Below are 55103 nucleotides of genomic sequence, written 5' to 3' on the forward strand. Positions count from 1 at the left end.
CCGAGAAGGTCCAGTCGCCGGTCACCTTGTTCTCGAACTGTACGCTCACGCCGCTGAGTGCATCGACGCCGGCTGCACCAAGTGCCAGATTGCCGATGACCGAGCCTGCATTGTCGATGCCGATCGTGCCGACATCGGAATAGGCCCAGATCGCCGCTCCGCTTTCAGGATCGATTTCATCGGTGGTGATGACGCCATGGACACCATTGGCCAGCGAGAGCGACCCGTCGCTCCACGTCATGACGGCAGCGAGCAGATCGCCATCGCCCTGGAGCAACCCGTCATTGACGATGGAAATATCGTCCACCGCAACCGGATCGAAGTCATTGGCAACCGCGAACACCGCCGCGCCGAGGGAATAGACTTCCGCATCCGTCGCATTGGTGATGGTGGTGGCGCCCGGACCGGCATTCAGCACCGAAATGCCGAAGAGCGGAGCGGGATTGGCGCCTGCGCCGACGGTACCATTGTTGGTGACAACGACGTCGCCATCGCCGAAATTCGCGGCATTGATGCCAATGAGGTTGGCTTCAATGTCGGAATTGTTGGTGACGGTTGCCGCGCCAGAACCGAAGCTGACGGCAGAAGCACCGATCATGGGCGGATCGATAGCTTCATTGACGGTGACCGTGGCGGCGCCACCGATCGACGTCGCAGATGCACCGAACAGGCCGTTATCGGCTGTGATCTTGCCGTAGGTGGTGATGGTGGCATCGCCGCCCAGCGCCGTTGCGATCACGCCCGAACCATTAGCCGAGGAGACCGTGCCGGATTCGACGTCAACGCTACCAAGACCCAGGGCAAAGATGCCGGTGAGTTCAGAGTTGATCGTGCTGTCAGCGCCGAGGATCAGAACGTCCCCACCTGCCTCTGCGCCCACACCAATGCTGGCGGTGTTGGTGATCGAGTTCGCGCCCAGATCGATGTTCACATTGCCCGAGGCGATGCCGTTCACACCTGCGAGGCCATTAGCCGTAACATCGCCATGAAGCACGATGTCTGTGTTGCCGCCGAACGCGCTGGCGAGAACGCCGGAGCCGCTCGAGGAAACGATCGTGCCGCTATCGACCTTGGCGTTGCCGGTAATGGAAGTCGCCGCAATACCGGTGAGGCCGGAGTTGATCGTGCTGCCAACACCATCAACAACCACGTCGCCGCCAGCAGTGGCAACAACACCGAAGCCGAACAGCGCATTCACCGTCTGATCGGTGATGGTGACGTTCACATTTTCATCCGCGAGAGCGAAAATGCCGAACAGGCCGTCCGCATCGGTGAGGCCGTGAGTGGTGATGTTAGCCTCACCGCCCAGCGCAACACCGGTGATGCCCACGCCGGTGATCCCGGTGCCATTTGCATAGACCGTGCCGGTGTCGATGTTCACATCGCCGCCGAATGCTGTGCCGACCACGCCAGCATCGCCGCTGGTGATGACTGAGGTCGCATCCGCATTGATGTCCACATTACCGCCGACAGCGGCAGCCAGCAGGCCGACATTATCCGCTTCAACGCTGACACCAGCCAGCACGTCGAGATCCGCATCGCCGCCAATTGCCAGCGCTGCGCCGCCGATATCCGGCGGATCGATGTCGCCGCCGATGGTCAGCGAAGCGTTGCCGCCCGTTGCGATTGCCGCCGCGCCGAACAGGCCGTTATCGACCGAGATCTTGCCATGGGTCACGACCGTCGCGTCGCCGCCGCCACCGCCCAGATCGACCGCGATGCCGACCACGCCGCTGCCGCCAAAGCCGGTAGCCGTGGTGTGCACATCGCCGCTATCAACCGTCACGCCACCGTTGAGGGCCAGCGCACCGATACCGATATTCTGCGATTCGACCGTGGTGCCTTCCGCGTTGATGTCCACATTGCCATCTACGGCAATGCCCGACACGCCTGCACCATTAGCTGCGGTCACAGTGGTGTCCGCGCCGATATTCATCAGCACGTCGCCGCCCACCGCAGAGCCGAGCACGCCGAAGGTGCCGCCGGCCGTAACATCGGCATAGGTGGCGATGTCCGCATTGCCGCCAAGGGCAATGCCCGCCACGCCGCTTCCTTCGAAGCCGGTGGCCGTGGTTGTTACTTCGCCAGCGTCGATATCGACATTACCGTCAACTGCGAGAGCGCCAACGCCGACAAAGGCAGACTGGACAATATCGTCCTGGGTATTGACCGTTGCATCCCCGCCCAGCGCGATGGCGGTGACACCCGCGCCATTGGCTGCGTTGACAGCACCTCCGGTCGTGATGCTGGCATTGCCGTTCACGGCCAGAGCAGCAACGCCGAACAGCCCGTTGGCATCGGTGCTGCCGTGCGTATCGATATCGACATTCCCGTCCAGCGCGATGCCAGCCACGCCGACACCGCCAAGGCCAGTACCGGTCGCATCGACTTCGCCGCTGTCGATCCAGACATTGCCGCCATCCAGCGAGGCGCCGACAATGCCCGCGCCTGCGGTCACATGAGAGAATTCGCCTTCAATATCGACATCGCCACTGCCGAGCGCGAGGCCCAGAACACCGACGCCATCGACGGCATTGACCTGAGTGATGTCATCGGACGAACCGAGAAGATCAATGCCGACATTGCCGACATCGTCCGTGATACCGGCCACGCCGAGCAGGCCGCTCGCCGTCGTATTGCCGTGGGTGTCGATGTCCACATTGCCGCCGCCGAGGGCTACGCCCACAACGCCAACGCCCAACGCGCCGCCAGTCGCTTCGACTTCGCCGCTGTCGATCCACACGTTGCCGCCTGTATCTGCAAATCCGACAATGCCGATTGCGGCCGTAACGTCCGAATATTCACCTTCAATGTCGACATTACCACCATCCAGCGCAATGCCGAGGACGCCAACGCCATTCGCGGCCGTCACGGTGGTGATGTCGTCGCTGGCACCAAGCAGATCGATCGAGACATCGCCGCCCGTATCCGCAAAGCCGCCAATTGCGACGAGGCCGGAAGCGACCGTATCGCCATGCGTGTCGATGTCGACACTGCCGCCACCCTGCGCAACGCCGATTACGCCCACACCCAGCGTGCCGCCGGATGCTGTGACCGTGCCGCTGTCGATCCAGACATTACCGCCCGTATCGGAATAACCGAGGATGCCCGCGCCAGCGGTTACGTTCGAATATGCGCCTTCAATGTCCACATCGCCGCCGCCCTGCGCAACGCCGATCACACCGATGCCGTTCGCCCCAGTGACATTGGTAATGTCGTCGCTCGCGCCGAGCAGATCGATCGAAACGTCGCCGCCTGTATCGGCATAACCGCCAACAGCCACGAGGCCTGCCGCCGTAGTATCGCCATGCGTGTCGATATCAACGCTGCCGCCACCCTGGGCGACACCGATGACGCCGAGGCTGAGCGCACCGCCGCCACTGGCGTTCACGGTGCCGCTGTCAATCCAGACATTGCCGCCACCTTGCGTGTAGCCCGCAATGCCTGCCATGCCGGACACGGTGGAACCAGCCGCTTCAATATCGGCATCGCCACCACCAATGGCCATCGCACCGACGCCGAGCATTGGAGGGGTAAAGTTCTGCCCGATTTCAGCATTTTCGACATTGACGTTCGCATCGCCGAGGCCGCCATTATAGGCGAACGCGCCCACTGCCGTGGCGTCGATGGTCGTTCCATTGGCATTGACCGTCGCATCCCCGGCTCCGCCCAGCACGATCGCGCCGGCACCGATCATCGGCGGATCAATCGCCACGCCCTCGTCGAGATTGACGGTTGCCGAACCGTTGAGCGAAATCGCAGCTGCGCCGAACGTGCCGCCATCAACCGAAATATCGTCATGCGCGTTTACAGTGGCAGCGCCGCTGTTGGTGACCGCGATTACGCCCCCGCCGACAGGAAAACTCATGGTATCCAGAGGTGCCGGAAGCGCGACACCGCCCGAGCCGGCGTTGACTGCACCGGAATCAATCGAGACGTCCCCATCAGTCAGCGCAACGCCCACGATACCCGAGCCGCCGACGGAAGTGACGTAACCGTCTTCGCTCTGCGTATCGATGGTGACACTACCATCCGCAGCGAGCGCGAAAATGCCAGTGCCGGAATCGACGTCAATCGTGCCGGTGCTGGTTACGTCGACATCGCCAAGCAGTGCATTGGCCGAAATACCGTTGGTATCCGCGTCAATCGAGCCGTCATTGCCGATGGTGATATCGTCGAGTGAACTGACATTGATGCCGTAGCCGGAACCGGAAACGATCTCCCCGTGATTCTGGACTTCAGCCTCGCCGGTGAGGGCGAGGATGTTCACGCCGCCATTTTCGCCCGAGATTACGCCGGTTTCATTATTCGTAACCAGCGCGTCGGAGCCGATGTTGAGATTGACGCCGATGCCGCCGGTCGACGTAATGTCGCCGGAGTTGGTGACCGTGCCATTCCCGCCCAACAGCATATTGATGCCGTCGCCCTGCGAGTAAATTTCGGCATCCTCGTTGTTGGTCACAATGCCGTTATTGGCCAGACCCGTCATCGAAATAGCCGGACCGGTGCCGGCATGGCCGGCATTGCCGATGCTGCCATTATTGATGACCTGGAAGGTTCCGTTGCCGAGAACCAGCCCGCCATTCAGCGAAACCGCCGTATTTCCGCCGAAGATATCGCCGTCATTGGTGACATTGACGTTTGAGGTGCCGCCGGTCGAAGTGTAGGTAATGCCGTTATTATAGCCCTCAACGGACCCGGTGTCCGTGACGTGGACATCCAACGTTCCGTTGCCCGTGCCAGCAGTAGTGCTGAGCACGATTGCATTGCCCAGAGTGCTCTGCACATTGCCGCCAATCGTTACATCGCCGGTGAGGCTGCTCAACGCGCCACCACGGCTAATGTCAATTGCGGTTCCCTGCCCGACAATCGAGGTGTTGGACGCACTCATGTCGAAATCGATCGGCTTCACCAGATCGAAATCAATCATGTTTTGATTGATATTGATGTCGATGACGGTTCCGCCACTGCCATTGGTCACGACCGCGCCGGAGCCGATAACGGCATCGAGGCCGTTACCATCGGTCGAATTGACGACAATGCCATCCGTATCCGTGCCGGTGCATTCAAGCGTATCCGGGCTGGGCGAGCCGGACGTGTCCGCGCTGCAAGCCGCGTAGGCTTCATCAGTCATCAGCGGCGAGAAATACGCCCCCAGCGCGATGGCCGCCAACGCAGTCGTCGTCGCCAGCTTCACCCTGCGCCCACGCGCGGCGTCGTTACCGGACGCACCAGCGCCGACCATCGTTTCAATTTTCATTAAATTGCGCCCCCCTGGCACTCGTCGAGGCCCGCGAGCGCACGACGAGGAATCGTTAAATTGCTAATAACCTTTTTCTACAACACGAAGCGAATGGGCGGCAACGCGGAAAGGGGCTTGCAAGCTGACTGTCGCGTCCGTTTCGGATGCATTACAAGGCATTGGAATAAGGTCATTTTAGTGTAAGAAGCCGGCAACATACACCTGTCCGAAAACAGACAGCGCTGTCCGGCGTTCGAATCCGGGACAATCGACCAGGGACAAGAAGGTGCGCGCGCAATGGCGCGACTCGTCTTCCAATTGCGCAGCTTCAAGTCTGAATTTCACGGACCGGCAAAAAGCCTTGTGCGGGGGTTTCTAAGTAATTGTCCGCGTATTTTTCCGGCACAATGGCGACGCCCGAACCACCCGGTTCCGCTTGTAACTTTCCTTCCACTGGCGCAAAGGATCGGAAAGCTAGCCCCAGCCGCAATCCTGCGGCAAAGGCCCAAGGATGTCTGATCGGAAGTCTATCCCGTGAGTACCGACGCGATTATCTCGCTCGAACCGGCCACCGGCGTGGAACTGTGGCGGGGCACACCGGGCGACGTTGATGAAGCCGTGGCCCGCGCCCGCCGTGCATGGCCAACCTGGGCCGCCCTGCCCCTGGCAACCCGCATCGAAATGGTGCGCCGCTTCGCCAATGAGGTGCGCAAGGCGAACGAGGCCTTTGCCGAACTGATCGCGCGCGAAACAGGCAAGCCCTTGTGGGAAGCCCGCACCGAAGTAGAGGCCGTGATCAACAAGGTCGAGATTTCGATCCGCGCCTATGCGGAACGGACTGGCCAACGCAAATATGACAGCGCCCTGCAAGGCACCCAGGCCCTGCGCCACAAGCCGCATGGCGTGATGGCCGTGTTGGGGCCGTATAATTTCCCGGCTCATCTGCCAAATGGCCATATCGTGCCCGCGCTGATCGCGGGCAACGCCATTGTCTTCAAGCCAAGCGAGAAGACGCCAGCTGTTGGCGAATTTCTGGTGGGCTGCTTCCACCGTTCGGGCATTCCACCCGAAGTGGTCCAGCTGCTGCTGGGCGGCCCGGACGAAGGCAAGGCAGTCGTCGCCCATCCCGGGGTGGACGGCGTGCTGTTCACCGGCTCGGCCAATGCCGGCATTGCGATCAACCGCAAGCTGGCCTCCAATCCAGGCAAGATCGTCGCGCTGGAAATGGGCGGCAACAACCCCATGGTGTTGTGGAACACTCCGCTGCTGGACGATGTCGCGGTGCTGGTAGTCCAATCCGCCTTCACCACCGCCGGCCAGCGCTGCACGGCCGGTCGGCGGCTGATCGTCAAATCCTCGCTCTATGACGAGGCGATCGAGAAGATCGCCAAACTGTCTGACCGTATCGTGGTGGGCGCACCGTTTGACGATCCGGCTCCGTTCATGGGCCCGGTGATCGACAACAACACGGCCGATCAACTGACCGAGAGCTTCCTCTACCTGATGTCGCAGGGCGGCAAGCCGATCCGCCACATGCGTCGCAAGCAGGACGATCTTCCGTTCCTTTCGCCCGCCATCATCGACGTCACCAAAATGCCGGAGCGACCGGACATCGAACTGTTCGGCCCGCTGCTGCAAGTGGTGAAGGTCGACGATTTCGACGAGGCGATCGCGGAAGCGAACAACACCCGTTTCGGCCTGTCGGCCTCGCTGATGGGAGGCACGCCGCAGGATTATAACCGCTTCTGGGCCAATATCCGCGCGGGGATCGTGAACTGGAACCGGCCTACAAATGGCGCTTCGTCCGAGGCACCGTTCGGTGGCGTCGGCCTTTCGGGCAATCATCGCCCGGCAGCCTTCTATGCGGCGGATTACTGCGCCTATCCGGTAGCCAGCGTAGAGATGGACCAGCCGCGTGCCAGCGTAGGCGTGGGCTTCAAGCCGAACTGAGGAACGGCGGGGCACGCGCCCCGCCCACCGGTCACTCGCCGTTGGTCACCAGGTCCACTTCGGTGCCGCCCTTGGCGCGCGAACGCGCATAGAGCACGAAGGATGCCTTGCCCTTCGTTCCGCCCAGAACGTCATCGCCATCTTCCTTCACGCGCTGAGCGGTGAAGCCCGAAGCGGTCGCGCGGGTGTAATAGAAGTCGATCACGTCATCGAGCGGGACAGCGGTGACATAATTGATCACTCGCAGCGCACAGGCGCCTTCATCCGTGCCTGCTGCTTCCTGCACCGCTCCTTGCGGATAGACAGGGAAAGTGGCTGGAAGCCTTGCCGCCCAATCCATCGTATACTGCGCCCGGTCGGCGCAATTACCATTCCTGCCGGGCGCGGCGGCCGCGCGGCTTGCCACGGCGAGCGCGGAGCCTTCCGGCAGCTTGCCCGCAACCGCCTGCGCGGCCGGAGCCTTCCTGAGCTTTCCCGGACCGCCGAGAAGCTTCAGCGCATCCGTGCGAGCGCGCTCGATGGCTTCGGGGCTGGTCATTTCCGGGGGAAGCGCTCCATCGCCCAGACCCGCCGAGACTGCGGAATTGGCCTGGTTCTGGCCGGCAAGGTCCGGATCGACCATGATCTCCTCACCAAGGGCGGATGCAACTTCGGCATCGGCGGTTCCCTTGGGAGTTTCAGTTCCATCGTCCTTGCCGCCGCATGCCGCCAGAGCCAGCGCGGGCACGAGTGCAAGAATGGCGAGCGGCGGCTTGCATAGCATGACGTGAATTCTCCCCGATAAGGCTTAAGGGCGATTTAGAGGAATTATCGTGTTTGCCGATGGAGTTAAGCGCCTTGTCCCGCATCGGGAAAGTCTTTGCAGCAAACCTTACGAGCAGCGCGAGCGACCACCATGTCGGGATAGAAAGCCCCTCAAAGGACGAGGCGCCCGTCCCGGCTCATGCGTACCGGGAGGGCGCCTATCTATTGGTCTCCCGGGGACAATGCGGAGACCCTAGGCCGGCCAGGAGCGGGGGGAGACTACCGGCCCGATGCGGACCGCCCTCTCGACGGTCCTCTTCTTGTCAGCCCTGAATGGGGTTGGCCGACAAGTGTTTTTGTACACCTTCGATTCTTAACCGCGGACAACCACGCAATTCCGCCTACGCACCCACAGGACGGGAAGCTTGCGACCGCTTGCCCCGCAACCTAAACACCTGCCGACGCAGGCAAACGAGGCGGCAAACGCCCGGGAACACCAATCGCATGGCGAATGATTCGCACCACAGCCACCAGATCGACGGATTGGCCTTCGCGCTGGGATCGCATGCGATCTGGGGCATCATGCCGCTCTATCTCGGGCTGGTGCACGATGTGCCATCTATCGAATTCGTGGCATGGCGCATCATCTTCACTCTTCCCCTTTGCACAGCCGTGATCGCATGGCGCGGCCAGTGGGGCGAATTGCGCGCCGCTTTTTCTCAGCGCAGATCCGTTCTGGCCCTGCTGGCCAGTTCAGCGATGATCGGCATCAACTGGGTGCTTTACGTCGTCGCGATCCAGACGGACCACGTCTATGCGGCCAGCCTTGGCTATTACATTCTGCCTTTGGTTATGATGCTGCTGGGGCTGGCGGTGCTGAAAGAACGGCTTAGCGGGCCGCAATGGGGCGCTGTCGCGCTGGCTGCCGTTGGCGTGGCCCTGCTGGCCGCAGGGGCGCTCAGCACCCTGCTGTTCAGCCTGACCATGGCGGTAACTTTCGGGCTATACGGCCTGATCCGCAAGACGGTGAATGTTGGCCCCATCGTGGGGCTGATGGTGGAAACCCTGCTGCTGATCCTGCCTGCTGTCGCCATTGCCGGCTGGTATGCGGGCCAACCGGCGGGATCGTCCATGTTGCAGGGTTGGCCCCTTGCCGGTGCCATCGCGCTTGGCGGGCCGATGACGGCAGTGCCGCTGATGCTGTTTGCCACGGCAGCCCGGCGGATGGACTATACGCTGATCGGCTTCCTGCAATTCCTTTCGCCCACCATCGTCTTCCTGCTGGGCCTGCTCTGGTTCCACGAGCCGCTGAAGCCCGCACAGTTGGGCTGCTTCGTGATGATCTGGGCAGCCATGGCCCTGTTCGTGTGGGATCTGTTCCTGCGGCGAAGGAAGCTGCCCCGCCCTGCCTGATTTACCCGGCCCTGATCCCTCAGCCCAGGAAACGCCAGCCCAGCGTCTGCCCGCCATGGAACGGCACGATAGGCGTGCCGTTGGCATCGAGCACTTCTGGCACTTCCACAGGCGCCTTCTCCAGCGTCACCGTGCCTTCATTGAGCGGCAGGCCGTAGAAACGCGGGCCGTGTTCGGAAGCGAAAGCTTCGAACCGGTCCAGCGCACGCTCTTCCTCGAACACCGCAAGATAGCTTTCCAGGGCGAAAGGCGCATTGAAGATGCCCGCACAGCCGCAGGAGGCTTCCTTCAGATGCTTCGCGTGCGGCGCCGTATCCGTGCCGAGAAAATATTTGGGCGAACCGCTGGTGGCGGCGCGACGCAACGCGAGACGGTGCTTTTCGCGCTTGGCGACCGGCAGGCAATAGGCATGTGGGCGGATGCCGCCGACCAGCATGGCATTGCGGTTGATATGAAGGTGTTGCGGCGTGATCGTAGCTGCCACGTTTGGCCCGGTCGCGTCCACGAAAGCCACCGCTTCCTCAGTCGTCACATGTTCGAGCACGACCTTCAGGTCCGGCAGAGTCAGCACGAGATCCGCCAGAATCTGTTCGATGAACACGGCCTCGCGATCGAAGATGTCGATGTCGGCATCGGTTACCTCGCCATGAAGCAGCAGCGGCATGCCGATTTCCTGCATCTTCTCGAAGACAGGCAGGAGGTTCGCGACATTGCTGACCCCGCGCGCGGAATTGGTCGTCGCATTGGCAGGATAGAGCTTGGCCGCGGTGAACACACCCTCGGCATGGCCGCGCGCCAATTCTGCCGGGTCGGTATCGTCGGTGAGATAGGCCGTCATCAGCGGCGTGAAATCCATCCCTTCCGGAACGGCGGCAAGGATGTGCTCCCGATATGCAATTGCTTCAGCCACGTTCACTACCGGCGGCGTGAGATTGGGCATCACGATCGCGCGGGCAAACTGGCGCGCCGTATAGGGCAGAACGCCTTGCATCACCGCACCGTCACGCAGGTGAATGTGCCAGTCATCGGGGCGGCGGATCGTTATCGCGGTGGAGTCGGCCATGCCTGCCCCCTATCGTTTCGCGGCCCGCGCCGCTAGCAGCTTCGCATGAGCGACGAATTCGAGACCGGAACGCGCGACTGGCAGGCCGAACGGCTGCTAGTGGAAGCCCATGCAGGGTTTGAGCGCATCGAAATGATCGCCGCGAGCTTTAGCCGCCTTACCGGGCGAAATCTCGTTCCGCCCGGCGGTGACCTGCCCGATACTTTGTGGAACCTGCCGGCCGTAGTGGTTGCCCATGGGACAGAGGCCGATCCGATCTTCTTCTACGCCAATTGTGCGGCGCTCAGCCTGTTCGAATTTCCGGCAGCGGAATTCATCCGCCTGCCCTCGCGCCTTTCCGCAAAGCCCCTTGCGCGCGAAGAACGCGCGCGCATGCTGGCTCAGGTGACCGAACGCGGTTTCATCGACGATTATGCCGGAGTGCGCACCGCCCGATCCGGAGGGGGCTTCCGGATCGAGCGGGCGTCGGTTTGGAACCTCTTCGACCCGAAGGGCTCCGCTGGCGGGCAGGCGGCCTGTTTCGACCGCTGGCACCCACTAGAACTCTGAACGCGTTCGCCGTCTCTCAGGCGGTCTTGCGTTCACAGGTGGCGCAACCTTCCGCCTGGCAGAAGATCGCCCAGCGCGCCAATTCCTCGAAGCCGACGGGCCGGATGAAGTTCAACCCGGCAACATTCAGCTGCGACCAGCGCACTACCGCTTTGCGCGGCTCCATTCCCGGCAACATCACGGTCACCTCGTCACCGGGGCGCACCGTGGGAATTACCGCCTTGATGCCGCGCTGGGAGATGTCTCTCACCTCCAGCTTGATGCGGACATCGCCAAGCAGCGCTTCGCCGTCACACTGGATCGGAAGGCGAGGCGCACGGTTGAGCTGGCTCTCCACATGGGTGCTGCCCATGTTCTTGAGCGCAGCGGCCAGATCGATTTCCTCATCGAACTGGACACCGATCTTACCTTCCTTCGACCAGGCGACCTTACCGCTCACCACATGGCCCGGCATGAACTGCACGCTCACTGCCTCGCCAATGGCAAAATCTGCATATGCCACGCCCATCATCCCGCTGGGGGACAAATTGCGTAGCAGGCAGAAGCCGGTAAACCCGTCAGCCTCAAGCAGAACCGGACGATAAACAGCAGTAGTCCGACCGTCTCTCCGACGATCTTCCGACTCCTGCCCGTCTGTCTGGTTTGCTTCTGCTTCCATTCCTTGCCGTTTAATCACGCGATTGAAAAGCTGCGCGCCCATATTGGTTCCCCCCACTTCGAGGCAACACATCCCAAAGTGATGACAAATCATCACTGAAAAGTTATAACCGACTAATCCAATCTCATGCCCGGGCTGCCTTTCACTCTCCGCCAGCTCGAAATATTCGAGCTGCTCTGCAGATTGCGGAGCTTCCGGCTCGTGGGCGATGAATTGGGAATATCGCAGGCATCGGTTAGCAACCAGTTGAAAGCGCTGGAAAATCAGCTTGGCACCCGATTGCTCTCGCGAGAGCCGGGGAAAAAGCCGCTATTAACCACTGAAGGCGCCGCATTTCTGGCAGATTTGGGCGAATTCTGGCGCTCCGCGGAACAGCTTGCAACCCATCGCCGTCCTGGCGGAACGTCGCCTCCGGGCGAATTACGCCTCAAAGTTATGATCGGAAATTACATTCTGAAGGATTGCGTCCGGCCCAAACTCGACAGTTTTGTGGAGGCGCATCCGGCGATTCATCTGGATTTCGTTTCTCCCACGATTTCCGATCTACCGAGCCAGGTTGTCGAACGCGATCAGTACGATCTCGCCCTGTTTCAGGAGCAGTTGGGTCGGCCAATGGCGCCGGGCATGCGCGAACTTGCCCGGATTCGCTGCGGCGTTTTCGGCCACCGCAGTTTTCTCAAGGGCAAGAATCGCCTGCTGACGACGGAAGAAGCGAGCGCGCTACCTTTCGTCCTGCCTCCAGCAGGCACGCCCTACGAGAATCTGGTTCTATCCCTATTGGCAAAGGCCGGGATCAAGCCGCGGACGATTGCCGGGCGCACCCAATATTTCGATGTCATGTCCGCCATGTTCGAACGCGGCAATTGCGTTGGTGCCACGCTGGAGCCAATCCTGCGCAACGAACATCGCAACGTAGCGCTGCTCTTCCCGCTGGAGGACTGGCGGCTGGTCTATTATCGCAATCCCCAGCGTAGCGAGCCGGAGATTCAAGCTGTGGAGGATTTTCTGATCTCCTCTGTGCTCGAAGATCCTGATTACCCGACCCTATCCCGGCCTTCTGGCGGTGGCCGCAGGAGCATGGAAAGGCTGCTGGGGGATTGATTTTCCCATCCGCGCCGCCACCTTCACAGCATGGCACAGACCCGGCTCTTCTCTCGCGCACTCGTCAGGCTCACTCCACTGGAAGAAGGCGAGGATGTTAGGGGCTTCCTGCAAGGACTGGTCACGAACGATGTCACCGGCCTTCTGCCAGTCTGGGCTGGCCTGCTGAGTGCGCAGGGCAAGGCCATGTTCGATTTCCTCGTCTGGCCGGATGGCGACGGGCTGCTGCTCGATTGTGAGGCCGACGCGGCGGACGATCTGGCAAGGCGCCTTTCGCTCTACCGCCTGCGGCGCAAGATCGCGATCGAGCGCGACGATGCCCACGGCGTCCATTGGGAACCCGCGCCCGGAGACGGGGGCGCGCGCGATCCGAGATTGCTGGCGCTTGGTCAGCGCTGGATCGCGCCTGTTTCCGAAGATGACGAAAGCGCGGACGCTGCCTGGCTGGCCCATCGCCTGTCGCTCGGCGTGCCGGAAGGTCGGGCGGAGTTGGGCGACATATTGTGGCTGGAAACCAACGCCGCAGAACTGAACGGCGTGAGCTTCAGTAAGGGTTGTTATGTCGGGCAGGAGAACACTGCCCGGATGAACTGGCGCCAGAAGGTCAATCGTAGGCTGACAGTAGTCCCGCTGGACCGCTCGGACGAAAGCCGGCGCCGTATTGCCTATCCTGACCTGGGCATGGCCGTCGATCACTTGCGGATCGAGGCGATGGATTCTTCCACGCTGCCCGCATGGCAAGCGCAAGCCATCGCCACCGACGAAGAGGTTTCAGAGGGCTAATCGGCGGTTTTGCTCTGCTTCCCACTAAGCTGGGCAAGCAACAGGGCTTCTGCGTGAGCCCTTGCAGATCCGCGCGGCAGGCCGAGCGAGGCCGCCATACGCTCGCCCATCAGCGCATCACCCAGCGCCAGCAGCACCAGCGTCAGCGTGGTCTGGCGGACGGACGCCGCCTCGTCCGCATGATCCGCATCCTGCGGTGTCAGCTCATCCACCAATGCGTGGATGGATTCGATCACCGGATCGAGCGCGTCTTCATTGCCTGAAGCAAGCATCCAGCTTGCCAGTGCCCCCGCCCCGCCAATGTCGAACGCATCGAAAGTCAGATCCACCACGTCGCGCGGACTGCCTTCGCCACTGCGGGTAGCACGCACTGCGTCGGCAATGGTTTGGCAAACAGTCTCCGCCAGATAGCCGCCAAGGGCGCGCTGCAATCCGGCGGCTGACCCGAAATGGTGAAGGAGATTGGCGTGCGTCCTGCCAATTCTGGCAGCCACGGCCTTGAGCGTCACGCTCTGCGGGCCGGCCTCGATCAACTGAGCGCGCGCGGCCTCCAGCGCGGCGAGGCGGCTTTCCTCGGGAGTCAGGCGTTTCCTTGTTGACATAATGGTAAGCTAATCCGGTGATAATCTGAACATGTCCGCACCGTTCAAATTCGACCTAGAGGCCTCGGCGCCGCTCGGCAAGGATACGGCCACTCCAGCGGATCTGGCAATCCGTCCGCGTGACCGCCGCTTTTGTCGCAAAGCGCGGCCGGTACGCTGGTGGCTGGGCAACGATCCGGTGGCGACCGCGTGGCACAATTCGCTCTCCGTGGCATTCCCGGTGGGCGAGAGCTTCTTCATCGAACATGTGAAGGCGCATCGAGAAGGCGTGCCGCCCAAGCTGGAAGCGGAAATCCGGGCGTTTGTGCGGCAGGAAATCAATCACACCCGCGAACATGTCGCCTTCAACCGTTATGTTACCGATGCGGGCTATGACATTTCGCGCGTCGAGCAGCGCTTGAATGAGGCCGTGCAGGTTACACGCGAGCGGCCCGCAATCGCCAATCTCGCCGCCTCTATGGCGCTGGAGCATTTCACAGCGATCATCGCGCGCCACACGCTCACCCACCTCTGGCAATATGGCAAGGCCGAGCCGGAAGTCGCTGAATTATGGCGCTGGCATGCGGTCGAGGAAATCGAGCACAAGGGCGTCACCTATGACACCTGGCTGCATGCCACGCGCGACTGGACACGCTTCCGCCGCTGGTGGGTAAAGTCCCTGCTGATGATTCTGGCCGGGCGCAATTTCTTGAAAGGCCGGATACAGGACACGCTGGATTTCCTGGCTCAGGACGGGCTGACCGGCTGGAAATGGAAATGGCGGGTCGGCCTCTATCTGGTCGGTCGTCCGGGCGTACTGCGCAAGATATTCCCTGACTGGGTGGCCTATTTCCTTCCGGGCTTTCACCCGTGGAAGACTGACGACCGCGCTCTGATCCACCTTTACGACAGCGAATATGCCGACGCGGTAATGCCGGTCGAAATGGAAGAGACAGTTCCCGCCTTTCGCAAGGCCGCCTCGGCCGCCGCCTGATGCGACGGCGCAGCCCCCTCTCACGCTGGAGAGGGGGTCAGGCCGCTCGCGGCATCATCGCCGGATCGTCGCCACCTACACAGCCGTCCAGTTCGGTGACGAATTCGACTGCCGAAATGTCGATTCCCCTCCCCCGGCTGTGGACCGTGCGAATCCGTCCGGTAGGACTGAAGCCTGCCTTGCGCAGGACGCGCCCGGATGCCGGATTGTCGACCGCATGGCAGCTATGGACACGCCGATGGCCAAGCGACCGTGCGACAGACAGCACCGCCCGCGCCGCTTCGGTGGCGAAGCCCTTGCCCCACCATTCGCGCGCGATCCAATATCCGATTTCCGTTCCCTGCGCGTCCTCATGCAGGCCGCAGGCGCCGATGATGGGACTGCCGCCCGCGCCGGGCAGCGTCACCAGAAAGGCGGGGAAACGGGGGTTGGACGCCCGAGACAGCCAGGTCTCGGCATCTTCCTGCCGATAGGGCCACGGGGCACTGGCAAGGTTGCGGACAATCGCCTCGTCGGCGATCCGGGACGTCAGTTCGCCTGCATCTTCCAGCCAACCCGGCCTGAGCAGCAATCTTTCGCTACGGTGAAACATGGCATTCTCCTCTCGCGCCGCCACGCCCCACTGATTGCGGAACGTGACAGGACTATTGCCGAAAGCACCGGCTTTTCGGCCAAGCGTTGCGAGGGAGACGTGAAAAGAGGGAGACGGGCTGGGCCCCTCTCCCTCTGACGGCCGGATTCTGACTCCGGCGGGGCCATCCCGTAGGACGGCCCTTTCAATGAACCGTCCGCTTATTCGGCGGCTTCAGCCATTACGTCTACCGAGACGTATTTGCGGCCGAGCTTGCCATCGTGGAATCGCACGCGACCTTCCGCGAGCGCGAACAGGGTGTGGTCCTTGCCCATGCCGACGTTCACGCCCGGATAGACGCGGGTGCCGCGCTGGCGAATGATGATGTTGCCGCCGATCACTTCCTGACCGCCGAACTTCTTCACGCCAAGGCGACGACCGGCCGAATCACGACCGTTACGGGACGAACCGCCTGCTTTTTTATGTGCCATCTCGTCTTACTCCGTAACTCGGGACTTATTCCTGATCCGCCTTCTTGGCGGCGGGCTTCTTGGCTGCAGCCTTCTTCGGCGCGGCCTCAGCGGCGGGAGCGGCTTCTTCAGCCTTGGGCGCAGCAGCCTTCTTGGCGGCCGGAGCCTTGCCTTCGCCAACAGCGAGGATGCGCAGCAGCGTCATCTGCTGACGGTGACCGTTGCGGCGACGATAGTTGTGGCGGCGGCGCTTCTTGAACACCAACACCTTTTCGCTCTTCGCCTGGGCGATGATTTCGGCAGACACCGTCACCTTGCCGGCATCGCTCAGTTCACCGCCGTCACCGGCGAGAAGAACGTCACCCAGCACGATCGTGTCACCGGCTTCGCCAGCGAGCTTTTCAACCGCGATCTTGTCTCCGGCGGCAACCCGATACTGCTTGCCGCCCGTGCGCACTACTGCGAACATGGTACTTGCATCCATTCTACTGCTGTGCCGCCCCGCTTTGCCCGAACTCCGAAAACGAATCCCGAGCATTGAGCGACGCGCCGCGCGCCCCCGGAAGGGCGCCGGAAAGATGGGTGCCGTTAGTGTAAGCGCCCCTTCCTGTCAACGCCGCAGAGCCGCATTTCTCAAGACGCTGGAAAGGTATTCCCACCATGCTATGGCTCCACGCATGACTTCGCGCCGATATGCCCTGCCCTTCTTCGCCGCCGCCTCGCTCGCTCTGGCGGGCTGCGCCAAGGATGATGGCGCCTTCCCGTCTCTCGCAATCCGCGATGCCGAACGGGTAAGCGGCGTGTTTCAGCCGGTAGAGGCAGAAACCTTCATTCCGGCTCCGCAAGGCCCGGAAACGCTGGGCCGGATCGACCGATTGCGGGCCGATGCCGAATCTGCCCACGCCCGATTCCTGACTGCGGCAGGCAAGGCCCGCACTTCAACCTCAGCCGCGCGCAGTGCCGGAATCGGCGATGAACAATGGTCAGTCGCGCAAGTCGCGCTGGGCGATCTCACCGGGATTCGCAGCGAAACGATGATCTCGCTCGCCGAACTCGATCTGCTTTACGTAAATGCACAGACGGACGGGCAAGAACTCGCCCAGATCGAATCGGCTCGCGCCGATGTTGAAAAGCTGGTGGGCGAAGAAGATCGGCTGCTGGATTCGCTGAACGCACAGCTGGCGAACTGATCCGCGTTACCTCTTCCAGCGCGCCAGATCGGAATGGTCTTCGGCGCGCGGTTCGATCCAGTGCCAGCCATCGGCACGCTTTTCACGTTTCCAGAACCACGCATCGCTCTTGAGGTGATCCATGGCGAAGTCCACCGCCTCGATCGCTGCACGGCGATGGCGCGCGGCGGCGACGGCCAGCACGATCGGTTCACCCGGCCTCAGCACGCCGACACGATGCGCCAGCAGAATGCCGGACAGATCGAATCGGCCAAGCGCCGCATCGGCCAGCCCCTCCATGCCAGGCAGGGTAAGCGGCTCGTAATGCGAAAGCTCCAGCGCCTCGCAGCCGCCAGTGGGGCGAACCTTGCCGACAAAGGCCGCCACGCCACCCGCCTCAGCATGGACGGCGGAAAATGCGTCAATCTCCGCCCCCGGATCGAAAGCGGCGGCGAGCAGGCGCACATCGCGCATCTCAGCCTCCACTGACGGGGGGCAGGAAGGCCACCTCATCGCCATCCCTTGCGGCGAATGCAGCCTTGTCCTTGAGCAATTCCCCGTTGATCGCGATTCGCACCTTTTCCCCGGCAATCGCGTTGGAGAGATCGGGCGAACTCCACACTTCCAGCCAGGCGACCAAATCGGTCCAGTCGACCAGTCCGTCGGCTTCCACGAAGTCCCGCTGATGGGCGCCGGCAAGGTCGGCAAGCTTGCCGAGAAAGACGAACTTCACGCCCATGGGATCAACCGCCCGTCAGCGACATGTGGCGCGACAGGGCCGGAGCAGCTCCGCGCTCGATCCTGAAGTCGTGCTTCTCCGGCTTGATCCGCATCAGCAGGTCGAGCGCTTCGGAAAGGTTGCGCTCCGGTTCGTCGGAACGCAGCGCCGCGCGCAAGTCCACCTGCTCCGTGCCGCCAAGGCAGGCATAAAGCTGGCCGGTGGCCGTCACGCGGATACGGTTGCAGCCCGCGCAGAAATTATTGGTCAGCGGCGTGATGAAGCCCAGGCGCCCGCCCGTCTCCGCCACATCGACATAGCGCGAGGGGCCACCGGTGGTCACATCGGTAGGCACCAGCGTCCAGCGCTTCTCCAGTTCGTCGCGCACAACGGGCAGCGGCAGGTAATGGTCCACCCGCTCCTCTTCCACATCGCCCAGCGGCATGGTCTCGATCAGGGTGATGTCGTGGCCATGGGCATGCGCCCATTCGATAAGGAAGGGGATTTCCTCCTGGTTGAGGCCCTTCAACGCCACGGTGTTGAGCTTCACCTTCAGCCCGGCCTCGCGCGCGGCGGCAATGCCGCGCAGCACGTCGTTCAGCTTGTCGCGACGGGAAAGGCGCTGGAACAGCACCCCATCCATCGTGTCGAGCGAGACATTGATGCGCCTCACACCTGCGGCGGCCAGATCGTCCGCGAAATGTTCAAGCTGAGTGCCATTGGTGGTGATGGTCAGCTCTTCCAGCCCATCGCCGATCTTGCGGCCGAGCGCGCGGACCAGTTCGATCACATCACGCCGCACCAGCGGCTCCCCGCCGGTCAGGCGAATCTTGGTGATACCGCGATCGATGAAGCCCAGCGCAAGCTTGTGCAGTTCCTCAAGGCTCAGCACATCCTTGCGCGGCAGGAAGGTCATCTTTTCCGGCATGCAATAAGTGCAGCGCAGGTCGCACCGGTCGGTCACCGAAAGGCGCAGATAGGTTATCCGCCGGTTGAAGGCGTCCACCAGGGGGGCCGAAGATGTGCTCACGAATGTCATATAGCACTAATTCGGGAAATTACCCGCCCCGTGATTCCCTGCCGCTGGATCGACCGGCAGAAGCTGCCCGGTGATCCCAGGCGCATGGGCCAGCCATTGCAGCACGGCCTCCACCGGCTCTCCTTCCGGCCCTTCAACGCCATTCACCCGCTTGGGCGCGGCATCGCGGGCAAGGTCGGCGATGGCGGCCTTGCGCCAGCCTGTGTGGTTGTAAGGCGCCTCGGGGAAAACCAGCACCAGAGCCTCCGCCCCGCTTGCCAGTTCCTTGCGGATGGCGGGCAGATAGCGCGCATGAAAGGCCGCCGCGGCATCGAGTGCCGCCTCCGGCAGGCCCTGAATGCGCAGCACCGCCTGCATCAGCCTGCCCGGCGCTGCCGCGTGAGGGTAATGCCGATCTGCTCATTCGCCTCACTGAGCGCCAGCTTCACAATCTTGACCGCGACTTCCTCAACGCGATCATCGCGCAGGAACAGCGTGTCGCAGATATGTTCCGCCACAGCTTCGATCAGCTGATAGTGGCGAGAATCGCCCAGCGCCTCGGAAGCGGCGAACTTCAGGTCCATATAGTTGAGGCTGGCATCGAGTGGCGTTTCCGGCTCGTAGCGATCCGCCGCCTTGAGCTTCACCCGCAGGCTGAAGCGCAAAGGCTGGGCCTTGCCGGTCTCTTCCGAATAGATTCCGGTCAGTACGTCATGTTCGAAATCGGCTACTTCGAGGTAGAGGCTGTCAGACATCGTTGCCCTGCTTATGATTTTGCGCGCCCTTTGCACCGGAACGCGCCGATGTCCAGCATTCGGCCGATCGGGCGCTCGTCACCCGGAATGGGGCCGACGATAGATCAGCCAGTAGATCAGCGCCACCAGCACGCCCCCGCCCACGACATTGCCCGCCGTCACGAGCGCGAGATTGGCGGCCAGCCCGGTCATATCGAACGCGCCCGACTGGAGCATCGCCACCGGGATAAGGTACATGTTGGCCACGGAATGCTCGAAGCCGAGCACCACGAAGGCCGTGATCGGGAAGATGATAACCAGCACCTTGCCCGCAACATTGTGCGCCGCGAAGCACATCCATACCGCCAGGCAGACGAGGATGTTGCACAATATGCCGCGCGTGAAAGCCTCCATCGGGCCAAGCGCCAGCTTGGCATCGGCGAGCGACAGTGCCTTTGCCGCCACCGCCCCATCGCCCAGTGACAATATGCCCGAGAAATGGACCAGCAGCGCCGTTCCCAGCGCGCCGGCCAGATTGCCGCACCATACGATCACCCAGTTGCGCAGCAGGGCAGCCGTCGTGATCCTGCCGCTGGCCCGGGCGAGCACGATCAGGCTGTTCCCGGTGAACAGTTCCGCCCCTCCGACAATCACCAGCACCAGCCCGAGAGAAAAGGCCACCCCGCCCAGCAGGCGGGTAGGCCCAAAGCCCAGTTCGCTGCCGGTAATCACCACAGTGTAGAACATCGCGCCGAAGGCGATGAAGGCCCCGGCCAGCACGCCCAGAGTGAAGGTTTCGACAAAACCGAGGCCGACCTTGCGGACGCCCACCTCTTCCACCAGCACGGCGATCCGCGCGGGCGGGACAACATCGAGCGGATGCGGTTCCGATGCCATCAGCGCGAATCCCCCTTTGGCTGCGCCCTCGAATGTCTATGCCCTTGCCGGGCCTCCGTCACTCACCGCGAGTCCAGCGCGCGAAGATTGCGGTGGGCAACAGCCGCCCGTCCGGCCCGTCTTCCCGCACGGCCAGGTCGCCATGTTCGATCCTGCCGGGCAGGCCCGTGAAATGTTCCTGCAACAGCCCGGCCAGCGAAAGGCTGGACATGCGCACGGCATAGGCGGTGAGGAACAGGAAGCGGCTGTCCTCGTCCAGCAGGCTGCGGCAATCGGCGATCAGCGGAGCAAGATGCTCCTCGATCCGCCAGGTCTCGCCGCCCGGCCCGCGCCCGAATTTCGGCGGGTCGAGAATGATCCCGTCATAGCGCCTGCCGCGCCGGACTTCGCGCGCGGTGAACTTGGCAGCATCGTCCACCAGCCAGCGCACCGGCCGGTCCTGCATTTCCGAAAGGAAGGCATTTTCGCGCGCCGCCGCGACCGACTTCTTGCTGGCATCGACATGCGTGACCGGCCCGCACTTGCTCAGCGCCAGCGTGCCCACGCCAGTATAGCCGAACAGGTTGAGCGCCTGCGCATCCGGCTTGCCGTCCAACTGCCCGCGCATCCAGTGCCACACCGGCGCCATGTCCGGGAAGAAGCCCAGATGGCGGAAGGGTGTGCATTGCGCAGTGAAGCGCACCTCTTCCCATTCCAGCGGCCAGCCTTCGCGCGGCACTTCGCGAAAGAAATGCCAGCGCCCGCCGCCATCCTCGTCCGAACCGGGCACGAATTCGCCATCCGCGTCCCAATCCGCAAGGCGCGGAGTCCACATGGCCTGTGGCTCCGGCCGAATGAAGCGGAACGGACCGTAGCGCTCCAGCTTGCGGCCATGGCCGCTATCGACCAGCCCGTAATGAGCCCAGCCCTCGCCCGCCAGGATCAGGGGATCAAGTGCGAGATCTGCCACTCTGTGTCCTCCCGCACCTAAACCCGTTCATGCTGAGCTTGTCGAAGCACATGCGCGACGGCAACCGCTGCAGCGTGGCCTTCGACAGGCTCAGGCTGAGCGGATGTTTCATGCCGCGTTCGGCGTCGCATGCTCCGCCACATAGGCGGCGATGGCATCATATTCGCCCGGCAGCTGGACGTAGCGCTCTTCCCGCTCGAACAGGTCACCCACGCGGGCGGGCAGGCCCGGACGGACGCCGGTTGCCTGTTCCACGGCATCGGGGAACTTGGCCGGGTGAGCGGTCGCCAGCGTCACCACCGGCACGGATTTATCCACCCCGGCATTACGCGCGGCGTGCAGGCCGATGGCAGTGTGCGGATCGATGATCTCGGCGCAATGGTCCGCCGCCCAGCGCATGGCGGCCATGGTCTCGTCCCCATCGGCGCGGGCGCTGGTGAACAGGGCGGAGGCCCCTTCGCGCTGCGCATTGGTGAGGCGCATGGCCTTGCTCGCTTCGAAGCCACGCATCTGCTCGGCCAGGGCCAGGCCATCGCGCCCGCCGCAATCGAACAGCAGGCGTTCGAAATTGGAGCTGACCTGAATGTCCATCGAAGGCGCGGCAGTGGGCGTGACCGTTCCGGCCGAATAATCGCCTTCCGACAGGGCGCGGTGGAGAATGTCGTTGACGTTGGTCGCCACGATCAGCCGTTCGATCGGCAGGCCCATCTTGGCCGCGACATAGCCCGCGAACACGTCCCCGAAATTGCCGGTCGGCACGGAGAAGGCCACATTGCGGTAAGGCGCGCCAAGCTGCACCCCGCAGGCGAAATAATAGACTACCTGCGCCATCAGGCGTGCCCAGTTGATCGAATTCACCGCCGCGATGTTGAAGCGGCTGGTCATGGCAGTATCGCCGAACATGCGCTTCACCATGGCCTGCGCATCGTCGAAGCTGCCTTCGATGGCGATGTTATAGACATTGGGCGCCAGCACCGTGGTCATCTGGCGGCGCTGCACGTCGCTCACCCGGCCGCGCGGATGCAGCATGAAGATGTCGATGTTCTTGCGGTTCGCCACTGCGTCGATCGCGGCAGAACCGGTGTCGCCCGAAGTCGCGCCAACGATAGTCAGGCGGTCTTCACGGCGGGACAGGAAGGTTTCGAACAGGCGGCCCAGCAATTGCAGCGCCACATCCTTGAAGGCCAGCGTGGGGCCATGGAACAGTTCGAGCAGCCAGTGCTGTTCGTCAAACTGCTTCAGCGGCGTCACTGCATCATGGGCGAAGGTGCCATAGGCGCTGCGGCACAGGCCCAGCAGTTCCTCATCCGTCAGGCTGCCTTCGACGAAAGGCTTCATCACCTTCACCGCCAGTTCGGCATAGGGAAGCCCGGCCATCGCCGCAATCTCGGCCTCGGTAAAGCGCGGCCATTCGGTGGGGACGTAAAGCCCGCCATCCGAGGCCAGCCCGGCCAGAGTGACACCTTCGAAATCGAGCGCCGGGGCGCTGCCGCGAGTGGAGACGTAAAGCATGGCGCGCGCCTTAATCGCACCGCCCGGCAAAGGAAACCCCGGATGGGCAGCGAGGCGTATTCGCCGCGCCGGATGGGGCGCATTCAGGCAGGCCCCAGGTGCCATGGGAAAGGTGACACAGAACCACCCGCGAAACCTTGTGACCTTTCCCGAAATTTCCGTTGCAGGTCAGCAGCCTGTGCGGGAATTCCCAAAATGGACTGTGACCTTTCGTTCGGCCTCGTGTCACCGCGCAAGTCCGCACCACCATCGTCCCTCGCCACTTGCCGCGAAATCGGCTTGCAGGCGACATGGCACAGATGGGCATGTGTAGGAAAATGTAGCTTTGAGAGGGGCACCTCGAAGCGCTACGCTTCTTCCCCCACGCCCTCCCCTTCCAGCGCGCCTTTCAGCGCCAGCAGCCCGGCTGCCGCGCCTGCCGCATGAGGGCCGATCCAGCGCCGATGGATCTGCTGGATCGGCATGGCATCCAGATGGTTGAACCTTTCCCGCCCCTTGCGCACCGGCACGACCAGCCCGGCCTTCTCCAGCACCTTGAGGTGCTGCATCACCGTGCAGCGATCCAACGCCGGAAAGCAGGCACACAGCTGACTGGTAGTGAGCGGGCGCAGTTTCAGTTCATCGCAGATCGCCCGCCGGGTGGCGTTGCCCAAAGCCCTGAAGACGAGGTCCATCTCTGCGTCGATTGACATGTTATATTTTTATAACATAATTCACTGCGACTCAAGCGGAAGGATCGCGCGATGGAACTGAAGTTCAGAGTGGCAGCGCGGATTGCCCGCCCGGTCCACGACGTGTTCGAAGCGGTGGCCGATCCGGCAAAGCTGTCAGCCTACTTCACCACCGGTGGTGCGAAGGGCCGCCTGGAAACCGGATCTGTGGTGACGTGGGACTTCCACGACTTTCCGGGCGCCTTCCCCGTTTACGTGACCGAAGTAGTGCCCGATGAACGCATCGTGCTGGAATGGGATGCGGCAGAAGGGGAAGCGCCCAATGTCGATGGCGGGGAACTGACCCCGGTCGATTACCGCACCACCGTGACCATGCTGTTCAAACCATTGGAAGACGGACGCACGCTGGTGGAGATCGCAGAAGAAGGCTGGCGCCCCACGCCGGGCGGCCTCAAGGCGAGTTATGGCAATTGTCAGGGTTGGAGCCAGATGCTCTGTGCGCTGAAGATGTGGATCGAACACGGGATCAACCTGCGCGAAGGGATGTATAAATAGGGCTGCCCTGCCCTCGCCCTCCCTCAGCGCGCAGGAACCCTGTCAGCCCCGCATCCGCTTGCGCAGTGCAATCGCATAGATAACCAGCGCGGTCGCGGCGAAGAAGAACCACTGCCACGCATAGGCCATGTGGTTATTGGGAATGTCGGCCGGATCGGGCGCGGCATTGGCCTGCAGGCCTGCCAGCGGCGGGGATGCGATCAGGCGAGCCTCTCCATCACGCCCCGGACCGATGATGCCCTGGACTTCGCCGCCTGCCCATTGAGGACGCTCCTGCGGGCCGGCGGACCAGCCCAGCACGACATCGGCCTCACCCGCACCGGGGATCGTACAGCGCGCGACCTGCGCCCACCCTGTTTCGCCTGCCTGATTATGCCCGGCAACGGCGTCCAGCGAGAGCACCTTGGCGCAATCGATCGTCGCGTGGCGATAGAGCGCACCTTCCACCTCGGCCTTGCTCTTCGGCCAATCGGCCTGCGAGGACATGGTGAGCGCCTGCCGGTAATGCGCCAGCAGCGATTCCTTCCAGCTTGCCCGCTGCAACTGCCATATGCCCAGCCCCACCATTGTGGCGACGGCCAGCAGAACGACGATGGTCGCGAAAATCGGGATACGTCGCGTCACTCTTGCCCCTTGGAATCGGCATCGCCGCCCACATCGCTGCAAGTGACTTCCTTGGCCTTGCGCCAATATTCCGCCTGCAGCAGCCATGCCTTGCTGACGCGCAGGCCCCAGATCGTCGATCCGGCAATGACCGGAATCCAGATCAGGATATGCACCCAGAAAGGCGGGTGAACGGAGAATTCCAGCCACAGCGCCAGGATCACCACCAGTGCGCCGATGATCAGGGTGAGGAAGGCCGCAGGCCCATCGCCCACGTTGAACTGGCTGAAGTCCAGCCCACAGCTCTTGCAGCTCGGCGCGAAGCGGGCCAGCCCGCCGAACAGGGTCTTCGAGCCGCAGCGGGGGCAAAGACCAAGAAGGGCAGCCTGCACTGCTGCGGGCTGCCCTTCCTTGATTGATTCGGGTTTGTTCACCTCAGGTGCCGATCAGTGGATCGGCGCACCCCAGCCGCCCCAGATGTAGACGACCGCGAAGAGGAACAGCCACACCACGTCGACGAAGTGCCAATACCAGGCAGCCGCTTCGAAGCCGAAGTGCTCCTTCGGGGTGAAGTCGCCCTTATAGGTGCGCACGAGGCAGACGATCAGGAAGATCGTGCCCACGATAACGTGGAAACCGTGGAAGCCGGTCGCCATGTAGAAGGCCGAGCTGTAGGTGTTGCCACCGAAGCCGAACGGCGCGTGCATATATTCATAGGCCTGGATGCAGCTGAACAGCACGCCCAGGATGATGGTGAGCCAAAGGCCCTTCTTCACCGAAGTGCGATCACCATGGATCAGCGCGTGGTGCGCCCAGGTAAGCGTGGTGCCCGAGCAGAGCAGGATCAGCGTGTTCAGCAGCGGCAGGGCGAAGGGGTCCATGACCGCTTCGATCGCCTTGGGCGGGAACTGACCGCCGATAACTTCGGCCAGTTGGTTCGGGAACAGCGCGAAATCGAACCAGCTCCAGAACCAGCCGACAAAGAACATCACTTCCGAAGCGATGAACAGGATCATGCCGTAACGCATGTGCAGCTGCACCACCGGAGTGTGGTGACCTTCGCGGCCTTCCTTGATGATGTTGGAAAACCAGCTGAAGAAAGTGGCGATCAGGCCGGCAAGCCCCAGGCCGACAACCAGATGCCCGCCGGACATCTCATGCATGAACATCACCATGCCGGTGGTGAACACAAGCGCCGAAAACGAGCCGGTCAGCGGCCAGATGTCGGGGGGAAGGATGTGGTAATCGTGGTTCTTCGTGCCGGCCATGGATTGCTTCCTGGTTGGTCTTGCGTGGCGCCCCTGTCAGAGCCTTGTGAGCGCCCCTTAATCTGCAGATCGCCTGCGGTCCAGAGCTTAGGAGCCCTTCCCGTCAAGGTTGTGGAATGTGTAGCTCAGGGTGATCTGTTCGACGTCCTTCGCATTCTCGTCCTTGAGAATCGCGGGATCGACATAATAGGTCACCGGCATCCGGACTTCCTCGCCCGGCTGCAGCGTCTGCTCGGTGAAGCAGAAGCACTGGATCTTGTTGAAATAGGGCGCTGCCTGTTCCGGCTCGACATTGTAGCTCGCCTGACCGGTCACCGGCTTGTCGGAATTGTTGCGGGCGATGAAAAAGGCGATCTTGCGCTCGCCCAGCCGGGCGGTTTCCGTCACCTGCTCAGGCTTGAAATTCCACGGTACATCGGGCGCGATATTGCCATCGAAGCGGACAGAGATCGTCTCGCCCGTGGCGTTCACCGCTGCGGCTTTGGCCTCGCTGGCGATCTGCGGCGTGCCACCGAAACCGGTCACCTGGCAGAACATGCGGTAAAGCGGCACCGAGGCATAACCCAGCCCGAGCATCCCGACAGCAAGGGTAAAGGCCATGAAGCCGACCTTGCGGTTGTTCCGCCGGGCGGTGTCAGACCCCTGCCCACTCATTGCGCGCCACCGATCCGGGCGATGGTGATGAAAAAGAACAGCACCACGAATGCCAGCAGCAGCCCGGCAACCACCAGGTTGCGACCCTTGCGGCGGCGAGTGAATTCAGCCTGTTCTTCGGGCGTCATGTTCATCAGATAATTCCCTGCACCGAAAGCAGCCGGTCCGCAACCAGAGCCGCGAACAGCGCGAAAAGATAGAATACCGAAAATGCGAAGAGCCGCTTTTCCGGCTTCATCGCATCGTCATCGCCCGTGCGCTGACGAAAGGCCACCGGGAAAGACAGCACGAGGAATACGCCAGACAGCGCCAGCGCCGCGATCCCGTAAACCGCACCAGTTCCGCCGATGAACCACGGCGCGGCGGAAAGCGGCAGCAACAGAATGCTGTAAGCCAGAATCTGCTTGCGAGTGGATGCCTCGCCCGCGACCACCGGCATCATCGGAATGCCGACCTTTGCGTAATCGGACTTCACGAACAGGGCCAGCGCCCAGAAATGCGGCGGCGTCCAGAAGAAGATGATCGCAAACAGCAGCACCGGCATCAGGGTGACATCGCCGGTAACAGCCACCCAGCCGATCAGTGGCGGGAAAGCCCCTGCCCCGCCGCCGATCACGATGTTCTGCGGGGTGCGCGGCTTGAGCCAGATGGTATAGATCACCGCATAGTAGACGACCGAGAGCGCAAGGATCGCCCCGGCCAGCCAGCCCACCGCAAGGCCCATGATGAGCACTGCGGCAACCGACAGGCCGACGCCGAAATCTCGCGCCGAAGTCGGGTCCATCTTGCCTTGCGGCAGGGGGCGTCGCGCCGTGCGCTTCATGCCCGCATCGATGTCGGCTTCCCACCACTGGTTCAGCGCCCCTGCCCCGCCTGCTGCCATGGCGATGCACAATACGGCAGTGAAGCCCAGCACTGGATGGATATGGCCCGGCGCTGCCAGTAACCCGCACAGGCCGGTGAACACCACCAGGCTCATGACACGCGGCTTGGTCAGCGCGAAGAAATCGCGCCAGTCGGCCGGGAGCTGGATCGCAGTGGAGGTCGTCATAAGTCTTTCAACACGGACTGGCCGAACCGGCCGTTGCCGCTTGTTACAAGGAGGGGCGCACCGTTGCGGCGCGCCCCACCCGATTTACCGTCGGTCGGCCCGGCGGGCACCAGCCCGGCCGTTGCCACCCTATCAGTGGTGATCGTCGTCCTTGATCACCGGCAGGGTTTCGAACTGGTGGAACGGCGGCGGGCTCGACAGGGTCCATTCGAGCGTGGTCGCGCCTTCGCCCCAATAGTTGTCGGCAGCCTTCTTGCCAGCCGTGAAGGCGTAGATGATGTTGATGAAGAACACCACGATCGACAGCGACATGATGTAGTAGCCGTAGGTCGCGATCTCATTCCAGTGCTGGTACGCCGGGGTGTAGTCCGGATAGCGACGCGGCATGCCCTGCAGCCCGAGGAAGTGCATCGGGAAGAAGATCATGTTCACGCCCACGAAGAAGATCCAGAACTGGATGTGCGCCAGCAGTTCGCTGTGCATCCGGCCGCTCATCTTCGGGAACCAGTAGTAGAAGCCGGCGAACAGGGCGGTAACCGCACCCAGCGACAGCACGTAGTGGAAGTGGCCGACCACGTAATAGGTGTCATGCACCACGTCGTCGATGCCGCCATTGGCCAGCACGACGCCGGTCACGCCGCCAACGGTGAAGAGGAAGATGAAGCCGATGGCCCAGACCATCGGGCTCTTGAACTCCAGCGAGCCGCCCCACATCGTTGCGATCCACGAAAAGATCTTGATGCCGGTGGGCACCGCGATGACCATGGTGGCAGCCGTGAAGTACATCTTCGTGTTCACGTCGAGGCCGACCGTATACATGTGGTGAGCCCACACGATGAAGCCGACGACGCCGATCGCGACCATGGCATAGGCCATGCCGAGATAGCCGAACACGGGCTTGCGGCTGAAGGTCGAGATGATCTGGCTGATGATGCCGAAGGCCGGCAGGATCATGATGTACACTTCGGGGTGACCGAAGAACCAGAACAGGTGCTGGTACAGCAGCGGGTCACCGCCGCCGGCAGCGTCGAAGAAGGTCGTGCCGAAGTTGCGGTCGGTCAGCAGCATGGTGATCGCAGCAGCGAGCACCGGCAGAGCCAGCAGCAGCAGGAAGGCAGTGACCAGCACCGACCATACGAACAGCGGCATCTTGTGCAGGGTCATGCCCGGCGCACGCATGTTGAAGATGGTGGTGATGAAGTTGATCGCGCCCATGATCGAGGCCGCACCGGCAAGGTGCAGCGCGAAAATGGCGAAGTCCATTGCCGGGCCTTGCGATCCGGTGGTGGAAAGCGGCGCATAGACCGTCCAGCCCACGCCTGCGCCATTACCCGTGCCACCCGACATGAACGGCGAGATCATCAGCGAGCAGAAGCCCATGAAGGTCAGCCAGAACGAGATGTTGTTCATGCGCGGGAAGGCCATGTCCGGCGCGCCGATCATGATCGGAACGAACCAGTTGCCGAAGCCGCCGATAACGGCCGGCATGACCAGGAAGAACACCATGATCAGGCCATGCGCCGTGATCAGCACGTTCCACAGGTGGAGCTGCTGGTCGAAATCGACCGCGCCGCCGTTGAGCAGCATGGCGACCTTGCCGAGCACCTGAATGCCGGGCTCGCGCAGTTCCTCGCGCATGATGCCCGAGATGCCGCCGCCTACGATCCCCGCGAAGATCGCGAAGATCAGATACAGCGTGCCGATGTCCTTGTGGTTGGTGGACATGAACCACCGGGCAAAGAAGCTCGGCTTGTGGTCGGCGTCGTGGTGATGCTCTTCCGAGTGAGCCTGGAAGGTATCGGCGATGGTTGCCATGGCTTTACTTTCGACCTTCTGATCTAATCTTCAAACGGCTCAGGCAGCGCCCGGCGTAGCGGTTTCGGCGGGAGCCGGCGCGGCAGCGGGAACGGCTGCGGCGGCTGCAGGCGCAGCAGCTTCCTTGCCGGGCATTTCACCGCCCTGCGACAGAATCCACTGTTCGAACTTTTCCTGCGGAACGGCTTCGACGGCGATCGGCATGTAGCCGTGGCGCACGCCGCACAGTTCGGAGCACTGGCCGTAATAGATGCCCGGCTCGTCGATCTGCAGAACCTTTTCGTTCAGGCGGCCGGGGACGGCGTCAAGCTTGAACCAGAGCGAAGGCACCGCGAAGGAGTGAATCACGTCGGCCGCAGTGGTCTGGATGCGGATCGGAACGCCCACGGGCACGACCATGCGATGATCGACTTCCAGATGGGTCGGGAAGCCCTTAGCTTCGGCTTCTTCTTCCGGCATCATGTTCGAGATCACTTCGAACCCGCCATTGTCGGGATAGGTATAGCCCCAGTACCACTGATAGCCGGTGATCTTTACGGTGAGCGCGTCCTTCGGTGCGCTCTTGTACTGTTCGGCCAGCAGGTTGAGCGAGGGAACCGCAATCAGCACCAGAATCAGGATCGGAACGCCCGTCCACAACACTTCCAGCAGGGTGTTGTGGCTGGTCTTCGACGGCACCGGATTGGCGCGACGGTTGAAGCGGATCATCACGAACAGCAGCAGCGCAAGAACCAGCACGACAATCGCGATGATCACCGGGGTGAGCACATAGTCGTGCATCCAGCTTGCATCGTGGCCGATCGGCGAATGCTGCGACTGCAGCCAGATGCCGCCGGGTTCGGGCTGGCCCTTGATCATGTCCGGGCCGAGCGGGGTGTAAGTGGGAGCCGCAGGTGTAGCTGCAGCCGCGGCGTCCGCAACAGGAGCAGCAGCATCGGCTGCAGCCGGAGTCGCGGCAGCTTCCTGCGCAAGGGCAGCCTTGGGCAGGAGAGCAAGAGGCACTGCGCCGGCAAGGCCCAGCGAGAGGGTCTTCAAGGAAGTGACCGTGGTACGAAGGGTCTCGCCGAAGTTCATCTGTCTGACGCTTTCCGCTCGTTATCTTGGGGGCAAGCACGCCCGTGGGAACCCCGAATGGGGCTGGTTTTGCCGGGGCCTATACGCGCGCTTGCCCACTGCCTCAAGCGCTTCTAGGGATAATTTTCGACAGCCCCGATGCATTGCAGCACAACGGGGCATCCCAAATCGTACCAACAGGGCATATTAGAGAATCATAATGACCGAAGACGAGGTCCTCTCCGAGTTCCGCGCAAGCGAGGCGCTGCTTGAAGGGCATTTCAAGCTCTCCTCAGGCCGCCACAGCGCCTATTACCTTCAATGCGCACGCGTTCTTATGGACCCGATGCGCGCATCGCGCCTTGCTGCGGCCCTCGCCGCCAAGTTGCCGCGCGACTTGCGCCAGCAGATTTCCAAGGTGGTTTCGCCTGCCATGGGCGGCGTAATCATCGGCCACGAAATGGGCCGCGCGCTGGGCGTGGAAGCGATGTTCGTGGAACGCCCCACCGGCACGTTCGAATTCCGTCGCGGCTTTGCCCTGAAGGAAGGCGAAAAAGTGTTGATGGTGGAAGACGTGGTGACCACAGGCCTTTCCAGCCGCGAAGCGATGGACGCGATCCGCGCGGCGGGCGGCAAGGTGATCGCCGCCGCCTCGCTGGTCGACCGTTCAGGCGGTTCGGTCGATTTCAAGGTGCCTTTCTATCCGTTGGTGGAACTGTCTTTCCCAACCTATGCGGAAGATGAACTGCCCCCCGAACTCGCTGCCAGGCCGGTTACCAAGCCCGGCAGCCGCAAGGACTGACGAGAAAGCCGACCGTTGAGCGCCATTCTCACCCCCGGACGCCTGAGGCTGGGCGTCAATATCGACCACGTCGCGACCATCCGTAATGCGCGCGGCGGGGATCATCCCGATCCTGTGCGCGCGGCGGAAATCGTGGCTTCCGTGGGCGGCGATGGAATCACCGCCCACTTGCGCGAGGACCGGCGCCATATCCGGGATGCCGATCTGGCCCGCATCCAGGCAGCGACTGACCTGCCGCTCAACCTGGAAATGGCCGCGACCGAGGAAATGCTGGAGATCGCGCTGCGTCACAAGCCGCACGCGGCCTGCATCGTTCCCGAAAAGCGCGAGGAACGCACTACCGAAGGCGGGCTGGATGCGGCCGGGCTGCACAACCAGCTTGCGCCGATTGTCGGCAAGCTGCTCGATGCGGGGATTCGCGTCAGCCTGTTCATCGAAGCGAAGCCGCAGCAGATCGAAGCCGCGCTGCGGCTGAACGCCACCATCGTGGAACTGCATACGGGCGAATATGCCCATGCCACGGGCGAGCAGCGCGCGGCGGAACTGAAGCGCATTGCCGATATGGCTGCCCTTGCCGCCCGCAACGGGATCGAACCCCATGCCGGCCATGGTCTGACTTACGAGAACGTGCAGCCGATTGCGGCGATTCCCCAGCTCGCCGAACTGAATATCGGCCATTATCTGGTGGGCGAGGCGATCTTTACCGGACTGGACGTGGCCGTGAGGCATATGCGCAATCTGATGGACGAGGCGCGCGGATGATCATCGGCATGGGTTCAGACCTGTGCAATATCGAGCGAATCCAGAATTCGCTCGACCGCTGGGGCGATCGCTTCGAGGCGCGCGTCTTCACCGAGATCGAGCGTGCAAAGGCTGCCCGCCGCCCCCACACCCGCGCCGGCACTTTTGCCAAGCGTTTCGCCGCCAAGGAGGCATTCTCCAAGGCGGTGGGCACCGGCTTCAAGCAGGGCGTGTTCATGAAAGACATTGGCGTGGTGAATGCCCGTTCGGGCGCGCCGACGCTGGAATTGCAGGGAGGCGCCCTCGCCCGCCTGCAGGAGTTGACCCCCGAAGGCCATGCGGCAATCGTTCACCTGACGCTCACGGATGACCATCCATGGGCGCAGGCCTTCGTCGTGATAGAGGCGCGCAAGCTGTGAATTCCGAAGACGTGAACAATCCGGCTGCTTCCGCAGATGGCCCCGACGCCCCGCCCTCCACTCCCGCAGCCTCGCCCGACGCAGGTGTGAAGAAGGAAGAAAAGGTCAACTGGTTCGCGGAGATTCGCGGGCTGGTGCTGATGCTGCTGGCCGTGCTTGCCTTCCACAGCCTGATCGCCAAGCCTTTCTATATCCCTTCCACATCCATGGTGCCCAACCTGCTGGTGGGTGACCGGTTGGTGGTGAGCAAATATCCCTATGGCTGGAGCTGGGTTTCGGCCACGTTCCACCTCCTGCCCCGCAGCGACTGGAAGATCGCCAGCCGTGTGCCTGAATATGGCGATGTCGTGATCGCCGTGCCACCGGATCGTCCGGAAGATTACATCAAGCGTGTCATCGCCCTGCCCGGCGATCGAATCGCCCTGGTGAACGGGCGAATCATCCTCAACGGCAAGCTCGTCCCCCGGCAGGTTGTGCCGCCGGTGCGCATTCCGGTGGATCAGCAGACCTGCCCCGATGGCGCAGGTGTGCCGCGCCCCTGCCTTGAAGACTTCGAGAAGTTCCGCGTACGCGATGCCGACGGCAAGGAATATTACGAGCCGCCGACCTATCGCGAGACGCTGCCCAATGGCGTCAGCTATCTTGTGATCGACGACATGATCCAGATGAACGACGATTATGTCGAGCGCCCCGTGCCTGAAGGCCATGTGTTCCTGATGGGCGACAATCGCGACCATTCGGCCGACAGCCGCGTGCCGGCAAAGCCCATTGCCAATGGCCTGGGCGGCCCGGTTCCGCTGTCCAGCATCGGCGGACGGGCGGAATTCATCACCTTCTCGCTCGATGGTTCGATGACCTGGAATCCCCTTACCTGGTTCAATGCCTTCCGCGACGGTCGCGCCTGGACTAGCCTGCGCCCCGCCAAGGCCGAACCGGCCGCTGCGAACGGGAGTGGAGATGGCGGAAAGTGACGCAAGGCCCGTGCGGGACGATGAACGCAAGGTAGGTTCCAGCCCCGCGCAGATTGCCGACCCCAAGCTTGCCTTCGAGGCGCGCCGCGCCTTCATGTGGGTGCTGGTGGTGGGTGGCGCCATCCTTACGGTCTACATGGCCCGCTCGCTGCTGGTGGTGTTCGGCGGCATGGTCTTTGCCGCGATGATCGACGGCGGCGCCCGCCTTCTGGGCCGTGTGCTGAAGATAGGGCGCGGCTGGCGCATTGCCATTGTCCTCACGCTAGGCGTCGCCTTCCTGATCGGCATGGTGGTCTATGCCGGAACGACGATTGCCCAGCAGGCGGCGGAACTGCCGCGAATCGTCGAGGAACAGATCCATGCATGGGCCATATGGGCACAGGATCGAGGCGTGGCCGTGGATGCCAATGCCTTGCAGAGCTTTGGCAGCCAGCTGGCCAGCGGCGTGGGCACCGTTACCCGCGCGCTGAGCGGCCTGTTGGGCGGCATTGCCAGCCTGATCCTGATCGGCTTCCTGGGTATCTATATCTCGCTGGAGCCAAGGCTGTACGAGCGTGGCATTGCCTGGATGCTGCCGGAAAACCGGCGCGAGGATTTCTACATCACCGGATCGCTGATGGCGCGCCAGCTACGGCACCTGTTGGGTGGGCGCCTGTTCGGCATGGTGGTGGAAGGCATTTTCACCTGGGCGATGCTGGCCGGCTACGCATTGGTGAATGATGGCCAGCCGGTGCCCATGGCCGTGCTGCTGGGCCTCATCACCGGCACTCTGGCCTTCATCCCCAATGTCGGCGCAGTGATTTCCGGCGTGCTGATGGTGCTGGTGGGCTTTTCCGGCGGAACGGAGATGGGGCTTTACACCATATTCGTCTATTTCTTCGTGCAGACGATCGACGGCAACATCCTCGTCCCGCTTATCGCCAAGAAGACGGTGGACCTCGCCCCGGCGCTCGTGCTCGCCACCCAGCTCGTGCTGGGGGTGATGTTCGGCATTCTCGGGCTTGCGCTGGCAGACCCGCTGGTGGCGATGATCAAGGTGGCGCTGGAGCGCCGTTCCGCGAAATACGATGCTGCGCGCGAAGCGCAGCAGGCCGGGGCATAGGCCCGGCATAAAGGCAAAGGCACAGTGAAAGCCGCGCGAATCTTCCTCTATATCGTTGCAGCCGGCATCGTGCTGGTGATCGGCACCTTCTTTGCCCTGCGCATCTGGTCCAATGAACTGACTGCCTTCGCCTTTGTCCCCACGGCAGAGTTCGAAGAGCAGCAGCCGCTTGCCGCCAATGCCTATGCCGATCCGCAAATGTGGTTCGCCCGCCCCGGCAAGGGCGACAATCTGGTGCGCTGGCAGCCGGGCGGGAGCGTACAGAAGGCTGGCGACACGCGCTTCGCCGTCTTCTTCGTTCACCCGACTTCCTATCTGGAAAAGACAGGCTGGAATGCCTCGCTGGACGATTCTACCGCCAACGACCGGGCGGAGATCTTTCTGAAAGGCATGGCCAGCCCCTTCGGACAGGCGAGCGAAATCTGGGCACCCCGCTATCGCCAGGCCGCTTTCGGCTCCTTCCTCACGGAAGATCCCAAGGCCGACAAGGCGCTGGATGCCGCCTATCGCGATGTCGAGCAGGCCTTCGACTATTTCCTGACGCAGATTCCCGCTGAGGAACCCATCGTGCTGGCGGGCCACAGCCAGGGTTCCGTCCACCTGCTGCGCCTGCTGGCCGAGCATATCGCCGGCACCCCGGCGCAGAAGCGGATCGCCATGGTCTATGCCATCGGCTGGCCCGTCTCGCTGCAGCACGATCTTCCCGCGCTCGGCCTGCCGGCCTGCTCGGTCCTCCATCAGGCGGGCTGCATCCAGAGCTGGGTGAGCTTTGCCGAGCCTGCCGATACTGGCCAAATGCTGGAACGCTATAACGCCTCGGCGGGATTCGACGGGCAGCCGCGCAAGGGCAGTGCGATCCTGTGCAGCAATCCGCTCACCGGCAAATCCGCCGATTCGGCACCTGCCAGCGCCAATCTGGGCACACTGGTGCCCAACGCCGCGATAACCGATGCCACGCTGACGCCCGGTGCAGTTCCTGCACGCTGCGATGCCAGCGGCATATTGCTGATCGGCGATCCGCCCGTGCTTGGTCCTGCCGTGCTGCCGGGCAACAATTACCACGTCTATGACATCCCGCTGTTCTGGAAGAACCTGCAGCAGGACGTCACGGCCCGTGTGAAGCAATGGACGCCCCCGGCATGATCACAACCCGCGCCCCTGAATTGCGCGAGGCCCTGTCCGGCGGCGGCGCTTTGATCGCACTGGATGTCGGCACCAAGACCATCGGCACGGCCTTCTGCGATGCTGGCTGGAGCTTCGCCACGGCGGGCAAGACCCTGCCGCGGGGCAAGTTCACTGCCGACAAGGCCAAGCTGGAAGCCCTGATCGCCGAACGCAGCGTGAAGGGCATCGTGATCGGCCTGCCGCTCAATATGGATGGCTCTGAAGGCCCCCGCGCGCAGGCCAGCCGTGCCTATGCCCGCAATTTAGAGCCGCTGGGCCTGCCGGTATTGTTGTGGGACGAGCGCTGGTCCACCGCCAGCGCCGAACGCGACATGATCGCGCAGGATTTCAGCCGCGGAAAACGCGCCGAGCGAATCGACAGCCATGCGGCGGCAGTGATCCTGCAGGGAGCTATCGATGCGCTGGCGGGATCTGCGTTTTAGCCCCGCCCCCGTTCGTACTGATCTTGTCGAAGGACAGGCGGATACGGATTAGTTCCGCCGCAATTCCACCACCAGCCCCTTGGGCAATTCGCCCTCATAGGGCAGCGGACGGCGCAGGGCATCGGCCCGCGCCCGGTCGAGAATCGCCTGCGGAATGCCCTGCCCCACCAGCAGCACATCCGCACTGCCAAGCAGGCGTGCCTCGCGCAGCGTCAAATCGTCGGGGTTGGCGCTACGCAGCGCAATAATCGCGTGGCCGAGCGGCTTTTCCGTCTCCGCCCCGTCAAGCCAGCCTTCCACTGCATCCGCGCTTTCCTCGCGCAGGGGATCGAGCGCCCCGCCCGGACCCAGAGCCACATCGAGCGCCTGGCGCCGGTCAGCGGGCGAAGGCCAGCGTGCGCGCAGTTTCTCCCGCGCTGATTGCAGCGATTCGGCCAGTGTGCCGAGTGTGGCTGGCAGCAGCGATTCGAGCCGCAGGCGCAATTGCTTGGCCAGCCCGGCGGATGCCCCGCCCGTGCCGATGGCCACCAGCACCGGATCGCGTTCCAGAATGCTGGGCGTCGTGAAATCGCACAGGTCCGGCCGGTCGACCACGTTCACCAGTACGCCGCGCGCCTTCAGGCGCTTTGCGGCTTCTTCATTCGCCGCCTGACTGTCCAGCGCGACAAAGGCCAGCCGCGCCCCGCGCGACCAGCCCAGTTCGATAGTATCGATCACTTCACCGCCTGCCCGCTCGACAAGGCGGCGCTTGGGCTCGGCAGCAGGCCCTTCCCCCAGCACGATCACCGGCTGCCCGGCAATGCGGTGGAAGAGCGGAAGGGACTGCATCAGCCCAGCAGCCAGTCCGGCACCCGCTCAGCATCGGCGATGGCTTCTGGCGCGATCCGGTCTGCCACCACGGCATAGCGATCCCCGTCCACCAGCACTTCGGGCACGAAGCCGCGGCTGTTGTAGGAAGATGCCATGGTGGCACCATAGGCACCGGCCGTACGGAACACGGCCAGATCGCCTGCCTCCAGCGCATCCATGTGGCGGCCCATGGCGAAAGTGTCGCCGGTTTCGCAGATCGGGCCGACGATATTGCCGGTCATCTTCGCGCCGCTGGGGCGCACTGCGTCGAAATCGTGCCATGAACCATAGAGCGCCGGGCGGGCGAGATCGTTCATCGCCGCGTCCACGATCACGAAGGGGTCGCGATTGCCGTTGCGCTTCACCCGCACCACCGAAGTGAGCAGGATACCCGCATTGCCGGCGATCACGCGGCCCGGTTCGAACATCAGGGTAACGTCCCAGTCCTTCGTCACGCGGGCGACCATTTCGCCATATTCCGCCGGGCTCGGCATGACTTCGCCCGCCTTGTAGGGCACGCCAAGGCCGCCGCCGAGATCGGCATGGGTCACCTTGAGGCCAGCCGCACGCAGTTCGGCAATCAGGCGGCCAAGGCGCGTGAAGGCCTTTTCCAGCGGAGCGAGATCAGAAAGCTGACTGCCGATATGAACGGCCACGCCGCGCATATCGAGGCCGGGCAGCGCGGAAAGCCGCGCATAAATGCCGGGCGCTTCGTCAATCGGCACGCCGAACTTGTTGTCGGCCTTGCCGGTGGAAATCTTGTCATGCGTGCCCGCGTCGATATCCGGGTTCACGCGCAGGGCGCAGGGCGCGCTCTGCCCCATCGCCTCGGCCAGGGCGGCAAGCTCGCGCCCTTCTTCCTCGGATTCGATGTTGAACTGGCCGATCCCGGCCTCGATCCCGCGCAGCAATTCCCGCGCAGTCTTGCCCACGCCGGAGAACACTACATCTTCAGCCGGCATTCCGGCGCGCAGGGCGCGTTCCAGCTCGCCGCCCGAGACGACGTCGGCGCCATAGCCTTCGCGCTGGAGGATCTTCAGCACGGCCAGATTGGGGTTCGATTTCACCGCGAAGGCGACATGCACCTTCGGAAGGATCGAAAGGCCTTCACGGAAAACGCGTGCGTGGCGTTCCAGCGTGGCGCGGGAATAGACATAAACGGGCGTGCCGATTTCAGCCGCGATGCGGGCCAGCGGCACGTCTTCGGCGTAAAGCTCGCCGTTCCTGAGTTCGAAATGGTCCATGGTTACCTGTTATTCGGGCGGGAGATCGAAGGGATCATCCTCACGTTCTTCGGATCGGCGGCGCAATTCCACGCTGCGTTCGGGCGCGGCTTGCGGTGCCGTCTCCATAAGTTCTTCAGCAGAGAGGCGTTCTTCCCGGCCATAGGGTGCCTCGGGCAGTTGCTTGCCCGTTTCCGGCCGCAGCTCCGCCGTCTGCCCGCAGGCGGCAAGCAGCGCGAAACCGGGCAGGAGGAGGAGTGTGGCGGAATGCTTCATGCGTCCATTTCCAGCGCGCTGCGCGCTTGTGCGATCCGCTTTTCTACCTCGGAAGGCGCGGTTCCGCCATGGCTGGCGCGCGATGCGACCGATGCTTCGACAGAAAGCGCGGAATAGACCCGGTCGTCGATACGAGGATCGATAGCCTGAAGCTCGTCCATAGGCAGAGCTTCAAGCGCTATCCCTTTGCTTTCGGCCAATTTCACTGCCGCGCCCGTGATGTGATGCGCCTCGCGGAAGGGGATGTTCGCTTGCCGCACCAGCCAGTCGGCCAGATCGGTTGCCGTGGCATAGCCGAGTTCGGCCGCCTGCCGCATCCGCGCAGTGTTGAAAGTAGCCTTGGCGACCATGCCTTCCATCGCCGCGATGGACAAGCCCAGCAACCCGGCCGCTTCGAATACAGGCGGCTTATCGTCCTGCATGTCTTTCGAATAGGCGAGCGGCAGGCCCTTCATGGTGATCATCAGCGCCGTGGCGCAGCCCACGATCCGCCCCGAATGGCCCCGCACCAGTTCCGCCGCGTCGGGATTTTTCTTCTGCGGCATGATCGAACTGCCGGTGGAAAGCGCATCGGGCATCCGCACGAAACCATAGGGCTGGCTGGCCCAGATGATCATCTCTTCCGCCAGCCGCGACAGGTGCAGCGAGCATTGCGAGGCGGCCATCAGGTAATCGAGCGCGAAATCGCGATCCGACACCGAATCGAGGCTGTTGTCGGTCGGCTTGGCGAAACCCAGCGCGGAAGCGGTCGCCTGCCGGTCGATAGCAAAGCCCGTACCGGCCAGCGCGGCCGAACCGAGGGGGCATTCATTGAGCCGCGCGCGCGCATCGGCAAAGCGCGAGCGATCCCGCCGCAGCATCTCGTAATAGGCCATCAAATGGTGGCCGAGCGTGACAGGCTGGGCCACCTGCAGATGAGTGAAGCCCGGCATGATCGAATGGGCATGTTCGCCCGCCCGCGTCACCAAAGCGCGCTGCAGGGCGGCGAGACCGGCATCGACCTCGTCAATCGCATCGCGCACCCACAGGCGGAAATCGGTAGCCACCTGATCGTTGCGGCTGCGCGCAGTGTGCAAGCGGCCCGCTGCCGCGCCGATCAATTCGGCAAGGCGGCTTTCGGTGGTCATGTGAATATCTTCGAGATCCCAGTCCTCGGGAACGCCATTGGCCTCATATTCGGCGGCAACCTGATCCAGACCGGCAGCAATCGCCTGCGCATCTTCGGCAGAGACAATGCCCCGTGCGCCCAGCATGGCGACATGGGCCTTGCTCGCAGCGATGTCCTGTCGCCACAATGCCTTGTCGAACGGGATCGACGCGTTAATTTCGCGCATGATTGCCGACGGGCCTTCAGCAAAGCGCCCGCCCCACATCTGATTGGAGCTGTTTCCCATGTCCCGTTCGTTGTCCGTCACGCTTGCGCTCGCACTCGGCTTTGCCGTCTCACTGGCGGGGTGCGATAGGGAAAGCGGCACCGACGCGCAACCACAGGGCGACACAACGGCCACTCAAAGCGCCAAGGAAGGGCCTGTAAGCCGCAAATTCGCAGGCGAAACCCTGCCCGAATTCACTGCGACCGACCCTTCGGGCAAGACACTGGACCTCGCCAGCCTGAAAGGGCAGCCGGTGCTGCTGAACCTGTGGGCCACATGGTGCGCGCCCTGCAAGGCGGAAATGCCGGTGCTGGATGCCATTGCGGGCGAGCATCAGGGCAAGCTGCGCGTGGTGACGATCAGCCAGGACATGAAGGGCGCCGAAGTGGTCACGCCCTTCTTCACCGAAGGCAAATTCGCCCATCTCGAGCCGTGGCTCGATACCAAGAGCGATCTCAGCTTCAATTCAGGCACTTCGGACCTGCCGACAACCTTCCTCTACGATGCCAGCGGCAAGGAAGTCGCCCGCGTGACCGGCGCCTTCGACTGGGAGGGCGAGGAAGCCAGGGCCCTGATTTCCGAAGCCATGGGCGGCGCGGGCTGACGCATGCCATCGCGCCTCGCCACCGATCTGGCCGCCCTCGCCTCGCGCCGACAGGCACTGGGGCTGGCGGCGATGGGACTGGGCGGGCTGGCGGCGGCATGTCAGGAAACCGTGGCGGCGCGCACGGCAAAGGGCGCGCAATGCCTGATAACCCCAACGGAGATTCGCGGCCCCTTCCCTGCTGACGGCACGCGCGCCAGCGGGCGAACCCTGTCCGTCTTTGGCCAGCAGGGCCTCGTGCGGCAGGACATTCGCACCAGCTTTGCCGGAATGGCGGGCGAAGCGCCGGGCGTGAAGCTCGACTGCGCGATCAGGCTGGTGGATGCGCAAGGCTGCACGCCGCTGGCGGGCCGCGCGCTCTATCTGTGGCAATGCGATGCCGCGGGGGATTACTCGCTCTACAATCGCGAGGATGTGAACTGGCTGCGCGGCATGCAAGTGAGCGACGGGGATGGTGTGGCACACTTCACCACCATCGTGCCCGGTTGTTACGGCGGCCGTGCGCCGCATGTGCATATCGAAGTGTTCGAAAGCCTTGAGCAGGCGACCAGCGGCCATTCCAGCCTGCTCGTATCGCAACTCGCCTTCACCGAGGCGGAATGCGCGGAAATCTATCGGGCGCGCGCCGAATATGGCTCCAGCCTCGACAATCTGTCCCGCTGGCCCGCCGCGCGCGATTTCGCCTTCTCAGGCCCGGAGGATGAACGCGCCGCGCAGACCATCCGACTCAACGGCAGCGTTGAAAAAGGCTATGCCGGGACGGCCACCGTCACGCTGGGCTGAGTGCCCTCAGCCAGCCGAACATAGTCCGGCATTTCCAGCCCCAGCCGCCTGAGCGGGGCGCCGGCAAGCCCGCCGACCAAGAGCGCCTGCACAGCCCCGCCCGGCCCCACGCGGGAAAGCGGCGCCAGCAGCCGGTCGCGCAGCAAGGCGGGCAAGGCCGCATCGCTCTGGTAAAGCGGAGTGAACAGGGCAGTGAGCCATTGGTAGAGCTTCACATGGCCGCGCCGCAGGGCAATCGCCCGCTCCAACCGGGCCTGCAGCGTGCCCTCCCCGCCCAGCGCGACGGACAGCGCCCAGGCATCGAGCAGCGCCATATTCGCACCCTGACCCAGTTGTGGGCTGGCAGAGTGCCAGGAATCGCCGATATGGATCAGCCGATCGTCCACCGGGCGCGGCAAGGTGCGATGGGCATAGCGGGCAAAGGTGAGTTCCTGCGGATCGCGGATCTGGTCCAGCAGCACCGCGCATTCAGGCCACAGACGCCGCACCTCGTCCTTCCAAGCGGCAAGGCCAGCCGCCTTCCAGCCATCCAGTGCATCGGCCCGCAAGGACCAGAACAGGGCCAGCCTGCCGCGCCCAACGGGCAGCACCCCCACCATCTGGCGCGCCGCACGGTATCGCTGTTCCAGCAACGTGGCATCGAAGGCGGATTCCTCCGGCCAGTCGAGCGTGGTCCACAGCGCGCCGTAATCGAGCCATTTGCCCGTAGGCGGGGCAAGCGTGGTGTGCAGGCCCAGCGTATCGACAACAAGGTCATGGACCGGCGATGTCCCGCCATCGGCAAAGACGATGCGCCGCCCGCCTTCCGTCAATTTCGAACCGGCCACTTCGCAGGACGTGCGCACCGCGATCCCCTGCGCCAGCACGGCATCGTAGAGCGCGGAAAACAGGCTCGCCCGGTGAATGCCGATCCCGAAAGCACCCGGCTGCGAAAGATCGCCATAGCGGGCATCCAGCACCACCCGGCCCGCGGCATTGCGACCCAGCAGACGGCTGACGGGCGCCCCATCGCGCAGCACACGCCCGGCCAGCCCCAGCCCGTCCAGCACAGCCAGCCCGGTAGGCTGCACCATCAGGCCGGAACCGAGCGGGCGCGGCTGATCGAACCGTTCGTAAAGAGTGACGCGGTGCCCCTGCCGATGGAGCAGCAGGGCCGAAGCAAGCCCCGCCATGCCGCATCCGGCGATTGCGATGTCCAGTTGTTGCCCCACCATATGCATGGGTTAGCGGGCACGGGCGGGGTTTGAAAGCTCAGGCAAGCTGGTTCTCCGCAGTGCTACCCAGCCCCCTATCGCCAGATTTTCGCCCAGCTTTCCATGGCCAGCAGCACCGGCTGAAGGCTGGCGCCCTTCTGCGTTAGCGAATAATCGACACGCGGAGGGATTTCGCCATAATCCTTGCGGGCAACCAGCCCGTCGGCCTCCATCTCCTTGAGCGTCTTGGACAGGGTGCGGTGGGTGATGCCGCCAAGCCTGCGCTGCAATTCGTTGAAGCGCAGCGGGCCGTCCATCAGCCAGTAGATCACCATGGGCCGCCATTTGCCGGACAGGAATTCCAGCGCCCGTTCGGCGGCGCAGTTCCAGCCGCCCTCGCCATGCTCCGCGTGGTCCGTCACAGTATCCTCAAAGACCGTACTTGTTGCCATGTAAGTGTCTGCATATGTTGCCCCCAGCAAGAAGACAATGCCCCGGGGCGGGGCCGGAAAGCAGAATACGCCCCCTTGAAAGGTACGAGCGATGAAGACTCTCGAAACGATCCTGCGCAATGACCGCGCCCATTGGGTGGGCGATGGCTTCCCCGTGCGTTCGCTGTTCAGCTATCATGGCGAGACTGCCCCGATCAGCCCGTTCCTGCTGTTCGACTATGCCGGGCCGTGGAATTTCGAGCCTACGGGCGGCCATCCGCGCGGCGTGGGCGAACATCCGCACAAGGGCTTCGAGACGGTGACCATCGTCTATGACGGCGAAGTGAGCCACCGGGATTCCTCCGGCGGCGGCGGCACCATCGGCACCGGCGAAGTCCAGTGGATGACTGCCGGGGCGGGCGTGCTGCATGAGGAGTTCCACTCCCCCGGTTATTCGAAGACCGGCGGCCCGTTCCGCATGGTGCAGCTGTGGGTCAACCTGCCCGCGAAGGACAAGCTGACTCCGGCCAAGTATCAGGCAATCACCCGCGACATGATCCCCGAAGTCAGCTTCGAGGGTGGACGCGCACGGATCATCGCGGGCGAGTTTGGCGATACGAAGGGGCCTGCCAGCACCTTCACCCCGGTCAATCTGTGGGACGTGCGGCTCTCTGCCGGTGCTGAAGCCACCCTGCCCCTGCCCGATGGCCACACGACGATGGTCGCCGTGCTGTCCGGCCATGTGACCATCGACGGCAAGGGCCTGCGCGAAGCGGAGATTGCCCGCCTCAGCCGGGACGGTGCGGAGGTGGCGATCAAGGCCGATGGCGATGCCATGCTGCTGGTAATGACCGGCGAACCGATTGACGAGCCGGTATTCGGCTATGGCCCCTTCGTGATGAACACCGAGGCGGAAATCCGAGAGGCCATTGCGGAGTTCAATTCCGGCAGGTTCGGCGCGCTCGCACCGGCCTGACGGCGCAATGCCCGGGGGGATCGCTCCCTCCGGGCATTTTCCGATTGAGGGATTTCAAAGGAACGCAGCCATGACCGACACCCCGCATGAGATCACCGTCACCATCGAGGATGGCGAACGTCATGGCCGCTATGTCGGCAAGGTGTCGGGAATCGACGCCGAAGCTGAAATCACCTTCACTCATCGCGGGCCGGGCGTAATCAGCGCGGACCATACCGGCGCACCGGATGAGCTGAAGGGCACTGGCGTTGCCGCGGCAATGGTCGATTATTTGGTGGCCGACGCGCGGGAACGGGGATTCAAGGTGATCCCGATCTGCCCCTATGTCCGTGCACGCTATGCCAAACACGCCGAATGGCGCGACGTCTTCACGGTTGGCCCCGGCGAGATGCCGAAGCTGACGGCCGCCCAGATGAGAGGCGAGTGAGCAAGCAAAACTGGCTGATTTCCATGGTGGGCGGTGAGGGGCTCGAACCCCCGACCCTCTCGGTGTAAACGAGATGCTCTACCAACTGAGCTAACCGCCCGATCACTCGGAAGCCGCGCCTTTAACGGGTTTGCACGGCAGGTCAACGCAGTGCGAACACCAGATGCCGGTTTTGCAGGGTCAGGCCAGTTGCACCGCGCCCTTGGCAACCTCTGCGAAATAGCGGGCCATCCCGTCCGCCGCCTTGTCGGAGAGGGCGATGAAGGCACGGCGGCGGTCTGCCTCATCTTCCACGCGCACCAGCAAGCCGGATTCGGTCATCTGCCCGATCCAGCGCAATGCGGTAGTGGGCGGAACACCAGAGGCGATGCAGAGCGAAGTGACGGAAACCCGCTTATGCTCTGCACGGGCCGCCGTGAGATCGAGCAGAATGTCCCATGCCGGATCGGCAAACAGATCGGCATCGAAATAGCGCGCGCGCAGCTGGCGCTGGCGGATGATCTGCCGCACGAGGCGCGGATCGGGCAATGCCGGACGCACGGCGCGGCGCATCTTCTCGCCAGCATCCTCTTCCTCGTCCTGTCCGCGCCACGCGCTGGAAGGGGATTCGACCTGAGCCGCCCCTTCCTCGCCATGGCGCAAGCCAGCCACGGCAGCGGGGCGAATCTGCCCCAACCGGTCAATCTTTTGCGCAAGCGCGTCCACCTGTTCCGACAGGCGAATGAGCTGCACCCGATCTTCCTCGGACAATTCGCGCAGCCGCATCTGCGCTGCCTGGCCGATCACCCTACCGATTGCGACAATCCGTTCGGCCCGGCCGGGAGCCACCAGAATCTGCGCGCCCGACTGGTCTACACAGGCGAAGACATCGTCCAGCGCATCGATCCCGGTGGCGACGACAAGCTGCGCCGCCGAACGCGCCACGCGCATATCCAGCTGGGCCAGTGCCGCCAGATCGGCCGCATCCACGCGCGGGCAATCCACCAGCACCACCTCGCCCAGCGGCATCGCATCATTGGCCAGAAGCAGAGAGAGATCGCCGCACTGGCCTACACGGAAACCGGCCGCCAGCGCATCCTCGCGGATTTCATCGCGCACATAGGCACGGTCCGCAAAGATCGAGACGACCAGCGGCAGCCGTCCTACGGCTTCGCCCGTGCCCATATCCTGATAGGCGAATTGCGCCTGTGCCACCGTGCAATCTCCTTAGCCGATGCGACTCTGATCCGTTTTGAACATAGTGAGAACAAACAAGGATCAGGTCAAGATCGTTCAACTAAGGGATAATCACGATAGGGGTTCCGTCGGGCACCGCCTGCCACAGCTCATCCATCTCCGAATTGGACAGAGCGATGCAGCCATCGGTCCAGTCGCCCGGCATGCGGCCGACCGGCAGGCCATTGGGCTGGCCGTGAATGAAGATGTCACCGCCGGGCGAGCGCCCCTTGGCCTGCGCATAGGCCCGATCCTGCCCGTTGGGATAGGATATGCGCAGCGAGAGGTGATAGGCGCTGTTCGGATTGCGCGTGTCGATAGTGTAGCGTCCTTCGGGGGTCCGCTCGTCCCCTTCGAACTGCTTGTGCCCTTGTGGCGCGGCGCCAAGCTGAATGCCGGAATAGGTCTTGAGAGCCTCGCCCCCGGCATAGAGCGTCAGCGTGCGCTCCGATTTGTCGACCCGGACCAGATCGGCGCGCGGCAGCGGCCCCTCCCGCACGGATGTGCAGGAAGACAGGGCCAGTGCCGCGACGGCGCAGAAGGGGGAAAGGGCGATGCGCTGTGCCATCGCCCCGCCCATTATCAGTCGAGGAAGGGATCGCGTACCAGGATCGTGTCTTCACGTTCCGGGCTGGTGGAAACCAGTGCAACGGGCGTTTCGATCAGTTCCTGCACGCGCTGGATATATTTGATCGCCTGAGCAGGCAGATCGGCCCAGGAACGGGCGCCGGCGGTGGTGCCGCTCCAGCCTTCCATTTCCTCATAGATCGGCTCCACTTCGGCCTGATCGGCAGCGTGGCTGGGGAAGTAATCCAGCACCTTACCGCGCAGGCGATAGCCGGTGCAGATCTTCACGGTTTCGAACCCGTCCAGCACGTCGAGCTTGGTGAGCGCGATGCCGGTTACGCCGGAAATGGCGCAGCTCTGGCGCACCAGCACGGCATCGAACCAGCCGCAGCGGCGCTTGCGGCCCGTTACGGTGCCGAATTCGTGGCCGCGTTCGCCCAGGCGCTGGCCGGTTTCGTCCTCCAGTTCGGTGGGGAACGGGCCGGAGCCGACGCGCGTGGTGTAGGCCTTCACGATGCCCAGCACGAAGCCCGTGGAACTGGGGCCAAGGCCCGAGCCGGATGCAGCAGTGCCGCTTACCGTGTTGGAGCTGGTGACGAAGGGATAGGTGCCGTGATCTACATCGAGCAGCACGCCCTGCGCGCCTTCGAACAGGATGCGGGCACCGGCCTTACGCACGGTGTTGAGCCGCTTCCACACCGGCTGGGCGAATTGCAGCACGAAGGGCGCGATTTCCGCGAGTTCGGCCAGCAGGGCAGCACGGTCCACCGGTTCCTGCCCGAAACCGGCGCGCAGCGCATCGTGATGAGCGCACAGGCGATCGAGCTGCGAATCGAGCGAATCGAGATGGGCCAGATCGCACACGCGGATCGCGCGGCGGCCGACCTTGTCTTCATAGGCCGGGCCAATGCCGCGGCCGGTAGTGCCGATCTTGCCCGATCCGGCAGCCGCTTCGCGCAGGCCGTCCAGATCGCGGTGCAGCGGCAGGATCAGCGGGCAATTGTCGGCAATCGCGAAATTGTCGGGATTGATGACGACGCCCTGCCCTTCGAGCTTCTCGATCTCGGCCTTCAGCGCCCACGGATCGAGCACCACGCCATTGCCGATGATCGACAGCGTGCCGGTGACGATGCCCGAAGGCAGCAGGCTGAGCTTGTAGACCTTTTCGCCCACAACCAGCGTGTGGCCGGCATTGTGGCCGCCCTGAAAACGCACCACGGCATCTGCCCGGCTGGCGAGCCAGTCGACAATCTTGCCTTTGCCTTCATCGCCCCACTGGGCGCCGATCACGGTTACATTGGCCATGGTTGTACTTGTCCCTCCTGCCGGTTCGATCCGCAAGGTCCTTCGACAGGACTCGACCAGGGGACGGGACGGGGGAGCCGCACCAGCAGCCCCGGATGCGGGGCGCGCCCTAGAGGCAGGCCGGGGCGCGAGTCAAGCGGTGTCTCGGGCAGTGTATCGGGCAGCCGTGAGGCTGAAGGGCATTGGCATGCGCGCTGGCCGCCCCTACCCTCCGTGACGAGTTCTGCGGGCAAGCAACAGGGGATGCGGGAATGCGGGCGATAATGATGGCATTTGCGGTGTTGGGATCGCTGTTGGCGACCTCCGCCGCAACGGCAGAGGATGTACCGCTGACCAAGCGCAGCGTCGAGCAGCTTGACCGTGAATGCGATGCCAAACAGGCCGAAAGCTGCGATGAATTGCGCTTTCGCTATACCGGCATACGGGGCGTGGCGAAGGACGACGCGAAATCGGCCGCCTATCGCCTGCGCGGCTGCGAGGCTGGCGATGCGCGTGCCTGCGGCGTCTATGCCGTTCAGGTAAACATGAACAAGCCCGGCTATCCTGCGAAGAACCCGGCCATCGTCGCGCGCTATGCCTATCTGGGTTGCGTCGGGGGCGATGCGCCCACCTGCGGCTTTGCCTCTGCGCTGGCCAACAAGACCACCAGCTACAATGCACAGGAACGGGCGACCATCTATGACAAGGTGTGCAGCATCGGCACTCCGGCGGATTGCGCGCTGGCAGCCGATGCGGAGGGCGGGCGCGCCAGTTGGCGGAGCGCCGCCGATTACGCCCGGCGGGCCTGCGCAAGGGGAGATTCGCGCGCCTGCATTAACGAGAAAGCCTTTGCCGCCCGCGACCAGAACAGCCGCCCGGCCGTGGCCGCCCGGCCCAGCCAGCCCACCCAGCAGGCCGCGCGTAAGCAAGCGCCGCTGAGCGATGCGCAACGGTATCAACCAAGCACGGGCCGCCGCAGCAATGCCCGCGACCAGAGCCGGTCCGGATATGAAAGCTGCACCAAGAGCAACGGCGCAAGCGGATCGCGCTATTGGTATTACGGTTTCGACAACAAGCGGCAATACGGCCCCTGCACCTGAGAAACGGGGGCTGCCGCCCTAGCCGTGCGGGCAAGGTGACAGACCGCGACACTTTGCGACTGGCCTTCCGCTCCGCAATGGATAGCCATGGGCGGCGGGGGCACGAAAGGACGAGACGCATGCAATTCGTAGCCTTGGCCTCCGGCCTCCTCTTTGCCTCCAGCCTCACGCTCACCTTCGCCGACGCAGCATGGGCTGCCTCGCGCGAGGGAACGCAGACCGCCCGCGCCGCCCCTGCCCGCACACTGGCGAAGCAGACCATCAGCTACGGCAGGGACAAGCTGCAGACGCTGGACTTCCACGCCGCGAAGAATGTGCGCGGCCCCGCCCCGCTGGTGATGTTTGTCCATGGCGGCGGCTGGTCCAAGGGTAGCAAGGACAATGCGACCGGAAAGGACAAGGCACCGCATTACACAGGCGAAGGCTACAACTTCGCCACGATCAATTACCGGCTGGTGCCGAATGCGAGGGTGGAACAGCAGGCGCAGGACGTTGCCGACGCGCTCAAAGCCCTGCTCGACAGGGCTGGCCAATTGGGCATCGACAAGAGCCGGGTCGTGCTGTTGGGCCATTCTGCCGGCGCACATCTGGTTGCGCTGGTGGGCACCGATCCGCGCTATCTGCGCGCCGCCGGGCTGACGGAACAGGACATTGCCGGGGTAATCCCCATCGATGGCGCTGCCTATAATGTTCCCGAACAGATGAAGTCCGCGCGCGGTCCGTGGTTGGGCAACATGTTCACCAAGGCTTTCGGCACGGACCCTGCACGCCAGCGCGAGCTTTCACCCACTTTCCATACGGCAAGGCCCAATGCCCCGGCTTTCCTGATCCTCCACGTCCAGCGGACTGACGGAATAAGTCAGAGCAACGCCCTTGCCGACGCCCTGCGCAAGGCAGGCACGGAGGTGACGGTGAAGAGCTTCCCCGGCAAGGGGCTGAAGGGCCATATGACCATCAACCGCAGCCTGGGCGATCCGGACTATGCCGCCACCAAGGCCGTGGATGACTGGCTGACGCGGATTTTCAGGTAATGCCTCCCCTCCCCATGTGGGAGGGGGAATTTCACAAGGGCGTGGCCGCGCTGCCTTGCAGCACGTGGGTGCAGCCCAGCGTGGCCGCATCATCCGCATCCGAAAGCGCGGCGATTGTGCGCCAGCCTTCGCCGCGCAGCTTGGCAGCAGCAGCCGGATCGTGGCCGAGAGGCAGGAACACTGCCTCTCGCGCAGCGCCGTTGGCCGCCACATCGATCAGCGGATCGGGATAGAGCGAGAAGCCGGTTGCAGCCTCCCCGCCACCCTGTTCCCCGGCAGCGTCGCCGCTGATCCGATAGGTGCCGCCCCGGCCCAACAGACCACGCACGCCTTCGGCATAGATCGTGAAGCCAAACCAGCTCTGATATTCAAAGCCATGGCGTTCGGTGGGGTCCAGCGTAAGCCGGGCAGCGCCCGCAACGCGCGATGCGATTTCCTTCAGGCCGCGGATACGGCTTTCCAGCACGCCGCCCACATCGATGCCGGCCAGCTTCTCTATGGCGCTTTCGAACGGGCCGGTGGCATAAAGCAGCGGCAGATAGGCTTCGCCGCCAGCGGCCTTGAGGCCGCCCGCATCCTTGGAATCCAGTTCGCGGCGCACTGCGTCGATCTTCTGCGGATCGAGCGGCAGGATGCTGGTTGCCAGCGTGTCCACCAGATCGGGCAGAGTGAAGTCCACCGAAACTCCGGTAGCCCCTGCGGCCTTGGCCGCTTCGATTGCCATGGCGACCACTTCGGCGGCGGCGGCCACACCATCGCTGCCGATCAGTTCGGCGCCCACCTGCAGCCGTTCGCGCTGCGGATCGAGCGCATCGGCCTTGATGGTCGCAACCGGGCCTGCATAGGCAAGGCGCAGCGGGCGCGGCGCTGCGGCCAGCCCGGTTTCGGCAATGCGGCCCACCTGCGGCGTGATGTCGCTGCGCAGGGCCAGCGTGCGCAGGCTGACCGGATCGATGAAGCGGAACATGCGGCGCGGCTGAATGCCCGCCATGCGCGCGGCGAGCGATTTCTCGAACTCGATCAGCGGCGGACGCACGCGGTCATATCCATGCGCGTCCATCACATCCAGGATGGCACGCATGATCCGTGTGGCGGCGGCCGCGCTCTGCGGCAGCCGGTCTCCAAGCCCCTCGGGCAGCAGGTCGCGGTCGATATCGCTCATGACGGTGTGCCCCCTAACCCCTCGGGCTTGGCCTGTCGAACCCCCAATTCAATCCGGGGCTTCAAATGGAAAGCCCGGCCCCGGAAAAATCCGGGGCCGGGCCCATGGAGAGACGGTTGTTGCCGATGCCTCAGGCGAAGTTCAGCGGCATGGCCCGCTTCACGCCCGGCAGGGCGCGAGCCTTTTCGAGCACGTCAGCCGGAACCGGCGTATCGACCGACAGCAGCAGCACGGCTTCGCCACCAGCCGCAAGGCGGCCGAGGTTGAAGGTGCCGATATTGATGCTGTTTTCGCCAAGCAGGGTGCCGATGCGACCGATGAAGCCCGGAGCATCTTCATTGACGATGTAGAGCATGTGGCCGGTCAGTTCCGCTTCGACCTTGATGCCGAACAGTTCGACCAGGCGCGGTTCGGAATTGCTGAACAGGGTGCCGGCAACCGAACGCTCGCCCGCATCGGTCTTCACCGAAACGCGGATCAGCGTGTGATAGTCGCCTTCACGCTCGGTCTTCACTTCGCGCACTTCAAGGCCGCGTTCCTTGGCGAGGAACGGAGCATTGACCATGTTCACCGTGTCCGAGTGGACGCGCAGGAAACCGGCAAGAACGGCCGCCACGATCGGCTTGGCGTTCAGTTCGGTCGCCGCGCCTTCAGTGTGGATCGAAATCCGCGGCACCGAACCATGGGTAAGCTGGCCCACCAGCGAGCCGAGCTTTTCGGCCAGAGCCATATAAGGCTTCAGCTTCGGAGCTTCTTCAGCCGAGAGCGAGGGCATGTTCAGCGCATTGGTGACGCCGCCATTGACCAGGAAATCGCTCAGCTGGTCAGCCACCTGCAGCGCCACATTGACCTGCGCTTCATTGGTCGAAGCGCCAAGGTGCGGGGTGCAGATGAAGTTCGGGGTGCCGAACAGCGGCGATTCCTTGGCCGGTTCCACCGCGAACACGTCCAGAGCAGCGCCTGCGACATGGCCGGAATCCAGCGCTTCCTTCAGGGCCGCTTCATCGACCAGACCGCCACGGGCGCAGTTGATGATGCGCACGCCCTTCTTGGTCTTGGCGATGTTTTCCTTCGACAGGATGTTGCGGGTCTGGTCGGTCAGCGGAGTATGCAGCGTGATGAAGTCCGCACGGGCCAGCAGATCGTCTAGCTCGACCTTCTCGATGCCCAGTTCCACGGCACGTTCGGCCGACAGGAAGGGGTCATAGGCGACGACCTTCATACGCAGGCCCAGCGCACGGTCGGCCACGATGCCGCCGATATTGCCGGCGCCGATCAGGCCCAGCGTCTTGCCGGTCAGCTCGACACCCATGAAGCGGTTCTTTTCCCACTTGCCGGCCTGCGTCGAAGCGTCGGCTTCGGGCAGCTGGCGGGCAAGCGCGAACATCAGCGCAATGGCGTGTTCTGCAGTGGTGATCGAATTGCCGAAGGGGGTGTTCATCACCACCACGCCCTTTGCCGAGGCATAGGGGATGTCGACATTGTCGACGCCGATACCGGCGCGGCCGATCACCTTGAGGTTCTTGGCGGCGTCCAGCACTTCCTTGGTCACCTTGGTCGACGAACGGATGGCGAGGCCATCGTAGTCGCCGATGCGGGCGATCAGCTGTTCCGGGGTTTCACCGGTGATCACGTCCACTTCGCAGCCGCGCGCTTCGAAAATGCGGGCGGCGTTGGGGTCCATCTTGTCCGAAATAAGGACTTTGGGCTTGGTCATGTCGGTATCCTTTGGTGCGCTCCTGCGCAGGCAGAAGCCCATGGGAATGTCGTGCAAGGGTGCATAAGCTCCTGCCTGTGCAGGAGCTTATGGCTGTCAGGCAGCGGCCAGAGCGGCCTTGGTTTCGGCGTAGGCCCAGTCGAGCCAGGGGCCGAGCGCCTCGATGTCGGCAGTGTCGACAGTGGCGCCGCACCAGATGCGCAGGCCCGGAGGGGCATCGCGATAGCCGGCGACGTCATAGGCCGCGCCTTCCTTCTCCAGCAGTCCGGCGAACTGCTTGATGAAGTCGGCATCGGCGCCTTCGACGGAGAGGCAGACCGAGGTCTTGGAACGGGTGCCCATGTCGGCCGCGAGATGGCTCAGCCAGTCGCGTTCGGCCACGATCTTGTCCAGTGCCACGGCATTGGCGTCGCTGCGCCCCTGCAGGCCCTTGAGACCGCCAAGGCCCTTTGCCCATTCCAGCGCGAAGATCGCATCTTCCACCGCCAGCATCGACGGGGTATTGATGGTTTCGCCCTTGAACACGCCTTCGGCCAGCTTGCCCTTGGACATGAGACGGAAGACCTTCGGCAGCGGCCAGCTGGGAGTATATTCCTCCAGGCGCTGCACGGCGCGGGGGCCGAGGATCAGCACGCCATGGCCGCCTTCGCCGCCCAGAACCTTCTGCCAGGAGAAGGTGGCAACGTCGATCTTGTCCCACGGAATGTCGTAAGCGAACACGGCGCTGGTCGCGTCGGCGAAGGACAGGCCTTCGCGGTCGTCGGGGATCCATTCGCCATCGGGAACGCGAACGCCCGAAGTGGTGCCGTTCCAGGTGAACAGCACGTCGTCAGACCAGTCGACCTTGTCGAGATCGGGCAGCTGGCCGTAATCGGCGCGCATCACATTGGCTTCGAGCTTGAGCTGCTTGACTGCATCGGTGACCCAACCTTCACCGAAGCTTTCCCAAGCCAGAGCCGTAACCCCACGTGCGCCCAGCATGGTCCACATGGCCATTTCGAATGCGCCGGTATCGGAACCGGGCACGATGCCGATGCGGTGCGTATCGGGCAGCTCAAGCACTTCGCGCATCAGGTCGATGCAATAGGCAAGACGCGACTTGCCGATCTTGGCGCGGTGCGAGCGGCCGAGCGATTCGGTAGCGAGCTTTTCAGGGGAATATCCCGGCGGCTTGGCGCAGGGACCGGAAGAAAAGAAAGGACGCGCCGGCTTGGCCGCCGGACGGGCATTCGTATCAGTCATGTAGACTCTCCTCACAGAGAGCACGCGCGGCGTTGGGACCGCGTGGCCCGTCGCCGCACTTAGTGGCGGTTTGAAACGAGTCAAGGCGATTTGCCGGAAAGCACGGCGAACTGCGGCATGCAAATGCCTATCTTAGTTGAAAATTAACCGTCTTTAGCGCAGAATCGCGCCATGAAACGTGCATTCGCCCTGTTTCTGGCATCTGCCACGCTCGGCGCCTGTTCGATGCTTCCAGATGGAGGTTCGGGGCGCAGTTCAGGCCAGCAGGCCATGCGCCCGGCCCAGCCCGTCTATGCTCCCAGTGCGCAGGAACGCCAGTGCCTCTCCCAGCTCGGTGCGTCAGAGGCCAGCTTCACTCCCCTGCCCGACAAGTTTTACGGCGGCGGCTGCTCCACTGTGAACACTGTGCAACTTTCGGCACTTTACGGCGATGACAGCCGCACACTCGGCCTCGCTAATATCGGCCCAGTCGCCTGCCCTGTCGCAAACAGCTTCGCCGGCTGGGCACGCTACGGCGTGGACCGCGCGGCGCGCTCCATCCTTGGAAGCCCGATTGCCCGAATCGAAACTTTCGGCAGCTACAATTGCCGCAACGTCGCCGGCAGTTCCCGCCGTTCCGCCCACGCCACCGCCAATGCGATCGACGTTTCAGGCTTCGTTCTCGCCGATGGCCGGCGGATCAGTGTAAAGCAGGCGTGGAGCAACGGGAATCCGTCAGAGCGCGAATTCCTGCGCGTCGTCCATGCCAGCGCCTGCAAGCGCTTCGGGACCGTGCTGGGGCCTGAATATAACGAGGCCCACAAGGACCATTTCCACCTGGAAGGCGGCGAGCGGCCCTTCTGCCGCTGACGCCTTCTCAGGCCTGCTCCTCGCCGGTCAGAGTCCTGCTCGGCCGGTCCAGCCTGGCATCCAGATAAAGGCGAACCGCTTCGGCGACGTGCTTGGCGCCGAGCTTCTCCATCATGTTCGCGCGATGGATTTCCACCGTGCGCGGGCTGATTTCCAGCTCGCGCGCGATGAGCTTGTTCGACCCGCCATTGACCAGCAGTTCGAGCACTTCGCCTTCCCGCTCCGACAGGAAGCTGATCTTCTCCCGCGCCTCGATCATCCTGCGACGCGTGCGCGTCTGCTCTCGCGCGCGCTTTTCGACGCGATCGAGCATGGCCGCAAAGGCACTCTCCTCGATCGGCAACAGCAGATAATCGAGCGCGCCCAGGCTTAC

General features: G+C 63.4%; 59 protein-coding genes, 1 tRNA gene and 1 pseudogene (2 of these 61 only partly in view). 22 read left to right on the forward strand and 39 right to left on the reverse strand.

Translation table 11 applies throughout. The features are described from left to right. Window positions 1-5260 (reverse strand): annotated as a pseudogene (locus SZ64_RS08370) (autotransporter outer membrane beta-barrel domain-containing protein); its annotated part reaches 1646 nt to the left of the window's first position; the annotation flags it as partial. Window positions 5261-5776: 516 nt separating this feature from the next. Between SZ64_RS08370 and astD the strand changes: the two are divergent. Next, window positions 5777-7192, forward strand: a complete 1416-nt coding sequence (gene astD / locus SZ64_RS08375; protein ID WP_054530401.1) for a succinylglutamate-semialdehyde dehydrogenase — start codon at window positions 5777-5779, stop codon at window positions 7190-7192. 31 nt (window positions 7193-7223) lie between these two features. Here astD and SZ64_RS08380 read toward each other — a convergent pair whose 3' ends face one another. Continuing rightward, entirely contained in the window at window positions 7224-7955 is a 732-nt protein-coding gene (locus tag SZ64_RS08380) for a hypothetical protein (RefSeq protein ID WP_054530402.1), read from the reverse strand. 485 nt (window positions 7956-8440) lie between these two features. Here SZ64_RS08380 and rarD point away from each other — a divergent pair, with 485 nt between their 5' ends. Further along, window positions 8441-9349, forward strand: a complete 909-nt coding sequence (gene rarD, locus SZ64_RS08385) for an EamA family transporter RarD (protein WP_054530403.1) — start codon at window positions 8441-8443, stop codon at window positions 9347-9349. A gap of 19 nt (window positions 9350-9368) precedes the next feature. Here rarD and pyrC read toward each other — a convergent pair whose 3' ends face one another. After that, a complete protein-coding gene (gene pyrC, locus SZ64_RS08390; protein WP_054530404.1) occupies window positions 9369-10412 on the reverse strand; it encodes a dihydroorotase in 1044 nt (347 codons plus the stop codon). 45 nt (window positions 10413-10457) lie between these two features. Here pyrC and SZ64_RS08395 point away from each other — a divergent pair, with 45 nt between their 5' ends. Beyond that, window positions 10458-10961 carry an MEKHLA domain-containing protein gene (locus SZ64_RS08395; RefSeq protein ID WP_199797070.1) on the forward strand — a complete coding sequence of 168 codons (504 nt, stop codon included), beginning with the start codon at window positions 10458-10460 and terminating at the stop codon, window positions 10959-10961. Window positions 10962-10977: 16 nt separating this feature from the next. Here SZ64_RS08395 and SZ64_RS08400 read toward each other — a convergent pair whose 3' ends face one another. After that, window positions 10978-11619, reverse strand: coding sequence for a PilZ domain-containing protein (locus SZ64_RS08400; RefSeq protein ID WP_162225087.1), 642 nt, complete (start codon window positions 11617-11619; stop codon window positions 10978-10980). 126 nt (window positions 11620-11745) lie between these two features. On the opposite strand from SZ64_RS08400, the gene SZ64_RS08405 reads away from it, so the two are divergent. After that, on the forward strand, window positions 11746-12720 hold the full coding sequence (locus tag SZ64_RS08405; protein ID WP_082384487.1) for a LysR family transcriptional regulator: 975 nt from the start codon (window positions 11746-11748) through the stop codon (window positions 12718-12720). A gap of 30 nt (window positions 12721-12750) precedes the next feature. Next, window positions 12751-13503, forward strand: a complete 753-nt coding sequence (locus SZ64_RS08410; protein ID WP_054530407.1) for an aminomethyltransferase — start codon at window positions 12751-12753, stop codon at window positions 13501-13503. On the opposite strand, the gene SZ64_RS08415 is transcribed toward SZ64_RS08410, so the two are convergent. Continuing rightward, window positions 13500-14105 carry a TetR family transcriptional regulator gene (locus SZ64_RS08415; protein WP_054530408.1) on the reverse strand — a complete coding sequence of 202 codons (606 nt, stop codon included), beginning with the start codon at window positions 14103-14105 and terminating at the stop codon, window positions 13500-13502. The genes SZ64_RS08410 and SZ64_RS08415 overlap by 4 nt on opposite strands. Window positions 14106-14136: 31 nt before the next feature. Between SZ64_RS08415 and SZ64_RS08420 the strand changes: the two genes are divergently transcribed. After that, complete coding sequence (locus SZ64_RS08420; protein WP_054530409.1) at window positions 14137-15078, forward strand: metal-dependent hydrolase; 942 nt, start codon at window positions 14137-14139, stop codon at window positions 15076-15078. A 37-nt stretch (window positions 15079-15115) separates the two neighbouring features. On the opposite strand, the gene SZ64_RS08425 is transcribed toward SZ64_RS08420, so the two are convergent. The 3 genes from SZ64_RS08425 to rplU form a co-directional block, all read right to left on the reverse strand. After that, window positions 15116-15670 (reverse strand): GNAT family N-acetyltransferase, encoded by a 555-nt coding sequence (locus tag SZ64_RS08425; protein ID WP_054530410.1) that lies wholly within the window; start codon window positions 15668-15670, stop codon window positions 15116-15118. Between the two features lie 200 nt (window positions 15671-15870). Beyond that, window positions 15871-16140, reverse strand: coding sequence for a 50S ribosomal protein L27 (gene rpmA, locus SZ64_RS08430; protein ID WP_054530411.1), 270 nt, complete (start codon window positions 16138-16140; stop codon window positions 15871-15873). 25 nt (window positions 16141-16165) lie between these two features. Continuing rightward, window positions 16166-16588, reverse strand: coding sequence for a 50S ribosomal protein L21 (gene rplU, locus SZ64_RS08435; RefSeq protein ID WP_054532163.1), 423 nt, complete (start codon window positions 16586-16588; stop codon window positions 16166-16168). 208 nt (window positions 16589-16796) lie between these two features. On the opposite strand from rplU, the gene SZ64_RS08440 reads away from it, so the two are divergent. Continuing rightward, entirely contained in the window at window positions 16797-17309 is a 513-nt protein-coding gene (locus SZ64_RS08440) for a hypothetical protein (RefSeq protein ID WP_054530412.1), read from the forward strand. A gap of 6 nt (window positions 17310-17315) precedes the next feature. Here SZ64_RS08440 and SZ64_RS08445 read toward each other — a convergent pair whose 3' ends face one another. The 9 genes from SZ64_RS08445 to SZ64_RS08485 form a co-directional block, all read right to left on the reverse strand. Next, window positions 17316-17762 carry a molybdenum cofactor biosynthesis protein MoaE gene (locus tag SZ64_RS08445; protein ID WP_054530413.1) on the reverse strand — a complete coding sequence of 149 codons (447 nt, stop codon included), beginning with the start codon at window positions 17760-17762 and terminating at the stop codon, window positions 17316-17318. A 1-nt stretch (window position 17763) separates the two neighbouring features. After that, the gene (locus SZ64_RS08450) at window positions 17764-18027 is read right to left on the reverse strand and encodes a MoaD/ThiS family protein (RefSeq protein ID WP_054530414.1); all 264 of its coding nucleotides are present in this window, start codon (window positions 18025-18027) and stop codon (window positions 17764-17766) included. Between the two features lie 4 nt (window positions 18028-18031). After that, a complete protein-coding gene (gene moaA / locus SZ64_RS08455) occupies window positions 18032-19045 on the reverse strand; it encodes a GTP 3',8-cyclase MoaA (RefSeq protein ID WP_054530415.1) in 1014 nt (337 codons plus the stop codon). Window positions 19046-19051: 6 nt separating this feature from the next. Continuing rightward, window positions 19052-19402, reverse strand: coding sequence for a Rossmann fold domain-containing protein (locus SZ64_RS08460; protein WP_054530416.1), 351 nt, complete (start codon window positions 19400-19402; stop codon window positions 19052-19054). Further along, on the reverse strand, window positions 19402-19779 hold the full coding sequence (locus SZ64_RS08465; protein ID WP_054530417.1) for a dihydroneopterin aldolase: 378 nt from the start codon (window positions 19777-19779) through the stop codon (window positions 19402-19404). Before SZ64_RS08465 ends, SZ64_RS08460 begins: the two co-directional genes overlap by 1 nt. Before the next feature lie 78 nt (window positions 19780-19857). Further along, the gene (locus SZ64_RS08470) at window positions 19858-20655 is read right to left on the reverse strand and encodes a formate/nitrite transporter family protein (protein WP_054530418.1); all 798 of its coding nucleotides are present in this window, start codon (window positions 20653-20655) and stop codon (window positions 19858-19860) included. Window positions 20656-20713: 58 nt separating this feature from the next. Beyond that, a complete protein-coding gene (locus tag SZ64_RS08475; RefSeq protein ID WP_054530419.1) occupies window positions 20714-21604 on the reverse strand; it encodes a class I SAM-dependent methyltransferase in 891 nt (296 codons plus the stop codon). A gap of 108 nt (window positions 21605-21712) precedes the next feature. Then, a complete protein-coding gene (gene thrC / locus SZ64_RS08480) occupies window positions 21713-23116 on the reverse strand; it encodes a threonine synthase (RefSeq protein ID WP_054532164.1) in 1404 nt (467 codons plus the stop codon). Window positions 23117-23463: 347 nt separating this feature from the next. Beyond that, window positions 23464-23808, reverse strand: coding sequence for a helix-turn-helix domain-containing protein (locus SZ64_RS08485; protein ID WP_054530420.1), 345 nt, complete (start codon window positions 23806-23808; stop codon window positions 23464-23466). Between the two features lie 51 nt (window positions 23809-23859). Here SZ64_RS08485 and SZ64_RS08490 point away from each other — a divergent pair, with 51 nt between their 5' ends. Next, window positions 23860-24342 carry an SRPBCC family protein gene (locus tag SZ64_RS08490; protein ID WP_054530421.1) on the forward strand — a complete coding sequence of 161 codons (483 nt, stop codon included), beginning with the start codon at window positions 23860-23862 and terminating at the stop codon, window positions 24340-24342. A gap of 42 nt (window positions 24343-24384) precedes the next feature. On the opposite strand, the gene SZ64_RS08495 is transcribed toward SZ64_RS08490, so the two are convergent. From SZ64_RS08495 to coxB, 8 genes are all read right to left on the reverse strand, one after another. Further along, a complete protein-coding gene (locus SZ64_RS08495) occupies window positions 24385-24966 on the reverse strand; it encodes an SURF1 family cytochrome oxidase biogenesis protein (protein ID WP_241773011.1) in 582 nt (193 codons plus the stop codon). Continuing rightward, window positions 24963-25379 (reverse strand): DUF983 domain-containing protein, encoded by a 417-nt coding sequence (locus SZ64_RS08500; RefSeq protein ID WP_054530422.1) that lies wholly within the window; start codon window positions 25377-25379, stop codon window positions 24963-24965. The genes SZ64_RS08495 and SZ64_RS08500 overlap by 4 nt, the downstream gene beginning before the upstream one ends. A gap of 12 nt (window positions 25380-25391) precedes the next feature. Further along, a complete protein-coding gene (locus SZ64_RS08505; RefSeq protein WP_054530423.1) occupies window positions 25392-26213 on the reverse strand; it encodes a cytochrome c oxidase subunit 3 in 822 nt (273 codons plus the stop codon). An 87-nt stretch (window positions 26214-26300) separates the two neighbouring features. Continuing rightward, window positions 26301-26867, reverse strand: a complete 567-nt coding sequence (locus tag SZ64_RS08510; RefSeq protein ID WP_054530424.1) for a cytochrome c oxidase assembly protein — start codon at window positions 26865-26867, stop codon at window positions 26301-26303. Further along, window positions 26864-27001: a hypothetical protein gene (locus tag SZ64_RS18795; protein ID WP_193391557.1), complete on the reverse strand. Its 138-nt coding sequence runs from the start codon at window positions 26999-27001 to the stop codon at window positions 26864-26866. Before SZ64_RS18795 ends, SZ64_RS08510 begins: the two co-directional genes overlap by 4 nt. Further along, a complete protein-coding gene (locus SZ64_RS08520) occupies window positions 27001-27918 on the reverse strand; it encodes a heme o synthase (protein ID WP_054530425.1) in 918 nt (305 codons plus the stop codon). The genes SZ64_RS18795 and SZ64_RS08520 overlap by 1 nt, the downstream gene beginning before the upstream one ends. 132 nt (window positions 27919-28050) lie before the next feature. Beyond that, complete coding sequence (gene ctaD, locus SZ64_RS08525; protein ID WP_054530426.1) at window positions 28051-29733, reverse strand: cytochrome c oxidase subunit I; 1683 nt, start codon at window positions 29731-29733, stop codon at window positions 28051-28053. A 39-nt stretch (window positions 29734-29772) separates the two neighbouring features. After that, window positions 29773-30807 (reverse strand): cytochrome c oxidase subunit II, encoded by a 1035-nt coding sequence (gene coxB / locus SZ64_RS08530; protein ID WP_054530427.1) that lies wholly within the window; start codon window positions 30805-30807, stop codon window positions 29773-29775. Between the two features lie 199 nt (window positions 30808-31006). Between coxB and pyrE the strand changes: the two genes are divergently transcribed. The 7 genes from pyrE (at window position 31007) to ruvX (ending at window position 36428) form a co-directional block, all read left to right on the forward strand. Next, window positions 31007-31588, forward strand: coding sequence for an orotate phosphoribosyltransferase (gene pyrE, locus SZ64_RS08535; RefSeq protein WP_054530428.1), 582 nt, complete (start codon window positions 31007-31009; stop codon window positions 31586-31588). A gap of 15 nt (window positions 31589-31603) precedes the next feature. Then, window positions 31604-32350 carry a pyridoxine 5'-phosphate synthase gene (locus tag SZ64_RS08540; RefSeq protein WP_054530429.1) on the forward strand — a complete coding sequence of 249 codons (747 nt, stop codon included), beginning with the start codon at window positions 31604-31606 and terminating at the stop codon, window positions 32348-32350. After that, window positions 32347-32748: a holo-ACP synthase gene (acpS, locus tag SZ64_RS08545; RefSeq protein WP_054530430.1), complete on the forward strand. Its 402-nt coding sequence runs from the start codon at window positions 32347-32349 to the stop codon at window positions 32746-32748. Before SZ64_RS08540 ends, acpS begins: the two co-directional genes overlap by 4 nt. Window positions 32749-32834: 86 nt before the next feature. Then, window positions 32835-33719 (forward strand): signal peptidase I, encoded by an 885-nt coding sequence (gene lepB, locus SZ64_RS08550; protein ID WP_241773095.1) that lies wholly within the window; start codon window positions 32835-32837, stop codon window positions 33717-33719. Further along, window positions 33706-34821 (forward strand): AI-2E family transporter, encoded by a 1116-nt coding sequence (locus SZ64_RS08555; protein WP_054530431.1) that lies wholly within the window; start codon window positions 33706-33708, stop codon window positions 34819-34821. The genes lepB and SZ64_RS08555 overlap by 14 nt, the downstream gene beginning before the upstream one ends. Before the next feature lie 24 nt (window positions 34822-34845). Beyond that, on the forward strand, window positions 34846-35964 hold the full coding sequence (locus tag SZ64_RS08560; RefSeq protein WP_054530432.1) for a DUF3089 domain-containing protein: 1119 nt from the start codon (window positions 34846-34848) through the stop codon (window positions 35962-35964). Continuing rightward, complete coding sequence (ruvX, locus tag SZ64_RS08565; RefSeq protein WP_156313582.1) at window positions 35961-36428, forward strand: Holliday junction resolvase RuvX; 468 nt, start codon at window positions 35961-35963, stop codon at window positions 36426-36428. Before SZ64_RS08560 ends, ruvX begins: the two co-directional genes overlap by 4 nt. 48 nt (window positions 36429-36476) lie before the next feature. On the opposite strand, the gene SZ64_RS08570 is transcribed toward ruvX, so the two are convergent. The 4 genes from SZ64_RS08570 to argH are packed head-to-tail and all read right to left on the reverse strand — an operon-like array spanning window position 36477 to window position 40170. Continuing rightward, on the reverse strand, window positions 36477-37256 hold the full coding sequence (locus SZ64_RS08570; protein ID WP_054530434.1) for a bifunctional precorrin-2 dehydrogenase/sirohydrochlorin ferrochelatase: 780 nt from the start codon (window positions 37254-37256) through the stop codon (window positions 36477-36479). Continuing rightward, window positions 37256-38521, reverse strand: coding sequence for a diaminopimelate decarboxylase (lysA, locus tag SZ64_RS08575; protein WP_054530435.1), 1266 nt, complete (start codon window positions 38519-38521; stop codon window positions 37256-37258). The genes SZ64_RS08570 and lysA overlap by 1 nt, the downstream gene beginning before the upstream one ends. 9 nt (window positions 38522-38530) lie before the next feature. Then, entirely contained in the window at window positions 38531-38776 is a 246-nt protein-coding gene (locus SZ64_RS08580; protein WP_054530436.1) for a hypothetical protein, read from the reverse strand. Continuing rightward, window positions 38773-40170 carry an argininosuccinate lyase gene (gene argH, locus SZ64_RS08585; RefSeq protein WP_082384490.1) on the reverse strand — a complete coding sequence of 466 codons (1398 nt, stop codon included), beginning with the start codon at window positions 40168-40170 and terminating at the stop codon, window positions 38773-38775. The genes SZ64_RS08580 and argH overlap by 4 nt, the downstream gene beginning before the upstream one ends. Here argH and SZ64_RS08590 point away from each other — a divergent pair. Both SZ64_RS08590 and SZ64_RS08595 read left to right on the forward strand, forming a co-directional pair. Further along, entirely contained in the window at window positions 40169-40753 is a 585-nt protein-coding gene (locus SZ64_RS08590) for a TlpA disulfide reductase family protein (RefSeq protein WP_054530437.1), read from the forward strand. The two genes, argH and SZ64_RS08590, sit on opposite strands and share 2 nt — an antisense overlap. A 3-nt stretch (window positions 40754-40756) precedes the next feature. Next, window positions 40757-41536, forward strand: a complete 780-nt coding sequence (locus SZ64_RS08595) for a hypothetical protein (RefSeq protein WP_054530438.1) — start codon at window positions 40757-40759, stop codon at window positions 41534-41536. Here SZ64_RS08595 and SZ64_RS08600 read toward each other — a convergent pair. Further along, window positions 41503-42750, reverse strand: a complete 1248-nt coding sequence (locus SZ64_RS08600) for an NAD(P)/FAD-dependent oxidoreductase (RefSeq protein ID WP_054532169.1) — start codon at window positions 42748-42750, stop codon at window positions 41503-41505. The two genes, SZ64_RS08595 and SZ64_RS08600, sit on opposite strands and share 34 nt — an antisense overlap. Before the next feature lie 74 nt (window positions 42751-42824). Continuing rightward, window positions 42825-43181 carry a helix-turn-helix domain-containing protein gene (locus tag SZ64_RS08605; RefSeq protein ID WP_082384731.1) on the reverse strand — a complete coding sequence of 119 codons (357 nt, stop codon included), beginning with the start codon at window positions 43179-43181 and terminating at the stop codon, window positions 42825-42827. A 91-nt stretch (window positions 43182-43272) separates the two neighbouring features. Between SZ64_RS08605 and SZ64_RS08610 the strand changes: the two genes are divergently transcribed. Both SZ64_RS08610 and SZ64_RS08615 read left to right on the forward strand, forming a co-directional pair. Then, window positions 43273-44136 carry a pirin family protein gene (locus tag SZ64_RS08610; protein WP_054530439.1) on the forward strand — a complete coding sequence of 288 codons (864 nt, stop codon included), beginning with the start codon at window positions 43273-43275 and terminating at the stop codon, window positions 44134-44136. A 70-nt stretch (window positions 44137-44206) separates the two neighbouring features. After that, window positions 44207-44563: a GNAT family N-acetyltransferase gene (locus SZ64_RS08615; RefSeq protein WP_054530440.1), complete on the forward strand. Its 357-nt coding sequence runs from the start codon at window positions 44207-44209 to the stop codon at window positions 44561-44563. A gap of 24 nt (window positions 44564-44587) precedes the next feature. On the opposite strand, the gene SZ64_RS08620 is transcribed toward SZ64_RS08615, so the two are convergent. From SZ64_RS08620 to SZ64_RS08635, 4 genes are all read right to left on the reverse strand, one after another. After that, window positions 44588-44663, reverse strand: a tRNA-Val gene (locus SZ64_RS08620). An 80-nt stretch (window positions 44664-44743) separates the two neighbouring features. Next, complete coding sequence (locus tag SZ64_RS08625; protein WP_241773012.1) at window positions 44744-45757, reverse strand: winged helix DNA-binding protein; 1014 nt, start codon at window positions 45755-45757, stop codon at window positions 44744-44746. An 82-nt stretch (window positions 45758-45839) separates the two neighbouring features. Then, window positions 45840-46346, reverse strand: coding sequence for a L,D-transpeptidase family protein (locus SZ64_RS08630; protein WP_054532172.1), 507 nt, complete (start codon window positions 46344-46346; stop codon window positions 45840-45842). A gap of 14 nt (window positions 46347-46360) precedes the next feature. Then, window positions 46361-47650, reverse strand: coding sequence for an adenylosuccinate synthase (locus tag SZ64_RS08635; RefSeq protein ID WP_054530441.1), 1290 nt, complete (start codon window positions 47648-47650; stop codon window positions 46361-46363). Between the two features lie 263 nt (window positions 47651-47913). Here SZ64_RS08635 and SZ64_RS08640 point away from each other — a divergent pair, with 263 nt between their 5' ends. Then, window positions 47914-48729 (forward strand): hypothetical protein, encoded by an 816-nt coding sequence (locus SZ64_RS08640; RefSeq protein WP_054530442.1) that lies wholly within the window; start codon window positions 47914-47916, stop codon window positions 48727-48729. A 119-nt stretch (window positions 48730-48848) separates the two neighbouring features. Then, complete coding sequence (locus SZ64_RS08645; protein WP_054530443.1) at window positions 48849-49760, forward strand: alpha/beta hydrolase; 912 nt, start codon at window positions 48849-48851, stop codon at window positions 49758-49760. Window positions 49761-49791: 31 nt separating this feature from the next. Here the strand turns inward: SZ64_RS08645 and SZ64_RS08650 are convergent, their stop codons facing one another. The 3 genes from SZ64_RS08650 to SZ64_RS08660 form a co-directional block, all read right to left on the reverse strand. Continuing rightward, window positions 49792-50922, reverse strand: coding sequence for an ATP phosphoribosyltransferase regulatory subunit (locus SZ64_RS08650; protein WP_054530444.1), 1131 nt, complete (start codon window positions 50920-50922; stop codon window positions 49792-49794). 130 nt (window positions 50923-51052) lie between these two features. Further along, window positions 51053-52639 carry a phosphoglycerate dehydrogenase gene (gene serA / locus SZ64_RS08655; RefSeq protein ID WP_054532173.1) on the reverse strand — a complete coding sequence of 529 codons (1587 nt, stop codon included), beginning with the start codon at window positions 52637-52639 and terminating at the stop codon, window positions 51053-51055. Between the two features lie 96 nt (window positions 52640-52735). After that, entirely contained in the window at window positions 52736-53881 is a 1146-nt protein-coding gene (locus tag SZ64_RS08660; protein ID WP_054530445.1) for a phosphoserine transaminase, read from the reverse strand. Between the two features lie 270 nt (window positions 53882-54151). Between SZ64_RS08660 and SZ64_RS08665 the strand changes: the two genes are divergently transcribed. Continuing rightward, window positions 54152-54730, forward strand: a complete 579-nt coding sequence (locus SZ64_RS08665) for an extensin family protein (RefSeq protein WP_241773096.1) — start codon at window positions 54152-54154, stop codon at window positions 54728-54730. 7 nt (window positions 54731-54737) lie between these two features. On the opposite strand, the gene SZ64_RS08670 is transcribed toward SZ64_RS08665, so the two are convergent. Further along, on the reverse strand, window positions 54738-55103 hold the 3' portion of the coding sequence (locus SZ64_RS08670; protein ID WP_054530447.1) for a LuxR C-terminal-related transcriptional regulator. The gene runs 276 nt beyond the window's last position; 366 of the gene's 642 nt are visible here — the last part of the coding sequence; its start codon lies off the right edge, out of view; the stop codon is at window positions 54738-54740.

Source organism: Erythrobacter sp. SG61-1L (genome assembly GCF_001305965.1).
Lineage (GTDB): Bacteria > Pseudomonadota > Alphaproteobacteria > Sphingomonadales > Sphingomonadaceae > Andeanibacterium.

Bases quoted from the DNA above. Each gene is read 5' to 3' on its own strand.
- SZ64_RS08610 (WP_054530439.1), top strand. From the start codon at position 43,273: ATGAAGACTCTCGAAACGATCCTGCGCAATGACCGCGCCCATTGGGTG.
- ctaD (WP_054530426.1), bottom strand. From the start codon at position 29,733: ATGGCAACCATCGCCGATACCTTCCAGGCTCACTCGGAAGAGCATCAC.
- pyrE (WP_054530428.1), top strand. From the start codon at position 31,007: ATGACCGAAGACGAGGTCCTCTCCGAGTTCCGCGCAAGCGAGGCGCTG.
- SZ64_RS08510 (WP_054530424.1), bottom strand. From the start codon at position 26,867: ATGAGTGGGCAGGGGTCTGACACCGCCCGGCGGAACAACCGCAAGGTC.
- moaA (WP_054530415.1), bottom strand. From the start codon at position 19,045: ATGACATTCGTGAGCACATCTTCGGCCCCCCTGGTGGACGCCTTCAAC.
- pyrC (WP_054530404.1), bottom strand. From the start codon at position 10,412: ATGGCCGACTCCACCGCGATAACGATCCGCCGCCCCGATGACTGGCAC.
- SZ64_RS08460 (WP_054530416.1), bottom strand. From the start codon at position 19,402: ATGCAGGCGGTGCTGCGCATTCAGGGCCTGCCGGAGGCGGCACTCGAT.
- SZ64_RS08640 (WP_054530442.1), top strand. From the start codon at position 47,914: ATGATGGCATTTGCGGTGTTGGGATCGCTGTTGGCGACCTCCGCCGCA.
- SZ64_RS08415 (WP_054530408.1), bottom strand. From the start codon at position 14,105: ATGTCAACAAGGAAACGCCTGACTCCCGAGGAAAGCCGCCTCGCCGCG.
- SZ64_RS08420 (WP_054530409.1), top strand. From the start codon at position 14,137: ATGTCCGCACCGTTCAAATTCGACCTAGAGGCCTCGGCGCCGCTCGGC.
- rpmA (WP_054530411.1), bottom strand. From the start codon at position 16,140: ATGGCACATAAAAAAGCAGGCGGTTCGTCCCGTAACGGTCGTGATTCG.
- SZ64_RS08440 (WP_054530412.1), top strand. From the start codon at position 16,797: ATGACTTCGCGCCGATATGCCCTGCCCTTCTTCGCCGCCGCCTCGCTC.
- SZ64_RS08410 (WP_054530407.1), top strand. From the start codon at position 12,751: ATGGCACAGACCCGGCTCTTCTCTCGCGCACTCGTCAGGCTCACTCCA.
- ruvX (WP_156313582.1), top strand. From the start codon at position 35,961: ATGATCACAACCCGCGCCCCTGAATTGCGCGAGGCCCTGTCCGGCGGC.
- SZ64_RS08505 (WP_054530423.1), bottom strand. From the start codon at position 26,213: ATGGCCGGCACGAAGAACCACGATTACCACATCCTTCCCCCCGACATC.
- lysA (WP_054530435.1), bottom strand. From the start codon at position 38,521: ATGGACCATTTCGAACTCAGGAACGGCGAGCTTTACGCCGAAGACGTG.
- SZ64_RS08630 (WP_054532172.1), bottom strand. From the start codon at position 46,346: ATGGCACAGCGCATCGCCCTTTCCCCCTTCTGCGCCGTCGCGGCACTG.
- SZ64_RS08570 (WP_054530434.1), bottom strand. From the start codon at position 37,256: ATGCAGTCCCTTCCGCTCTTCCACCGCATTGCCGGGCAGCCGGTGATC.
- SZ64_RS08615 (WP_054530440.1), top strand. From the start codon at position 44,207: ATGACCGACACCCCGCATGAGATCACCGTCACCATCGAGGATGGCGAA.
- SZ64_RS18795 (WP_193391557.1), bottom strand. From the start codon at position 27,001: ATGAACATGACGCCCGAAGAACAGGCTGAATTCACTCGCCGCCGCAAG.
- rplU (WP_054532163.1), bottom strand. From the start codon at position 16,588: ATGTTCGCAGTAGTGCGCACGGGCGGCAAGCAGTATCGGGTTGCCGCC.
- SZ64_RS08595 (WP_054530438.1), top strand. From the start codon at position 40,757: ATGCCATCGCGCCTCGCCACCGATCTGGCCGCCCTCGCCTCGCGCCGA.
- SZ64_RS08425 (WP_054530410.1), bottom strand. From the start codon at position 15,670: ATGTTTCACCGTAGCGAAAGATTGCTGCTCAGGCCGGGTTGGCTGGAA.
- SZ64_RS08470 (WP_054530418.1), bottom strand. From the start codon at position 20,655: ATGGCATCGGAACCGCATCCGCTCGATGTTGTCCCGCCCGCGCGGATC.
- SZ64_RS08650 (WP_054530444.1), bottom strand. From the start codon at position 50,922: ATGAGCGATATCGACCGCGACCTGCTGCCCGAGGGGCTTGGAGACCGG.
- SZ64_RS08395 (WP_199797070.1), top strand. From the start codon at position 10,458: ATGAGCGACGAATTCGAGACCGGAACGCGCGACTGGCAGGCCGAACGG.
- serA (WP_054532173.1), bottom strand. From the start codon at position 52,639: ATGACCAAGCCCAAAGTCCTTATTTCGGACAAGATGGACCCCAACGCC.
- SZ64_RS08555 (WP_054530431.1), top strand. From the start codon at position 33,706: ATGGCGGAAAGTGACGCAAGGCCCGTGCGGGACGATGAACGCAAGGTA.
- SZ64_RS08605 (WP_082384731.1), bottom strand. From the start codon at position 43,181: ATGGCAACAAGTACGGTCTTTGAGGATACTGTGACGGACCACGCGGAG.
- SZ64_RS08490 (WP_054530421.1), top strand. From the start codon at position 23,860: ATGGAACTGAAGTTCAGAGTGGCAGCGCGGATTGCCCGCCCGGTCCAC.
- acpS (WP_054530430.1), top strand. From the start codon at position 32,347: ATGATCATCGGCATGGGTTCAGACCTGTGCAATATCGAGCGAATCCAG.
- argH (WP_082384490.1), bottom strand. From the start codon at position 40,170: ATGGGAAACAGCTCCAATCAGATGTGGGGCGGGCGCTTTGCTGAAGGC.
- coxB (WP_054530427.1), bottom strand. From the start codon at position 30,807: ATGAACTTCGGCGAGACCCTTCGTACCACGGTCACTTCCTTGAAGACC.
- SZ64_RS08380 (WP_054530402.1), bottom strand. From the start codon at position 7,955: ATGCTATGCAAGCCGCCGCTCGCCATTCTTGCACTCGTGCCCGCGCTG.
- SZ64_RS08590 (WP_054530437.1), top strand. From the start codon at position 40,169: ATGTCCCGTTCGTTGTCCGTCACGCTTGCGCTCGCACTCGGCTTTGCC.
- SZ64_RS08485 (WP_054530420.1), bottom strand. From the start codon at position 23,808: ATGTCAATCGACGCAGAGATGGACCTCGTCTTCAGGGCTTTGGGCAAC.
- SZ64_RS08400 (WP_162225087.1), bottom strand. From the start codon at position 11,619: ATGGAAGCAGAAGCAAACCAGACAGACGGGCAGGAGTCGGAAGATCGT.
- SZ64_RS08445 (WP_054530413.1), bottom strand. From the start codon at position 17,762: ATGCGCGATGTGCGCCTGCTCGCCGCCGCTTTCGATCCGGGGGCGGAG.
- SZ64_RS08520 (WP_054530425.1), bottom strand. From the start codon at position 27,918: ATGACGACCTCCACTGCGATCCAGCTCCCGGCCGACTGGCGCGATTTC.
- SZ64_RS08450 (WP_054530414.1), bottom strand. From the start codon at position 18,027: ATGGGCGTGAAGTTCGTCTTTCTCGGCAAGCTTGCCGACCTTGCCGGC.
- SZ64_RS08580 (WP_054530436.1), bottom strand. From the start codon at position 38,776: ATGAAGCATTCCGCCACACTCCTCCTCCTGCCCGGTTTCGCGCTGCTT.
- SZ64_RS08645 (WP_054530443.1), top strand. From the start codon at position 48,849: ATGCAATTCGTAGCCTTGGCCTCCGGCCTCCTCTTTGCCTCCAGCCTC.
- SZ64_RS08635 (WP_054530441.1), bottom strand. From the start codon at position 47,650: ATGGCCAATGTAACCGTGATCGGCGCCCAGTGGGGCGATGAAGGCAAA.
- SZ64_RS08665 (WP_241773096.1), top strand. From the start codon at position 54,152: ATGCGCCCGGCCCAGCCCGTCTATGCTCCCAGTGCGCAGGAACGCCAG.
- rarD (WP_054530403.1), top strand. From the start codon at position 8,441: ATGGCGAATGATTCGCACCACAGCCACCAGATCGACGGATTGGCCTTC.
- thrC (WP_054532164.1), bottom strand. From the start codon at position 23,116: ATGCTTTACGTCTCCACTCGCGGCAGCGCCCCGGCGCTCGATTTCGAA.
- SZ64_RS08405 (WP_082384487.1), top strand. From the start codon at position 11,746: ATGCCCGGGCTGCCTTTCACTCTCCGCCAGCTCGAAATATTCGAGCTG.
- SZ64_RS08465 (WP_054530417.1), bottom strand. From the start codon at position 19,779: ATGTCTGACAGCCTCTACCTCGAAGTAGCCGATTTCGAACATGACGTA.
- SZ64_RS08600 (WP_054532169.1), bottom strand. From the start codon at position 42,750: ATGGTGGGGCAACAACTGGACATCGCAATCGCCGGATGCGGCATGGCG.
- SZ64_RS08660 (WP_054530445.1), bottom strand. From the start codon at position 53,881: ATGACTGATACGAATGCCCGTCCGGCGGCCAAGCCGGCGCGTCCTTTC.